The following is a 55960-nucleotide window of genomic DNA, read 5'->3' as shown; positions in this document are numbered from 1 at the left end:
CACCAGCAGCGAATACCAGTGCCGCCGCCGCACCAGCAGCCAGCCCACCAGCCCCAGCCCAACCACTGTTATAAAGTTGCGCGAGGCCAGAAACGTAACGGCCTCTACCCAGTGCTGCCGCTGCGCCCCCAGCAGCGCCTGCGTCCACTGGAATGCCGCCGCGTCGAAGGTAGCCGCGTCCTGGTCGAACACTTCCCGGCTCAGGGCCAGAAAGGCCACCACCCCGGCAGTACCCAGCGCCAGCGTAACGGCAAACTCGGTCAGAAACAGCGTAAAGCCGGCCAGCAGCCGGCGCAGGTGTTGGGTCATAGCCTTAAACATACGGCGCGGCGCGGAAAAGCGGGCACCGGGCCGTAGCTTGGCCCCGCCGCCGGCTGCTTTTCTACGTCGGCCTCGCCCCTGCTCATGGCCGCTTCCCTGCCCGATTCCGGTTTCGATTACGTGACGGCCTTCTACGATCCGCTGGCCCGGCTCGTGTATGGGCGGGCCCTGCAACGCGCCCAGCAGGCGGCGCTGGCGGCGGGGCTGTCATTGGCCGGCCAGCCGCGGGTACTCGTGGTGGGCGGGGGCTCGGGCTGGGTGCTGGGCGAGGTGCTGCACCGCTGCCCGCACGCCCACATCGTGTACCTGGAGGCCTCGCCCCGGATGCTGGCGCGCAGCCAAGTCTGGCTGACGCAACACTGGCCCCAGGCGGCGGGCCAGGTGGAGTTTCGGCTGGGAACCGAGCCGGCACTGGAGTCGGCCGAGCAGTTTGACGTGCTGGTTACATTTTTCCTGCTCGACCTGTTCGAGCCCGAGCGGCTGCGGCAGCTGGTGGCGGGGCTGGGCGCGGCGCGGGTACCCGGCGGCGCGTGGCTGCTGGCCGATTTCGGGCCGCCGCGCCGCTGGTGGCACCGGCTGCTGCTGCAACTGATGTACGGCTTTTTCGGCCTGACCACCGGCATCAGCGCCCGGCAGCGCCCCCCGATAGAGGCGGAGCTGGCACGGCTGGGGCTGCGGCCCACCCCGGCCGGGCAGTTTTTTGGCGGGATGGTAGAGGCCAGCGTGTGGCGGGAGCAGTTAAGCCAGCCGCAGTAGGGGCAGGACTTACACGATTGAGAAGCCCGAAATTCAACCGGCTGGCCGGGGAGTGTTTTCCGCTTCTGTAGCCTCCTACCTGCGCAAATTGCTTAGGTTAGCAGTTCCATTCTTACTGCTACTCCCTTATGCTGATGCGGAAAACTGCGGCCCTGCTGCTGCTGAGCCTGCCGCTGGCCCTTGCGCGCCCCGCCCGGGCGCAGGCGCCGGTGCAATATAACCTGGCCTTCCCCAACGCCGTCCACCACGAAGCCCGCGTAACGGTTACGTTCCGTGAGGTGCCGGCCGGGCCGCTTCAGGTGCGCATGGCCCGCTCGTCGCCCGGCCGCTACGCCCTCCACGAATTCGCTAAAAACGTGTACGATGTGGCCGCCACCGACTCGCGCGGCCGCGCCCTCACCATCACCCGACCCGACCCCTCGGGCTGGGACGTAGCCGGCCACGACGGCACCGTTACGTTCACCTACACCCTGTTCGGCGACCGGACCGACGGCACCTACGCGGGCATTGATGCCCGCCATGCCCACCTGAACATTCCGGCCACACTGGCCTACGCCCAGGGCCTGGAGCAGCGGCCGGCGCAGGTGCAGTTCGCGGGTCTGCCCGCCGCCTGGACGGTGGCCACCCAGCTGCAGCCTGATGCGGCCGGCACCACCTTCACCGCCCCCAACCTGCAATACCTCATGGACTCGCCGACTTCATTAGGTGAGCAGCAGGTGCGCACTTGGCAGGAAGGCGGCCGCACTATAGAGCTGAAAGTGCTGCACGACGGTACGCCCGCCGAGCTGGACACCTACGCAGCCCAGACCCAGAAAATCGTGCGCGAGTCGGCTGCGGTGTTTGGCGGGATGCCGACCTTCGATTTCGGCCGCTACACCTTCATTGCCAACTACCTGCCCCAAACCAGCTCCGACGGCATGGAGCACCGCAACTCCACCTCCCTCACCAGCCGCCGCCCCCTGCGCGGCCCCGGCGCCATCGATAACCTGGGCACGGTGGCGCACGAGTTTTTCCACGCCTGGAACGTAGAGCGGCTGCGGCCCCAGGACCTGGAGCCGTTCAATTTCACCCAGGCCAACATAAGCAGCAACCTTTGGTTTGCCGAGGGCTTCACGCAGTACTACGGCGAGCTGGTGTTGCGCCGCGCCGGCATCTACCCTACCGATACCGAATACTGCCAGGAAGCGCTTACGGGAATAGTAAACGCTATGATGCTGTCGCCCGGCGCGGCTCGCTTCTCGCCGGTGCAGATGAGCCAGCAGGCCCCGTTCGTGGATGCCGCGGCCGCCATCGACCCCAACAACCGCGCGAACACCTACCTGAGCTACTACTACATTGGGGCGGCCAATGCCCTGGCCCTCGACCTGGAGCTGCGCGCCCGGTTCAAAACCGACCTCGACACCTACATGCGCGCCCTGTGGCAGCAGTTTGGTAGTCAGCAGCAGAACTACACGCCCACCCGCCCCTACACCACGCCCGACCTGCAGCGCGTGCTGGGCGAAGTGGCCCGCGACACGGCCTTTGCCGGGCAGTTTTTCCGCCAGCACATCTACGGCCACCAGCGGCCCGACTACCCCGCCCTGCTGGCCCCGGCCGGCCTGCTGGTACGCCCGGCCCGGCCCAACAAGGCCAGCCTGGCCTCCCGCCTGAGCTTTAACGCCGCCGACAGCACCGCCACGCTGGGCACCACCACCATCGGCTCGCCGCTGTACCTGGCCGGCCTCGACCGCGAAGACGTGGTACTGCGCTTCGACGGCCAGCGTCTGGTGGGCGCCAAGGCGTTCGAGGAGCTGCTGGGTACCCACCGGCCCGGCGACGTGGTGCAGCTGGAGGTACGCACCCGCACCGGCCTGCAAACGGTGCCCGTAACGCTCACCGAAGAACCCGCTCTGGAGGTGGTGACCTACGAGGCCGCCGGCCGCCCCATCAGCAAGGCCCAGAAAAAGTTTCGGGCCGCCTGGCTGGGAAGCAAGGTGCGGTAGCTCTTACTACTGGCTTTTTCAACAGAAAAGCCCCGCTGGCGTGTGCCGGCGGGGCTTCTTTTGGGCCGCTGCTAAGGCGACAGTATAGTTGATTGGAAAGCCAAAAGACCGTCATGCTGAGCGGAGCCGAAGCATCTCAACCTCTGACCAATTAATGGCATTTCAACGAAGCGGTAGAGATGCTTCGGCTGCGCTCAGCATGACGGTCTTTTGGCTATTGGCAACTCTCTAAACAGCTTTTCTGCCGGGAACTGCTGCGCTGGTTGCGCTACAGCAGTTCCCGGCAGAAAAACCAGACCAGTAGCCCCAGCATACACAGGCTGCTCAGCACCACAATCCGGAGGCCGTGGGCGCGGTCGGCGGGCCGGAAGGTGGGCACGCGCCGGCCGTCGGGTAGCTGGCGGCCGTGCGAGTACAGGTGCCAGCCGATAAGCAGGCCGAAAAACCCGCCCAGCAGCGCCAGGGCGTAGCCGGCCAGCACTCCGCGGGTCTGGCGGGACTCGGGGCGGGCCAGGTCGTCGAGGCGCTGCTGGCGCAATTCCTCCAGCCGGGCCGGGCTCAGGGCCTCGCCCCGCTCGGCCAGCAGCCGCCGGGCCAGGGCCACATCGAGCAGATTCCACTCATCGGGCCGCAGCATGATGTCGTGGAGTTCGGCGCTGGAGAAGGCGAACAGGTAATAGTCGGCCGGCAGATCGGCCGTGAGTGCCTCGGCGGCCTGCTGCTCCAGGGCTTGGGCGCGGGCGAAGTCGGCGGGGCGCAGCAGCACTTGGAAATAGCGGTTGGTTTCGTTGAAGGCGAACGAAATATCGAAGGAAGGCTGGTCGAAGCGGGTTTGGGCCTCGATGTCGTGGGCGTACAGCAGCTCCAGCAGCGGTTGGGCCACCGTGGCGTTGGGGAAGCGCTGGTAGGGCAGGAATTCGTCGTCGGACATAAAATGCGGGCGGATAGGGCGTAAAGAAACGGCTTTGCGCCGACGAATAGGCGAGCCGCTACTCCACCGATGCAACCAATTCGGGCGGCGTGGTCTTTAACACGGGGGCCCAGCGCGGCCCCGCCCTACTACGCGGTTTCGTATCTTTCGCCATGTCCCGATTCGTTTATATGCTGCCCGCTGCTTTGCTGCTGTCCTTCGCCGCCCAGGCCCAGGACACCGCCCCTGCCGCCCCCAAGCCGGGGCTGCGGCCCTCGTACAGCCTGCAGGCCGGCGCCACGTTTGCCGGCCGCTACGGCTCGGCTACCTACCTGAGCCCCACGGTTTCGCTGCCGCTGAGCAAGCGGTTTTCGGTGTTCGGGGGCCTGACTTACCTGCGCACCACGCCGGGCACGGCCTTCGCGCCGCCCGTCGCCGATGGCGCCCGGCCCCTGCTGCCGGGTACCAACCACTACCTTATCCAGGGCGGCGGGCAATATGCGCTTTCGCCGCGGCTGCTGCTTACCGGCTCGGCCTGGAAAGACCTGACGCCGGCCGGCCAGTTTGGCGTGAATCCTTACGCGGGCTTCGGCGGCAACCTGGGCCAGGGCGTGAACCTGCGGGCCGACTACCACTTCACCGAGAATTTTTCGGTGTCGGGCGGGGTGCGGGTGAGCAACGGGGCCACAACCCAGCCGGGCGGCTATTACGGCTCGCCCTGGGGCTATTAGGCTGGTTTCGGCTGAAGAAATCTACTACTCGGGATTGAGTCAGGCAATAGGGTGCGGGGTTTGCCCCCGCCCGCCGTCGGACAAAGCCAGCCTGAATCGTGCAACGGCGGGCGGGGGCAAGCCCCGCACCCTACTGCGTTTTTGCATACCAATCCGCAACTGGTATATTTCCGCGCTGCCCCGGCCCGTTTAGCGGCGGCGCTTTGTTTCGTTACGCTACCTTCTGCATGGCCTCCGTCCGCTTCGTGCGCAACCCCGATTTGCGCACCATTAAACCCGCCTACCCCGGCAACAAACTGGTGGGCAACGCATACTGCAACGGCCCGGAACTGTACGAGCCGCAGCTGAGCACGCTGCTTAAGTGGCAGCTGAGCAAGAATCCGCAGAAGGAAGAAAAGAAGGCCGATACCTGGGCCCCGGACGTGGTAGACGGCACCGAGTTCCTGCGCAGCCAGGAGGACGGACTGCTGTGGCTGGGCCACTCCAGCTTCGTGCTGCGGGTGGCGGGCGTGACGATGATTACCGACCCGCTGCTATTCTCGTCGGTGGGCCTGCGCCGCCGCCACGCCCTGCCCTGCCGCCCCGAAGACCTCGTGGGCATCGATCTGCTGCTGCTCAGCCACGGCCACCGCGACCACCTCGACGAGCAGTCCATTAAACTGCTGGCCCGCCAGAACCCGCAGCTGCGAGCCTTCGGGCCACTGGGGCTGCCGAAACTGCTGCGCGGTATGGCCCCCAAGCTGCCGGTGCAGGAAGCCGGCTGGTGGCAGCAGTTCGACCTAGGCCCTGAGGCGCCTTTCGAGTTGTTCGCGCTGCCCGCCTCGCACTGGTACCGCCGCGGCCTGCTCGATGTGAATGAGGTGCTCTGGGGCTCGTTGCTGCTGCGCCTGCCCGACGGCCGCACCATCTATTTCGCCGGCGACACCAACATGAACGGCCATTTCGAGGAGATTGAGCGGCAGTTCGGGCCCCTGGATGTCGTGCTGATGCCCATCGGGGCCTACAAGCCGGCCTATATGATGTCGGGCAGCCACACCAACCCCCACGAATCGGCCAAGGCGGCCAACCTGCTGCGGGCGGGCCACCTGGTGCCCATGCACCACGGCACCTTCGACTTAAGCGATGAGCCCGCCTCGGAACCCCAGCGCCTGCTCAGCGAAATTGCCGCCTCGGGCATGCTGCGCGCTGAGCTGCATATCCCCGCCGTGGGCGAGGTGCTGCGCTGGCAGGATTGGGTTTAGCTTGGTGCTTAGTAGGACTTACGCAAAACGGCTGTAGCGCGAAGCTCAGCTTCGCGTATCGGTGCTGACTTCCAAATAATTATGTTTAACGATGCGCGAAGCTGGAGCTTCGCGCTACAGGCTTACGGCCTACTTTTGCATAAGTCTTGTGGTTATTGGGGCTTATAGCGGTTTGGCGAACTGTATATCGGGCTAGGGTTTTAAGAGTTGGTCGTATTGATTTCTATAAAAATAGAGCATGCTTACATTGAGAATCAAAAGCATAAGCGCCCCGTAAATTTTAGCAGGGTCTAATGAAATATGAAACAGAACGGCATTAATGGATACGCTCATGAGTATGGCGGCCATCAGGGCTCCGTACTTATTGAATATAAAGGCCAGAGCCGAAACGATTTCCACAACTCCGACCATCTGCATCACGCCAGTGGACGACAGGCTTGCAAAATAAGCGTCGGCCTTGGGTGCCATCTCGGGGAAAGGGATGTAATTGAAAAAATGATCAAATCCGAAGAAGAGCAGGAATACTCCAAAAAGAATTCGCACACTTGTGAACAGTTTACTTGTCATAATTTCTACCTGAAAATGTTGGTTGTCAAATGTACACCTCAAACGGCCAGGCGCTACCGTTGGCCGGTATAGCGGTTTGGCTGCTGCTTGATTGGGTTTTTAGCGACTTCCGCGCAAGCAGTTATAGAATCGTAGTTTTGCCTTTTCGCCCTGTTTTGCCCACCATTCTGCCAAGGCTCAGAGAACAGGCTAAGCTCTAGGCACCAATAACTAAGCACTAGGAAATGTCCCCCACCCTTATTCTGAGTCTGATTGCGGGCTACTTTGTGGTCCTCATCTTTATTGCCTACCTCACTTCGCGCGGGGCCACGAGCGAGTCGTTCTTCATTGCCAACCGCAACGCGCCCTGGTACATGGTGGCCTTTGCCATGATTGGCACCTCGCTTTCGGGCGTTACGTTCATCTCGATTCCGGGTATGGTGGCCGGGCAGGGCTGGAGCTACATGGCCGTGGTGCTGGGCTACACGGTAGGTTATCTGGTGATTGGCACCGTGCTTATGCCGCTCTACTACCGGCTGCGGCTGGTGAGTATTTACACGTACCTGGAGCAGCGGTTCGGCTTCTGGAGCTACAAAACGGGCGCGTTCTTCTTCCTGCTTTCGCGGGCGGTGGGCGCGGCGTTCCGGGTGTTTCTGGTGGCCGGGGTGCTGCAGCTGGCCGTGTTCGACAGCCTGGGCGTGCCGTTTGCCGTTACCGTTACGGTCGCCATCTTCCTGATTTACCTCTACACCTTCAGCGGGGGCCTCAAAACCATCCTCTGGACCGATACTTTCCAGACTATGGCCATGCTGATTTGCGTGGCTGTGAGCATTTACCTGATGGCCGACGAACTCAACCTGGGCTTCGCCGGGCTGGTGGAAACGGTGAAGGACAGCTCCATGTCGCAGATTTACTTCTCCGACCCCAAAGACGATAAGTTCTTCTGGAAGCAGTTTGCCTCGGGCGCCTTTATCACCATTGTGATGACCGGCCTCGACCAGGATTTGATGCAGAAAAACCTGAGCTGCCGCAACCTGGCCGATGCCCAGAAGAACATGTTCTGGTTCACGATTGCCATTGTGCTCGTGAACATCTTTTTCCTCTCGCTCGGGGTGCTGCTCTACCAGTTTGCCGCCGCCAAGGGCATCGCGCTGCCCGTCAACCCCGAAACCGGCGCCGTTATCGGCGACAGCGTGTTCCCGTTGCTGGCTACCAACCACTTCAGCCTGTTTGCGGGCGTGATATTTATTCTGGGCATCATTGCCGTCACGTACGCCTCCGCCGACTCGGCCCTGACGGCCCTCACCACCTCGTTCTGCATCGACATGCTCGGCATTGGACAGTACGAGGAGAAAAAGCAGAAGAAAATCCGCCAGCTCACCCACTTCGGCTTTTCGGTGGTACTGATTGTGATTATCCTCATTTTTCGGGCCATCAACGACCAGAGCGTGATTACGGCCGTGTTCAAGGCCGCTGGCTACACCTACGGGCCGCTGCTGGGGCTGTACTCGTTCGGCATTTTCACCAGCCGCGGCCTCCACGACAAGCTCGTGCTGCCCCTGTGCCTGCTCACGCCGTTGCTTACCTGGTTCATCAACGCCAACTCTGAAGCCTGGTGGGGCTATAAGTTCGGCTTCGAAATCCTGATTCTCAACGGCTTGCTTACCTTCCTGGGGCTGTGGATAATTTCGCGCCCGCGCAACCTCGAATTGAACCCCGTCGCGTAAGGGTTGTTGTGAAGTAAACCGCGCGAGCAGTGGCCCCGCCTGTCAGCCCGAATGACAGCTGAGTTTGCCCGACCACTAGCGCCGACGATAAGCCCTCCAGCCTTCAAGCCCTCCACATGAAACACCTTCCCTTCATCCTGCTGCTCGTATCTTTGGGCCTTTGGGAAGCGCGGGCCCAGCAGCCGGCGCCGGCCAAAAAGCCCGTCGAGCTGAAAGCCACGGCCATGAAGGCCCAGGCGAAGCCCGCCGCCAACCGCCCCGACGTGCCACCCCAGTTTCCGGGCGGCGCCAAGGGCCTGAACCAGTTTTTCCAGCAGAACCTGAAGTATCCGGAAGCCGCCGGCGTCAAGCAAATCAGCGGCCACGTGGTTATGACCTTCACGGTGGAAGCCGACGGCCACCTGACCAACCCTTCGGTGGTGCAGCCCCTGAGCCCTGAGTGCGACACCGAGGCGCTGCGGGTGCTGGGCCAGATGCCCGCCTGGAAACCCGCCACCCGCAAGGGCCAGCCCGTGCCCATCCAGGTGCGCCTGCCCGTGCCGTTTGGGGTTTCCGAGGGCCTGCAGGTAGAGCAGGGCAAACCGAAATTTGAATAATGAGGAGCTAGAAGGTAGAAGCCGGGAGCTAGAATTAAAGAACTGGGAGGCCGAAATACAGGCTTCCCCACTTCTTTCTTCCAACTCTTGGCTTCTGGCTCCTAGCTTCCAGCTTCCCAGAAGAAATGGCCCGAAGTGGAATGAATAGCAGCGGCAGCGACCCGGCAACGGCCGAGCTGCCCAAACCAAAAGTAAACAAGGAGTCGCTCAAGCGCAGCCTGCGGATTTTCCGCTACATGCTGCCATACAAAGGCAAGTTTATAGTGGGCACGCTGATGCTGCTGCTCAGCAGCAGCACGTTCATGGCCTTCCCGTGGCTGGCCGGCAAGCTCCTGGGGGCGGCCGACCATCGGCCCCTGGTGTTGCCTAACGGCTGGGTGCTGGGCATCGACCAGATTGCGCTGCTGCTGTTTGCCATCATTGTGTTCCAGGGGCTCTTTTCGTTCGGGCGCATTTGGTTTTTTACCCAGGTGGGCGAGTTTACAGTGCGCGACATTCGGCGGGCGCTCTACGGCAAGTTCGTGCAGCTGCCCATTCCCTACTTCGAGCAGAACCGCGTGGGCGCCATCACCTCGCGCATTACCTCTGATGTAGGTCAGATTCAGGACACGTTTTCGCTGACGCTGGCCGAGCTGTTCCGGCAGATTTCGACCCTGCTCATCGGCATTACGGCCATCATGATTGTGTCGGTGAAGCTGTCGTTGTTCATGCTGATTACGTTTCCACCCATCATCCTGGCGGCCGGACTGTTCGGGCGCAAAATCCGGGTACTAGCCCGCGAAACCCAACTGGAGCTAGCCAACACCAACACCATCGTCGAGGAGACCCTGCAGGCCATCAACTCGGTGAAGGCCTTTACCAACGAGCGGTTCGAAACCAACCGCTATGGCACGGCCCTCGACCGGGTGGTACGGGCGGCGCTGAAGAGCAACTTGTACCGCGGCGGCTTCGTCTCGTTCATCATTATCGGCCTCACCGGTGCCATTATCCTGATTTTGTGGCGGGCGGCTACGCTGGTTTACTACCCCGGCCCCGACCATCTCGAAGTGGACCAGCTACTCACCTTCCTGCTGTTCACGGCCTTTATTGGGGCTTCTATTGCCGGTTTAGGTGAGATGTACGGCAAGGTGCAGAGCACGCTGGGCGCGTCCGAGCGCATCCTTGAAATTCTGGACGAAACGCCCGAGCCCACCCACCACGAGCCCGCTACCGGCATCGTGCCGGTCAGCATCGAGGGCGACATCCGCTACGAGCACGTGGCCTTCCGCTACCCCACCCGTCCCGACGTGCCGGTGCTCACCGACATTGACTTCCACATCGGCGCGGGCGAGAAAATTGCCCTCGTGGGTCCCAGCGGCGCCGGCAAAAGCACCATTGCCGGCCTGTTGATGCAGTTTTACCCCCTAAGTGGCGGCAGCATCATCATCGACGGCCACCCGGTAGCCGATTACGACCTGACGGCGTTGCGTCGCCAAATCGGCATTGTACCCCAGGAGACGCTGCTGTTCGGTGGTTCCATCCGCGAGAATATCGCCTACGGCCGCCCCGGTGCCACCGATGCCGAAATCATCGAGGCCGCCGAGCGGGCCAACGCCTACCGCTTCATTCAGGGCTTCCCCGAAGGCCTCGATACGGTGGTGGGCGAGCGGGGTATCAAGCTCTCGGGCGGGCAGCGCCAGCGCGTGGCCATCGCCCGCGCCATCCTGAAAAACCCCGCCATCCTCATCCTCGACGAAGCCACGTCCTCGCTCGATTCGGAAAGCGAGATGCTGGTGCAGGGCGCCATGGACGAGCTGATGCAGAACCGCACCAGCATCATCATCGCCCACCGCCTCAGCACCATTCGGAAAGTGGACAAAATCCTGGTCATCGACGGCGGCCGCATTGTGGAGCAAGGCACCCACGAAGAGCTAAGCGAGCGGGAAGGCGGCCTCTACGCCAACTTGCTGCGCCTGCAGTTCGAGCTGACGTAAGCACTCCTTGTTTTGCCCGAACCACCTTATCACCTGCCCGCCGTGCGCCTGTCGGCCGACGAGTTTGTGGCCGTGAACTTCCGGCTGTGGCGGGCGCGGCCGGCCACGCGCCGCCTGTACTGGCTGCTGGGTGCGGCCCTATTACTACTGAATCTGAGCGTGGGGCTGGACCTGTGGCAGAACGGCCGGCTTGGCAGCCCCTTCACGCTCGTGTTCCTGGGCGTGGGCGTAGCCTACGGGCTGCTTCGGCTGGCGCTGGTGCGCTGGCAACTGCGGCGCGGCTACCAGCGGCAGCAGGCGCTGCAGCAGCCCGTCGACTTCACCCTGACTGCTACCGAAATCATCGGTCGCAGTGCGCTGGGCAAGTTTCCGGGGCAATGGAAGCTTATCCGGCGGGCCGTGTGGGTGGGGCCCGACTGGCTGCTGCTCTACCCTACCGCGGCAGCCTGCTACTACCTGGATATGCGCTGCCTGCAGGCCCCCGCTACCGCCGCCGACGTAGCCCGGCTGCTGGAGCGCCACCAGATTCGGCAGCAGCGGATTTAAGCGGTGGCCGTGTATCGGCCGCTACGGCCAGGCATCCGGCGGACTATTACACTCCGGTATATTTGACTGCGGGCCTCTGGTATCGGAACATCGGCTGAAGCGTATCAACTGATGGCGAAAATCTCAGCATCTGAACTTCCGGGCAGCCGGCGAGTTGGCTGAGCGAGCGGACGATTTTGGTTTGCTTATTTTTACCCTGAAACTACTCTCACCTTCACCCCTATTCCTGCTTCGTATGTCGTTTTCCACCTCTCGTCCTTCCACTGCCCGCATCCCCGGCGCCACGTTGGTTCTCACCGGTTTGCTGCTCGGCGGCGGCGCGGCTCAGGCGCAAATCAGCACGCCCCAGCCCAGCCCCAAAAGCACTCTGATGCAGCGCGTGGGCCTCACCGACGTAACCATCACCTATTTCCGGCCCAGCCTGCGCACCCGCCTGGGCTTCGGCGACGCCGCCGACAAGAGCGTGGTTATCTACGGCCAGCGCTGCGCACCGGCGCCAACAACACTACCACCATCAAATTTGCCGACGACATCCTGGTAGAAGGCAAGAAAGTAGCCGCCGGTGAGTACGGCCTTTACACCATCCCCGGCAAAACCGAGTGGACCATTGTACTCAACAAGAACACCAAGATGGGGGCCAACGTGGACGGCTTCAAGGATGAGGAGAACGTGGCCAGCTTTAAAGTGAAGCCAATAAAGCTGAACTCGAAAGTCGAAATCTTCACCATCGACCTCAGCGACTTCACCCCCGCCACCACCAATGTGGTGATGATGTGGGACCAGACGGCCGTAAAATTCAAGCTCACGGCCGACGTGGAGCCCAAGGTAATGGCCCAGATCAATGAGAAGGTCATCAACAACGCCAGCCCTACCAACGGCGACCTGGCAGCCGCTGCCGTGTACTACCTCGACAACGACAAGGACCTCAAGCAGGCCCTGACCTGGATGCAGCAGGCCAACGCCAAGGACCCCAAGTTCTGGAACATGCTGACCGAGGCTAAAATCCGCATGAAGATGAAGGACTACAAAGGTGCCGTTACGGCCGCCGAAATGTCGAAGAAGCTGGCCACCGAAGCCAAGAACATGGACTACGTGAAGATGAACGACGAGCTGATTATGGAAGCCAAGAAGGCTAAGTAATTTTGAACTGTTAGCTGAGAGTCATCAACTGTTAGCTATCCGTTTCCAAGAATAAAAAGCCCCGTCTGAATTGTCAGACGGGGCTTTTTGTTGATTAAAACTGACACAAAGAGACTGTAGCGCGAAGCTCCAGCTTCGCGCATCGTAGAACGAAATCGTTGTCACGTCAGCAACGATACGCGAAGCTGGAGCTTCGCGCTCCAGCCTTATGGCGCTACGCCTTATTGATGCCCGGACTTACGGCCAACAGCTTGTGCCCTACGCTGCAAAGGACCACCAGGGCGCAGCCGATGATGTTGAACCAGAGGTAGCCGATATCGGTGCCGAAGAACAGGGCCGCTACCACGATTTGGGCCACCACCGCCGACCAGAACACCGTGCGGCCATTCACCGACTTGATAAAGAAGGCTACCATAAAGATGCCCAGAATAGTGCCGTAGAAGAACGACCCGAGGATGTTGACGGCCTGAATCAGGTTTTCGAGGCGGGCGGCGAAGGTGGCGAAGGCAATGCCCAGCACGCCCCAGCCCACCGCCGCCCAACGCGAGGCCGCCACGTAATGCGCCTCGGTGCGGCCCGGCCGGCGCGGCCGGTACAAATCCACCACCGTAGTGGACGACAGCGCGTTGAGGCCGGCGGCGGCCGAGCCCATGGCGGCGCTTAGTACCACAGCTACCACCAGGCCCACCAGCCCCTGGGGCAGGTAATTGAGCACGAAGGTCAGGAACACATAGTCAGTGTCTTTGGCTTCGACGGAGGGCACGGCTTGCTTCATCAGTTTCTGGGCCTGCTCGCGCAGCCCCAGGTTGGCGGCCTGTACGGTTTGCAGACGCGTTTCGGCGGCGGCAATGGCTGGCTCGTCTTCGGTTTTGAGGGCCGCCACCAGCTCGCCGGTGGCCTGGGCACGAGCCTTGAATAGCGTGGCGTGGCTGCGCTCCAAGCCCCGCAGCTGGGGACCGTACTGCTCGGAGTGGGCTACCTCCAGGTAAACGGGCCGGTTGAAGGTGAGCGGGGCCGGGTTGAACTGGTAGAACACGAACAGCAGCACGCCCAGCAGCAGAATCCCGAACTGCATCGGAATCTTGAGCAAACCGTTCATCAGCAAACCCAGGCGGCTTTCAGTCAGGTCGCGGCCGGCCAGGTAGCGCTGCACCTGGCTCTGGTCGGTGCCGAAGTACGAGAGGGCCAGAAACAGGCCGCCGGTAATGCCCGACCAGAAGTTGTACCGGTCATTGGGGTCGAAATGGAAGTCGATCAGGTTGAGCTTGCCCTGGGAGCCAGCTACCCGCATGGCATCGGTAAAGCCCACGTTTTCGGGCAGGTAGTGCACCAGCAGGTAGCCGGCAATTACCATTCCGGTAAAAATAACGGCCACCTGCGCCTGCTGGGTTACGGCCACCGCCTTGGTGCCACCGCTCACGGTGTAGCCAATCATTAGCCCGCCAATGAGCCAGACGGTGAGGTGGATATTCCAGCCCAGAATGGCCGACAGCACCAGCGCCGGCGCATAGAGTGAGAGGCCGTTGCTGAGGCCCCGCTGCACCAGAAACAGCAGCGCCGTGAAGGTGCGGGTGCGCCGGTCGAAACGGCCTTCCAGGTACTCGTAGGCCGTATACACCTGCAGGCGGTGGTAGATGGGCACCGCAAACACCGCAATCAGCACCATGGCCACCGGCAGGCCCAGGTAGAACTGGATGAAGCGCATGCCGTCGTCGTAGGCCTGGCCGGGGGTGCTGATGAAGGTGATGGCCGAGGCCTGCGTGGCCATGATGCTCAGGCCCACCGCCCACCACGAGGCCGTGCGCCCGCCCAGCAGGTAGTCGTCGAGCGAGGCGCCGGCGCGGCGGGTGCGCCAGGTGCCGTAGCCCACAATGAACAGCAGCGTTCCGCCCAGAATCAGCCAGTCGAGCCCACTCATGCAAACAGCCGGGTCAGGTACACGAACAAGCCGATTTCGGCCCCCAGCGCCCCCAGCACCAGCCAGTACCAGGCCCGCCACGAAGGCAGCAGCGGCGGTTTATTGTCGGGTTCAGTTGCTAATGAAGTAGGAGTATGCGGCACAGCGAAAATGCTTAAACAGAGAAGAGGCGAAGGTACTTACTAACGAGATATTCGACATGGGTAAAGTTGAGGCAATTGTTAAAATTGGTCCACATTCCCCTATACTATTGTTGTCTAAAACATAGGCCTTCTAAATTCTCATCATAGAACAAGCTTTTGTAATCTCCTTCATTCCTTTTAATATAATTACCGTTGATTACTGCACCATCCGATTGAGCCAATTCAAAATCGACAGGAGATTTTGAATCTTGATAGAAATAATCTTTTACAGCAAAACTATAACAAACACCTACTTGAATACACTTCTCCTCATTTTCATTCGCAACAGTTGAAACAATTCTATATTTATTATTTCGTGTTCTAACGTATAATATATACACTCCACTTCCTTCGGGAAAATCTTTATTATTCATAAATTTTATTTTTTGAACAACACAACAGGCATCATCACTTATACATTGCGCATTACTCGAACCAATAGGCATGAAAAATAAGACGATTAACCAAGCAATTAAACAACTCATATATCTGGTTTTGCAAGAAATTAAGTGCGAGTGAATGTGCGTTAAAAGTCTGTTTCCACTTCCCCAAGGGCAACATGTTAGTGAGCAGTAGGTAGGCCCCTGGCACCCCAGCGGACAGCTCGTGGAAGAAGTTCAGGCTGGAGCAGATGTAGTGGCCCTTGCCTAGTCGGCCACCAGAATGGAACTTTCCTTGGGGATTTCGCCGGAGTCGTGGCTGCTGATAACAGCCTGATAGTGGGGTCCCACTTGGCGGGGTAGTAGGGGCCCTGCTGATGCAGCAGCTCAGCCAGCGGCACATCTACCCCAACGATAAGCAGCAGGATAACCGGAACAGCCAACAGCGCAACAATCAGCAGGCGCAGATAAAAACGCATGTCCATGGGGTATATTCAGACTACATGCGCGCGCTGGGTCGCGGCATACGGTGCACAAGGTAACGCTGGCTCAAACATTCAAGCTGCGAGCTTATCTTCTACCAGCTAACCCTTCCTACGGCCTGCTACCCGACGATGAGGGGGTGATTTTCCACAGCTCACCGTTGTCCTCATCCGTGACGACGTACAGCGCCCCGTCTGGTCCCTGCTTTACATCGCGCACACGCTGCCGACGGTTGGAAAGCAGGCGCTCCTCGCCCGTTACGCGGCCGTTCTCCAGTTGCAGCCGCACCAAATTCCTGTCCTTGAGCGAGCCCACAAACAGGTTGCCCTGCCAGGCAGGGAAGGCACTACCGGAGTAGAACTGGGCTCCCGACGGGGCAATAACCGGGTCCCAGTAATAGACCGGATCCACGTAGCCCGGCTTGGTCGTAACGGAATTAGGGATGGGCTCGCCCGAGTATTCCTCGCCAAACGTGACCACGGGCCAGCCGTAGTTTTTGCCCCCCTCAATCCGGTTCAGCTCGTCGCCGCCCTGCGGGCCCATGTCCACCGACCAGAGCTGGCCCTGCGCGTCGAAGGCCATGGACTGCACATTGCGCTGGCCCACCGTCCAGATTTCGGGCAGCGCTCCGGCCTGCTTGGCAAACGGGTTATCCGGGGCTGGCTTACCGTCGGGAGTGAGGCGGAGTGTTTTGCCCATGTGGCTATTCATCTGCTGGGCCTGGGGGCGGATTTGTATGTCCGAACGCTCACCGAGGCTTACGTACAGCATGCCATCGGGCCCGAAAGCCAGGCGGGAGCCAAAGTGATTGTCGCCGTTGTAGGCCGGTAAAGCCTGAAAAATCACCTTCACCTGACTCACGCTCCGGCGGTCAGACGAGAGCACGCCTCTGGCCACACTCGTAGCGTTGCCAGAGGCGCCGCGGGGCTCGGAAAAGGTCCAGTATAGCAGCTGGTCGGTGGCAAAGGTGGGGCTCAGGGCAACATCAAGCAGGCCGCCCTGACCCGTGGCGTATACCGCGGGCAGGCCCTTAAGGGGCTCCCCGACCTGCCCCTGAGCCGATATTATGCGCAGCCGGCCGGGCCGCTCAGTAACCAGCAGGTCGCCGTTGGGCAGCGGCTCCACCGCCCACGGATGCTCAAGCCCTTTGGCCAGCACTGTTACATCGAATGCCGCCGCAGAAGTAATGGAGCAGGCCCGAGTCTGGTCGGGGGTGGTAGGACGCTGGCTGGGCACCTTGGCCTGCCGGGTTTCCAGGGGCGAGCAGCCGGCCTGGCCCGAAACCTGCGCAGGATTTTCTGTGCCGGGGTCCTGCACACCCGTCTGCTGGCCGGATTGTTGGCAGCCGGCCATGAGGCCAGCCAGCAAAAGGGTGGATATACGAACGAATTGGCGGCTATCCATGAGAAGTAAGGTTAGAGACGATAAGCTGGTGCCGTAACGGCCTGCCAGCCAAATGGCGGGAATAGTTGGCGCGAGGAGTTGTCTGGCCCCGGAAGTTGCTGGGTTACACCTACGCTTCGTATCGATAATCGTTCCTACCGCTATTCAGGCCGCCCCTGAACCGCCGGGCTCCTGCGCACATTGTTTCTGTGGGGAACGGGGGCTGCACTATGGTGGCCTGGGCCGGGCAGGCCGGCTTACTGTCAGGCAGGACTCCCACCCGATGCTGTTCAGATTTATCAGACCACCTCCTTCGAGCCTCCGCGAGCCTCCGCGAGAAAATGCGGCAGGCCCCTACTTCCCCAACGACACCATATTAGTCAGAATCCGGTAGGCGCCGGGCACGCCGGCGGGCAGCTCGCGGAAGAAGCTGAGGCCCGTGTAGATGTAGTGGCCCTTGCCGTAGTTGGTCACCAGAATGGCGCTTTCCTTAGGGGTTTCGCCGGGGTCGTGGCTGCTGATGACGGTCTGGTAGCGCGGGTCCCACTTCTCGGGGTAGTAGAGACCCTGCTCCTGCTCCCAGCCCACAAAATCCTGGGGCGTGATGCGGTTGGGCGTGTTGAGCAGCGGTTGCGTGGGGTTGAGCAGTGTCACGGGCGCGTCTTCCACCGTCACCCGGTCGCGGCCCAGGGTGAGCGGGTACGGGCCGATTTGGGGCAGCACCGTGCCGCGGTTCACCACGTACTGCACCACCACGTTGCCGCCGTTTTCCACGTATTTCAGCAGGGCCGGCTGGCGGGTTTTCAGCTGCTCGACGGTGTTGTAGGCCCGGATGCCGAGCACCACGGCATCGAAGCGGCGCAGGTTGTTCTCAGTGAGGTCTTCGGGCTTGAGTAGCGTAACGGTGTAGCCAATCTGGCGCAGGGCCTCGGGCACCTCGTCGCCGGCCCCCATCAGGTAGCCGATTTGCTGGCCCTTGCGCTTGAGGTCGAGCTTGACGAGCGGGGCGGTGGCTTCGGGAAACAGGGTTTGGGTCGGAATGTGGTCGTAGGCAATCACTTGGTAGCCGCGCGAATATGCCTGGCCCTCCACGGTAGCTACGGCGCGCAGCTCGGTTTTGCCCTCCTTCGCCCCAGCTCCCGGCCGCACCTGGAACTGCACCGTCTGCTCGCCATCCTTGGCGGCGAGGTCGAAGGGGAAGCTCGCCGGCTCCGACTGCCAGCCGGCGGGCAGCGTGAGGGCCACGCTGCCGCGCACGCCGGCTTTCCCGGCCCGCACCGTCACGGGCACCGTTTTGGGCGCGTTGTCGGCAAACACGAAGGCCTGCCCGCCGATATTCACCATCACTGGCGGCACTACCGTCAGCGGCTCGTAGATTTCGCCCCGCACGGGGTCCGTGTGCTTGTATTGAACGGGGGCAAATACTTCTATGTATTCATCCCCAATTGATAAACCAATATAGAGGTCTACAACAGGAGGACTTTCAGGATGACCAACCAATTTCTGTTCCTTGAACACCATTTGTTTTCTGCTCAAATCAGCTTGAGCATAATAGTCACTATAGCCTGTTCGGCGTCCATCCACACCAAAATGATTAGTAATAAGCTTATTGTATTTCAACCCTCCCTGGAATAACACATACTCTTTCGGCAGTGAGTACATACCAGTTGTTCCTAGATCGGATAACCAATAGGGTTGAGATGTTCCCATTCCTGCAAGTGGAGTGACGCGCATCTTCCCGCTAAGCATCTTTCCTTGCGTCAACTGCCTATCAGTCGAAATATCGGCAGTAGCAAAACCCATTGGCCTAACGCTACTCACCGTGATGGGTAAATCAGAATTGCTTAGTACTTGCCAATTTATTTCTATCTCCTGCCCCATTGCAACAGTAGGCGCTATTGCAACTGCCTCAACGTAGATTCCCAAGCAAGCCTGTATCAAGACATCTACTTGTTTTTGCTTCTCAAACAACCAGAACAACGAATTTGCATTGTTCAAGTTACTGAAGCCCTTTTTTACAGCTATTAGCCCCGCCACACTCGCACTCGGATTGGCTGCATCATAATTCTTAATCACCTCATCCACCAATTTCCCCACGGCCGCGCCGCCCGGCACGCGGTTCCAGGTCAGGTCTACGCCGTCGAATAGGTCGGTTTTGGCGGGGGCTCCTTTCAGCAGCTGGAAATACTCCGGGGCCTCGCCGCGCTGGGCGCTGCTGCCGAAGCCCTGGCTTTTGTGGCTGGTGCGGCTTTCGGCGGCAATTTCGCCGTAGCTGCGGCCCAGCAGCGGGTTGAAGCCGCCGGCATCGAGCTGGAAATACTGGCTCATGTCCTCGCCCGCCTTCACGAAGAAGCTACCCGTGTTCCAGAGCAGGCGCTTGGCCTGCCAGGGCTGCACATATTGCAGCTGCTCGGGGAAACGCTTGGGGTCGGCGGCGGCATCGAAGGCCTCGATGGCCAGCATGGCCGAGGCGGTGTGGTGGCCGTGGCCGGCGCGGGCGTCGGGCGGGAAACGGGTTATCAGCACGTCGGGCCGGCGCTGGCGAATCACCCAGACCATATCGGAGAGCACCTGTTCCTTGTCCCAGATGGTGAAGGTTTCCTGGGCCGTTTTCGAAAAGCCAAAGTCGTTGGCGCGGGTGAAGAACTGCCGGCCGCCATCTACGCGGCGGGCCGCCAGCAGCTCCTGGGTCCTGATGACGCCGAGGCCTTCGCGCAACTCGGGGCCGATGAGGTTCTGGCCGCCGTCGCCGCGGGTGGCACTTAGGTAGCCGGTTTCCACGAGGCGGCCGTTGGCTAAATACGCAATCAGACGGGTGTTCTCATCGTCGGGGTGGGCGGCGATGTAGAGGGCCGAACCCAGCACGTTCAGCTTCTTGAGCCCCAGCAGAATCTCGCCCGACGACCACGTTTTAGGGGCCTGGGCCTGCGCCGTGAAGGCGTGCGTGAGCGAGTGCGTGAGCAACACCAGCAGCAAAGCGGCGGTGCGGAAAGTACAGCGAAGGGTCATTCGGGAAGCGGGAAACGAGAGCGGTAAAGATGCGGGCCGGGCCGGCAGGTTGCAGTACAGAAGCCGTACCGCGAAAATCTGTTCAGCGGTACGGCTTCTTTCTTAACCGGCCGTTGGGGCGGCGCCGGTGGGGTGCCAGCCGGGTTGGTCGCCGAGGTTATAAATTTCCTGGATGTCGTGCAGGATGTGCACGAAATCGAGGTTCAGGTCCTTCAGCAGGCCCGTTTTCAGGTCGAACACCCAACCGTGGACCGTCGGGAAACCGTCTTGCAGGTAGGCTTGTTGCACAACGGCCGTTTTCACTACATTAATGCACTGCTCCTGCACGTTCAGCTCCACTAGCCGGTCGTAGCGCAATGCCGTGTCACTGATGGCGTTCAGCTCGGTGTGGTGCAGGCGGTACACGTCGCGGATGTTGCGCAGCCAGGGGTTGAGAATGCCCATATCCTGGGCCTGCATGGCTGCTTTCACGCCGCCGCAGCCGTAGTGCCCGCACACGATGATGTGCTTGACGTGCAGGTGGCGCACGGCGTACTCAATCACCGACATGGCGTTCAGATCGATGTTGTTGACCAGGTTGGCGATGTTGCGGTGCACGAATACTTCGCCCGGAGCCACGCCCATCAGCTCCTCGGCCGTTACGCGGCTGTCGCTGCACCCGATGTAGAGGTAATCGGGCTGCTGATCGGCGGCGAGTGAGGCCGGAAAATTGGGGTTGCTGGCCGTGCGGGCAGCTACCCATTCGCGGTTGCGCTCAAAAACTTCGGCGTACTGGGGCATGGGCAGGGGGGTAAAGCAGTTGAAAATGGGAGCAGATGCGAAAGCTACGCACGGCCGGCCGGATTCGGGCTGCGGCCGGCGCGGCCGGGTTATTGCAGACGGCGCGGCGGCAAATTGCCGGCCGCGTGCGTCGGGCCAGTCCGGGCGGGCGTCTGTAAGGTGCTTCCCGGTGGGCTGCTTGCTATTTTTACAGCGGCGGCGCCCGGTTTACGTTACCCTGCTATTGCAGCAGTCCGCCTCTTCTACAGTATCTTTTCTTTGCACATGTCCTTCCCTCTAGTTGCCCGCCTGCGCCTCGCAGTACTGGGCCTCGCCCTCAGTCTGCCGCTGCTGGCTACGGCCCAAACCGTAGCGCCGGCTCCTCCCGAAGCCCCCTCGCCGGAAGCCGCCGCCACTTTGCAGTGGTACCTGCTCGACCCCACCGCCGACCGCGTAATGGGCGTGAGCGTACACCGCACCTACCAGGAGCTGCTGGCCGGCCGTACCCCTACTCCGGTGGTAGTGGCCGTGATTGATGCCGGCATCGATACCACCCACGCCGACCTGAAGCGCATGCTCTGGCGCAATGCCCGCGAAGTGGCCGGCAACGGCCTCGACGATGATAAGAATGGCTACGCCGACGACGTGTGGGGCTGGAACTACCTGGGCGGCGCCGACGGCCGCAACATCAACCTCGAAACTCTCGAAGAAACCCGCCTGCTGGCCCAGTTGCAGCCCCGTTTCAAGGGCAAGAGCCGCGTTGGCGTGCCCGCCGCCCAACGCCCCGACTTCGACCTATATGTTAGGGTGAAGAAGAGCTACGATGCCAAGGTGAAGGAGAACACCGACCGCCTGAAGGAGTACAGCCAGATATATGCCGAGAATATGGCCGTTTCGGACTTGCTGCGGCAGAAGCTGGGCGTGGAGCGCATCGATACGGCCACCCTGCGCAACCCGCCCACTACCGACCCCAAGTTACGCGAGCTGTCGGGCCAGCTCTACGGGCTGCTGCTTAATACCGGCTTCGGCTCGCTCGATGATATTCTAGCCGAGATGAAGAGCGGGCTGAAACAAACCCAGGACCAGCTCGACTACGGCCTCAACCTGAGCTACAACCCTCGCCCGATTGTGGGCGACGACCCGTTTAATATCAAGCAACGCCTCTACGGCAACGCCGACGTATCCGGGCCCGATGCGCTGCACGGCACCCACGTGGCCGGCATCATTGGGGCCGACCGCGTAAACAACCTCGGCATTATGGGCATCGCGCCGCCCGTGGTGCGCCTGATGGCCGTGCGCGCCGTGCCCGATGGCGACGAGCGCGACAAGGATGTGGCCAACGCCATCCGGTACGCCACCGACCACGGAGCCAGCATCATCAACATGAGCTTCGGCAAGTACTACTCGCCCCAGCGCGCGGCCGTGGAGGAAGCCATCCGCTACGCCGACAGCAAGGGCGTGCTGCTGGTGCATTCGGCCGGCAACGAGAACGAGAACCTCGACCAGAAGCTGCAGTATCCGGCCCCGGTGTATCTCAGTGGCCAGCGCATCCCGAACCTGATTACGGTGGGCGCCTCCTCGCGCGACAACGATGCCGGTCTGGCCGCCGACTTCTCCAACTTCGGCAAAACCCAGGTAGATGTATTTGCGCCCGGCAACCAGATTTACTCGACGTTGCCCGGCGGCCGCTACGGCAACCTGAGCGGCACGAGCATGGCCGCCCCGGTGGTATCGGGCATTGCCGCCACGCTTAAAAGCTACTTCCCCGAGCTCACGGCCGCCGACCTCAAACGCCTCATTCTGGCTTCGGCCCAGCCCACCCACACCCAGGTGCGCCAGCCCGGCTCCGATAAGCTCGTCGATTTCGCCGACCTCTCCAGCACCGGTGGCATCGTGAACCTGTACCGCGCCGTGCAGCTGGCCCAGCAGGCCGCGCCGGTCAAGTAGCGCGTGGCGGCGGCCGGGCCGGCGCGTATCTTTAGTTCCCGCCCCGATTCGCATCGTTCATCACTTGCTTATCCTGCCCTTATGCTCATTCCGCAACTGATGCTGCTACGCAAACGCCAACGGGCCGAAACCGACTCGCTGCCTGAGCCGGCGCCGCAGCGGAGCCCACGCTCGGTTCGGCGGGGGCGGCGGTGGTGGAGGCGGCAGATTACGAATGCCCTTTTTCTGACGATGGGCGTGTTCTGCGCCGGTTTCGGGCTCGAAAGCTTCCTGCTGCCCGGCGGCTTCCTGGATGGCGGTGTAACGGGCGTGTCGCTGCTGCTGCGGCAGATATTTGGGCTGCCGCTGCCGGTGCTGATTATCGTGCTCAACGTGCCCTTCATGATTATGGCCGGCCGGCAGCTGGGCCGGGGCGTGGCCGTTCGCACGCTACTGAGTGTACTAGGCCTGGCCGTGGTGCTGGCCGTGGTGCCGTTCCCTATCGTTACCGAAGACAAGCTACTGATTTCGGTGTTCGGGGGCTTTTTTCTGGGCGCCGGCATCGGACTGGCCATGCGTGGCGGCGGCGTACTCGACGGCACCGAAATTATGGCCATCTACCTGAGCAAAACCAGCAGCCTGACGGTAGGAGACATTATCCTTTCGTTCAACATCGTCATCTTCGCCGTGGCGGCCTACGTGCTGTCGGTCGAAACGGCGCTATACTCGATTCTGGCCTATCTGTCGGCCGCCAAAACCGTCGATTTCGTGATTGACGGCGTGGAGGAATATACCGGCGTCACCATCGTTTCGGGCCGCTCCGACGCCATCCGGCGCATGATTACCGAGAAGCTGGGCCGCGGCGCCACCGTTTACAGCGGCAAGCGCGGCTACGGTTCGCACGGAACCCAGCCCAGCCCCATCGACATCGTTTTTACCGTCGTTACCCGCCTCGAACTCTCGCAGCTCAAGTCTGAAGTACAACAGATTGACCGCCAGGCCTTCATGGTAATGCACAGCGTGAAGGACACCAAGGGCGGTATGGTCAAGAAGCGTCCGTTGCATTGAGTTCAGTTAATGAAGCTGTTTACAAAGTGCCCGGAATCAATTAGAACGTCATGCTGAGCTTGTCGAAGCATCTCTACCGCTTCGTTGCGGCTCATACGAAGCGGTAGAGATGCTTCTACAAGCTCAGCATGACGTTCTGATTGATTCCGGGCATGCTGCGTTCTGAATGACGGTCTCACTATCAACTCATCAACCGCCAACTGATATCTTTGCCGTATGCCTGATTCTCTCCTGCTCTCCGACCTCTACATCTACCCGGTAAAGTCGTTGGGGGGTATTCGGCTTACCGAGGCCGTTGTGGAGCCCCGCGGCCTGCGCCACGACCGCCGCTGGCTGATAGTGAATGAGCGCAACCAGTTCATGACCCAGCGGCAGACCACGGCCATGGCCCACCTGAAGGTGGCTCCGGCCTACAATGGCTTCCTGCTCAGCCACCAGCAGCGCCCCGAGCTATTGCCGCTCTACGTACCCTTCGAGGCCACGCCCGAAAAAACGCTGTTCGTCACGGTTTGGGATGACATGGTGTTTGCCTGGCGCGCCCGGCCTGAGTGCGACGAGTGGCTCAGCGAGGCGCTGGGCCAGCCCTGCAAGCTGGTGTACATGTCGGATATGGTGCGCCGTGACACCGAGCCCGCCCTCAACCCCGAGGGCCAGCTGGTGAGCTTCGCCGACGCCTATCCGTTTCTGCTCATCGGGCAGGCTTCACTGCTCGACCTGAACAGTCGCCTGGCCGAGCCGGTAGGCATGGAGCGGTTCCGGCCCAACTTCGTGTTCAGTGGTGGCGCGGCTTTCGCCGAAGACAGCTGGAGCCAGTTCCGCATCGGGGAGCTTGATTTCCGGGCGGTGCGGGCCTGCGGGCGGTGTGTGCTCACCACCATCGACCCGGCTACAGCCCGAAAAAACGCGCTTGGCGAGCCCCTGCGTACCCTGGCCTCTTACCGCACTGAGGATGGCAGCGCCATGTTCGGCCAGAACGTAACCGGCGCTGGCCGGGGCTGGATTGCAGTAGGCCAGCCCATTGCCGTGCATAGCTACAAGTCCTAACCGCTCCCTAGCCGAACGCCCCTTTCCCCCACGAGCTACCCCTCCACCCAGGCTTTATACAGGCCCCTAACCCGCAGGAGCTTACTAAAGGGCGTTTCGACCAGTAGATAGTAATACTAGCCGCCGCTTACCAATACTTAGTCGAATAATCCGGCGCCTTGATTGGATTGTATTTTGCTAAGCCGTATAAAACATATACTTTTGATAAATCAATACCATCCCGGATAAAAACTATTCCCGGTAGTTCCCTACCCGACGTATGCGCCCTTACATCCTGCCCTTAGGTCTGTTCCGTCTGCTGCTGAGTTCGTTGTTGGTAATAACGTTAAGCCTTACCGGCACGGCTGCCCCGGCCGACGGCTCGAGCCCGGAGCAACTGCAGCAGCCCTGGAGCGCCCTGCTCCGCCTGCACGTCACGCCCGAAGGGCGGTTGAACTACGAGGGCCTACTGGCTGAAGAGGACCAGTTGCTGGGCTATTTGCAGAGCCTGCGCAAGGTGCGTCCGCAGGCCGAAACCTGGACTCCCGACCAGCTAAAGGCCTTCTGGCTGAACACCTACAACGCCGCGGCCACCAACCTGATACTCGAAAACTACCCCGTAGCCAGCATCAACGATATCCGCATCAAAACCATGGGCAGCTACGAGTCACCCTGGGAAACGGTGGTCGTGAACGTGGGCGGACAGAACTACTCGCTCAACCAGATTGAACAGCAGCTGCGCCAGCAGTTCCGCGACCCGCGTATTCACTTCGCCCTCAACTACGGCGCGGCCTCGTCGGCACCGCTGCTGGCCGAGGCCTACACTGGCGCTCAGCTTAACCAACAGCTCGACCAGCAGGCCCGCCGATTCATCAACGACCCGGCCTTCAACCAGCTTAGCGCCCAGCAGGTGCAGCTGTCGGCGCTGTTTCGCTCCTACGCCACCGAGTTCGGGGCCGAGCCGCAGCTGCTCGCCTTCATCAACCGCTACGCGCACGCACCAGTGGCGGCCACGGCCAGCATCGAGTACCTCTCGTTCAGCTGGGCCCTCAACAGCCCCAGCGCCCTCAGCAACGGGCCGGTTTTAGGCCGCAAATAGCCTCTCCGGCTGCGGCGGCGGCCAACTTGGGCCCGCGCTACCCCGTACCGCCTAGCGGTGCGGGGCTTTTTTACGCCTCATGCATTTTGCTTTTTCACCTATGAGCTTAGCACTGACTCTCGATTTTCTGCACGATCTGGCGGCCCACAACCACAAGGGCTGGATGGACGAAAACCGGGCCCGCTACCACGCCGCTCGTGCCGAATACGCCGCTTTCGTAGATGAGCTGCTGCGGCTGGCCTCGGCCGAGCTGGAACCCGGCCTGCACGGCCTGCGCGCTACCGACCTGATGTTCCGCATCAATAAAAACGACCGTTCGCAACTCGACCCCGAGCCTTACAAGCGCCATATGGGCGCGGGCTTCAAGCCCGGGGGCCGGCACGCCCCCCGGGCAGGCTACTTCGTGGCCGTGCAGCCCGGCGGCGGCACCTACGTGGGGGCCGGGCGCCGCCTGCCCGACGCCGCCGAGCTGGCCCGCATCCGTCAGGAAATCCACTATAACGCCCCCGCATTTCACAGCATGCGCCAGCACCCCGACCTGCTGCGCCACTTCCCGGAGGGCCTCGATACTTCGCAAACGCTAAAAACCGCCCCCAAAGGCTACAACCGCACCGACCCCGATGTTGCGTGGCTGCGGCTCAAGAGCTACTTTGTGTGGCGGCACTTCCCTGACTCGGAAGTGCTGCGCCCCGATTTTCCGGCCCGCGTGCTTGAGGCCTGGCAGGCCGCCCGTCCGCTGGTGAGTTTCCTGAACGAGGCCCTTGAAGAAAGCTAAGGCATCTCAACGCAGAAACCTGTCTGTTATCCTGCGCAGAATAACAGACAGGTTTCTGCGTTGAGATGCTGCCTAGAAAAAACCGAATAAGGTGCTGTTGATTTTGTCGATGACCACGCTCAGATCTTCGGGGTTATTAACGTAATCGAGGTTATTGACATCGACGATGAGCAGCTTGCCCAGATCGTAGTCGCGAATCCACTCCTCGTAGTGCTCATTCAGGTGCTTGAGGTAGTCGATCTTGATGTTGTTTTCGTACCCACGGCCCCGGCGCTCAATCTGCTGCACCAGCTTAGGCAGGTCGGCGCGCAGGTAAAGTAGCAGGTCGGGTGGGTCGACCATACTGATCATGGAATTGAACAGGCCCAGATAGTTCTGGTAATCACGCTCACTCATCAGGCCCGATTGGCTGAGATTGGCCGCGAAAATGTGGGCATCCTCGTAAATCGTACGGTCCTGGATGATGCCTTTGTTGGTTTGCTGCAGGTGCTTAATCTGCTGGGTCTGGCGGAAGCGGCTGTTCAGAAAATACACCTGCAGGTGGAAAGCCCACCGGGGCATATCGTCGTAAAAGTCCTTTAGATATGGGTTATCATCCACGTCTTCCAGAAATACCTCCCAGTTGAAGTGGTGTGCTAACTTGTTTGACAGGGTGGTTTTGCCGGCCCCGATGTTACCAACTATTGCAATGTGCATGAGCGAAGTGCGAAAAAGCAGAGTCGCAAAAATAGCAGTTCCCCCTTCACGACCGACACCCCGTCGCATGCATCGCCAATAATGCTACATTTACGTATAATAATCTTATAGATTACGTTTCCGTCCTCTCACGCCATCACCTTGTTCAAGCTTCAGCCCCTGAGCATTCTCACCGACGACAGCGGAAAACGGCTGGCCAGTATCGAGCACGACCCGGCCCGGCAGCTGCTGGCGATACGCTGGTTTGGGAACCTCACGGGTGGGCAGGTAATCTACGTGGCGCGCTGCACCTTGCAGCTCACGGCTGCTACTCCCTATATCCTGCTGCTCAACGACAAAAGCCAGGCTACCGGCGACTGGAGCGAGGCGCTCGAATGGCTGGAGTACGAATGGCTGCCGCAGGTATTAAAAGGGGGCCTGCATGCCATTGCCTACATTTTTACGCCCGACATGCACAACCAGCTGGCCAGCTACCGGTTTATAGAGCGGCTGAAGCCTTACCTGCGCATCGAGGCTTTCCACGATGCCCCCACTGCCCTGCAATGGCTGGAGCAGGCCGCCGCCGCGCCAAAAATCGACATCGTATAGCCACCTGAGGCGTTTTGCAGGATGCAGACCCGCCCCGGGCGGAGGCGAGCCGCGCTATGCGGTTGTTAGTCGCGCATCGAGTCCTTTACGTCGCGGGCCTTTTCCAGCGTCCGGAACTCGCCCTGTAACGTGCGAATGCGCAGGCGCTCTTCCAGCGGCAGCTGGGTACGCACCTGCTCGTAGCGGGCATTCAGACGGCTGAGCACATCGTCGGCCGTCGTCCAATCAGCCTGCGACCAGGCTTTTTTCTCGGTTCGCATGGTTTCAACCAACCGCTGATAGAGGTTGGGCAACTCGGTGGCGCGGGCCCGGCTGATGTTCACGTTTTCGTTCAGCAGCCGGGCCTGGGCCTGGGCGGGCGTAGTGGGCTGGCGGTTGGCGGCGTCTAGGCTATCCTGGCGGGTGGCCCACTGCTGGTAGCGCACCTTCTGGGTGGCATACTCGCGCTGGCCCTCGGCCGAGAGGCTGTCGACGGCCCGGTCGAGCCGACGACTGCGGCGGTCAAACTCGGCCGTAACCTTCGGTATTTCCCGGCGGGTAACCTCTTCGGCCCGGTCGACCTGCTTGCCAACCCAGCTGCCAAACTCGCTGAGCGTGCGTTCGAGGCTACCGGCCGGAGCGGGAGCGGGGGTGGTTTTTGAGGTGCCTGACTGGGCCTGGGCGGCCGGGGAGGCGGCCAGTAGCAGGCTGGCGGTGAATAGCAAGGTAGCGGAAGCAGTATTTTTCAGCATGGCAGAAGGAAAGAAGCAGATAACGGAAGCGGAAGTGGCTCAGTATACGGCAGCGGGGCTGCCTGGCCAGGAAGGAGGCAATTTCCGGCCCAAAACCGTCGAAAGCTGCCAAACGGTTCGGTTTTGCGCCGGATTATCCCGTTTTTTGCCCCTTATGCCAGCCTCTCCCGCCGCTTCCATCCGCATCCGTCCTGCTACCACCGCCGACATCCCGACTATTCTGGCGCTGGCCGAAGCCACCTGGGAGCCGACCTACCGCTTCATCATCTCGCGCGAACAAATCGAGTACATGTACCGCGTGATTTACACGGAAGCCTCGCTGCAACGGCAAATAAGCGAACAAGGCCATCAGTTTCTGCTGGCTTACACCGATGGTGAGCAGGCCAGCGGCTACGCTTCATTTTCGGCTCAGCCCGAGGCGGGTCTTTTCAAACTACAGAAGATTTACGTGCTGCCTTCGCACCAGGGCCAGGGCCTGGGCCAGCAGCTCATCGGGGCCGTAGAAACGGCCGTATGCGCAGCCGGCGGCCATACCCTCGACCTGAACGTGAACCGCCACAACCCCGCGCTGGCTTTCTACGAGCACCTGGGTTTTCAGCGCCACCACGAAGAGGATATTGCCATCGGCCCCTACTGGATGAACGACTACGTTATGCGGAAGGAGCTTAGGGCTTAGAGGAATAGTGGTGGCGTATGGTTGAGTTACGCCGCCAGCCGTATAGTTCTGCTTACTTTGTTTACCAACTCATTCACCGACTCACACTTTCACTCATTTACCCAACATGGCCACCAAACTTACCGTCCTCAGCAATGGCTCACTCCGCGTAGACGGAACCGATTTCGAACTCGTAGATGCCCAGGGCAACTCCTATGGCCTCGCCGGCCGGGAGCGAATCAGCATCTGCCGCTGCGGCCTCTCGGCCAACAAGCCGTTCTGCGACGGCTCGCACAAGAACCATTTCGAGCACAACGCCGTGGCCTTCGACCTGCCGGCCCCCGGCACTGCCCCGGCCAAGCCTACCCCGCCGCCTGCCGCCCCCGATGCCGGCGGCCAGCCGCTGGGCTAACATCTCCTGAACCAGTAGCTCCCGAATGCTTCAGGCCCCAGGCAAAAGTGCCCGCTACGTGTGTAGCGCACTTTTGCCTGGGGCCTGAAGCATCTGTCTGAAACAGGGCTAACGGCTTAGAATAAAGAGTTTACGAAATCAACGTACTCCTGGCGGGCATCGTCCTGGGTTTTGCCGCGCTGGCCGGCCCAGGCGTCGTATTTGGCAATGGCCTTAAAATCGAATCCGCCGGGCCGGTCGCCCGAAACGTCGCCCTCGCTGCCCTGCTTATAGAGCGAATACATCTTAAGCAGCGTCGTGTTGTCGGGCTTGGCGGGCAGCTCTTTGCTGCGGGCGGCGGCGGCTTCAAATTCTTCGGGAGTGGCCATAGTTGGAATGTGGTAGATGTGGAAAATGGGGTTGGATGAGCAGGGTAGCGCCCCTGCAGAGAAGCTAACGGCTGTCGGCTAAAAGCAAACAGCTCATTTCAAGGTACGGATTGCCTCGGAAATAGTCGGCTTGCAGCGTTTATTTTCCGCTTATCTTCCGTCTCCACAATCCTTCTTGTGGCACTTTTCCTGCCTTTATGCTGAAACCGTTTCTTACCAGCCTGCTATTCGGCGGCGCATTGCTGGCCTCGGCCCCGGCCGCTTTGGCCCAGAAAACCTACCTGCACTGCGGCCGCCTGCTCGACATGCGCTCCGACCGCGCCCAAACCGCCATGACGGTGGTGGTGGAAAATGGTCGGTTGCTGGCCGTAGAAAAAGGCTACTCCTCCCCCACCGGCCCGAAAGACCAGGTTGTGGACCTGAAAAACCGCACCGTGCTGCCCGGCCTCATCGACTGCCATGTGCACCTAGAGGGCGAAACCAGCAAGGATAACTTTCTGCGCGAATTCACCGAAAACCCCGCCGACGTGGCGTTCGGCTCGCTGACGCACGCCCGCAAAACCCTGCTGGCCGGCTTTACCACCGTGCGCGACCTGGGCGGCTCGGGTGTGAACGTAGCCCTGCGCAACGCCATTAACCAGGGCCGCGTGGTGGGGCCGCGCATCTTCACGGCCCGCAAGGCTATTTCGGGCACCGGTGGCCACATGGACCCCACCAACGGCTACCGCCTCGATTTGATGGGTATACCCGGCCCGATGGATGGCGTGATTAACAGCCCCGATGAGGCCCGGCAGGCCGTCCGCGAGCAGTACAAGCGCGGGGCCGACCTCATCAAGATTGCCAGCACCGGCGGCGTGCTCAGCGTGGCCAAAGATGGCTCGGCGGCCCAGATGACGGAGGCCGAAATACGGGCTGTAGTGGAAACGGCGCGCGACCTGGGCCTGGCCGTGGCCTGCCACGCCCACGGCGCCGAGGGCATGAAGCGCGCAATTCGGGCGGGCGTGACGAGCATCGAGCATGGCACGCTCATGGACGATGAGACGATGAAGCTGATGGTAAAAAACGGCACCTGGTACGTGCCGACCATCACGGCCGGCAAGTCGGTGGCCGACTCGGCTAAAATCCCGAATTACTATCCGCCGCTGGTAACGCCCAAGGCCTTGGCCATCGGCCCGAAGCTGCAGGGCACCTTTGGGCGGGCCTACAAGGCGGGCGTTAAAATTGCGTTTGGCACCGATGCGGCCGTGTTCCGGCACGGGGTCAACGGGCTGGAGTTCCGCTACATGGTGGAGGCCGGTATGCCACCGCTGGCCGCGTTGCGCTCCGCTACCGTATCGGCGGCCGAGTTGCTGGGTCAGTCGGAAAACCTGGGCACGCTCGAAGCCGGCAAGCTCGCCGATGTGGTGGCCGTGGAGGGCGACCCACTCCAGGACATTGGGGCCATGCAGCGGGTGCGCTTCGTGATGAAGCAGGGCGTAGTATACCAGCCGTAACAGCGCCGGCCCACAGCACGCTACAGGAGCCAGCCGAAAAAACAAGCAGCACAAAACTGGCCTTACTAGGCTGATAGAGAGGTTTTGAAAAATAATTGCCGTCCCGGGAACTTTTCTACAGGAAGTAGGCACGATTGTGGATTTACACTTTACAGCTGCCGATGCCCGGCACTACCATGCTGGCCAGCAGGTTCGTACTCCTTTTGCTTCCTTCTTACTGCTCGCTTATTATGAACCGCTACACTATGGCTGGAGCCGCCGCTTTGCTGCTGCTGGCCGCTACCACCACCCACGCTCAGCAGCAACAGTTGCCCCAAACGCCCCAGCCCACCCAGGCACAGCAATATCAACGGCCCGCCGATTCGTATGCTTATCCGCAATCCGGCCAGCCGCCAGCCTCATTATACCGGCGCTCGGCCCTGGGAATAACCCTGGGCTGGGGTGCACCCTACGGCTGGGGCTTTGATTACGCCCACATGGTTTCGCCCCGGGTTGATGTGAATGCCGGCTTCGGACTAGGTATCAGCGGCGCTAAAATCGGGGTCGGCAGCCGCTTTTATCTGGCGCCCGAAAAGAAGGTTTCGCCTTACTTTGGTGCCAACCTGGTACTCTCCAGTGCTACCAGTAACTCGCTGGACATTGATGGCGACTACACGGAGTACACTACCAAAGCCAACACCGTATTGAACCTGCGCTCGGGCCTGCGCTGGCAGCCAGGCCGGGTAGGGCTGCTGGGTACGCTGGGCTACGGCGTGCGCCTCGGCGGCGACCCCATTGTGTACAATTCCACCAACCCCAACCCCACTCAGCTCACCCGCGATTTTGCCCAGGCAATTGGGCCGGGCGGTCTGGAACTGTCGCTCGGCATAAGTATCGGGCTGGGCCGCTAAGGCCAGCTTACCCAACCTACCCCGCCCCCCCCCGACAGGCCGCGTATAGCACGCAAAAACCCGACGACCTGCCTGGTCGCCGGGTTTTTGCGTGCCGGGCTTACTACTGAGGCTCAGTTCCAGGCAGCGAAGCCCTTAACGCGCGTCAATTCAGGGCTTTTTCGGTGGCATCAGCATCAGCTTCAGGTTCAGACGAACCACGTCGCCCATGCCACGACAGCGGCTGAACTGCCCGGTACGGTGGTGGCGGTTGAGCTCCTGCTTAAGCTGGCTGACCTTTTCGGGCGTCGAAACGGTGTCGTGGCGCAGGCAGTCGATGAGGTCTTTGAGGCGGTGGCGCTCCGAGCGGGCCCGGCGGGCCATCAGAGTGCGTTCCTCGGCCTGGTACTGCCGGATGTTTTCGGGCTTGAGCAGCCGGCTACACAGCTGCACAATGGCCCGGTTGTCCTTGAAAAACTGCGGCAGGTACATGTTCTTCTTGCCCTCGTAGCACTGCTGGTCGAAGTCGATGGCCCGGACCCGGTACTGCTCGTCCTCAAAATCCAGGGTCACGTCGACGATGTAATTGTAGGCCCGCATGTCGCCCAGCAGCCGCGCAAAGCACCGCTCGTTGAACTTGACGAACTCCTTGGCCATGCGCACCTGGTTGAGGTGGGGGCGTGAGAGATGTTGGCGGATAAAGTCGTCGCCGGGAATACCGGCAATGTGCTCCTCAATAAGCGTGTCGCCGCTGAGCAGGTAGGTGATGTTGTTGGGCGAAAGAATATGCTCCAGCTCGAGGCCGTACACCCGGGAGGCATCGGCCTTCTTCACGTAGAAATAATCGTGGTTGTCGTTGAGCTGGTTGACGATGCGCACCCGGAAGGGCTGGCTGTTGCCGAAGCGGCAATAATCGACGCGGTCGGCCAGCAGGTGCCGGGTGAACGAGAGGTCGCCGGCGGTTTTGAGCAGGGCGTACACTTCGGCCAGGCCCTGGCTAAGCTCGCGCAGGGCGTTGGGTTCGTAATACACCGTTTCCCAGAGCGTGTCGTCGCCCTGGCGGTCGAGCAGCGGGTAGGCGCCCGTAAAGCGGGCCAGGTCGGCGTAGGCAACGGGCAGCGTGGTTGCGCGGTCGTACTCGACGAGGTACTGCTGCAGCCGTTCGCCCACCGGGTAGGTAATCTTCTTTTTGGAAATAAGCGTCATATAAAGCTGGTCGGGCAGAAGAAGAAAATACGGCAACATGAGGGCGGGCCGGAGCGGCACGGCCCCCGGCACCGCAGGCACTAGTACGACGGGGCAGGCCGGCCGGGCTGAAAATACAGCTTTCCGCCCCCAACTGGCAGCCGAATTGTATCTTCGTTGTCGTCAAGCTTTTGGTCGGAATCTGCTATGAAAAAACTCCTACTTACCCTGCTTATCGTGCTGCTGTGCCCAAAACTGTCGCCGGCCTGGGGCACGTTTGCGCACCGCACTGTTACGCAGCTGGCCGTATACGCGCTGCCTTCGGCCATACGCGGCTACTACTTCCGCAACATGCCCGCGCTGGTAAACGGCAGTGGCAGCGGCAACGAGGCCCGCGAGCGGGATCTGGCCGAATCGCCCCGGCACTTTATTTCTATGGACCACTACGGCTCCGACCCCTTCGGCACGGTGCCCAAGGAGTGGGACAAGGCCGTAGCCAAGTACACGGCCGATACGCTACGTAAGTACGGCACGCTCCCCTGGGCCATCATCGACACCAAAAACAAGCTTACCACTGCCTTCCGCGACGCCGATACCACGGCCATCCTCACGCTTTCGTCGGAGCTGAGCCATTTGGTAGCCGACGCCTACGTGCCGCTGCGCACCACCGAAAACTATGATGGCCAGCTCAGCAAGCAGGAAGGCATGCTGGCGCTGTGGGAAAGCAAGCTGCCCGAGCGCCACATTGGCAAGTACAAGCTCAAAAACGAGTCCGCCCGCCCCCTGAAAGACCCACTGGGTGATGTCTGGCAGGTGCTGCAGGAGTCGTACGGCTTTCTGGGGGCCACCTTCGATCTGGAGGCCGACATCACCCGCAAGTACACGGCCCAGACCAAATACGTTTTCAGCCACAAGTATGGTCAGACCCGCCGGGCGTACTCGGATGCCTTTGCCGACTCGTACCACGATAAAGTGGGCGGTATGATTGCCTTCCGCCTGAAGCTGGCCCCCACGCTGGTGGCCTCCATGTGGCTGACGGCCTGGAAAGATGCCGGCTCGCCCGACCTCGGCAAGCTGCTTAAGCGGCCCGTTTCGAAAGACGAGCAGGACCAGCTCGACAACCAGCTCAGCGCCTGGAAGGAAAACGTGCTCGTGGACCAGAAAGGCCTGCTGGCCCTCGAACCCATGAAGGCAACCGTCCGTCCCGACCTCATCAATGCCGCCCGCGCCATGCCCACGCTTTCGGCCGATGTGGAGGCCAAGCCCGCCACGCCGGCTGCAGTAGTGGCGCCGGCCGCCGCCCCAGCCGCGCCGGCCACCAAGGTAAAAACCAAAGTGAAGCCCGCCGATGGACCGGCCGTGAAGGAAAAGACCAAACCAGCGGCCAAGCCAGCCGCTAAGCCCAAGGCGAAAGCGAAGTCCGACGACGGCTGGGGCTCACCTGCCGGCTCGGGCTGGTAGCTTATCGGAGCAGCCCAGGCCGGGCATTACCTTCAGGGGTGGCTACGCTGTTGGGCGGGCCACCCTTTTTTTGCCCCCCACGGCTGGTTATTGTTCGTACTACTGCCATGATTCGCTCCCGCTCCTTTCTGCTTCCGCTGCTGGCGCGCCGCTGCTATTAGCCGCCTGCAACCAGCGCCCGCCCGAAACCGCCGACGCCACCACGCCTGCGCCACCCCCCGCAGTACCCGGCCCCGACCTGATGGCGCTGGCCGACTCCAACGCTGCCCAACTGCTGCTGGCCTACGGCCGCCAGTACCCCGGCCAGGAAGTGCTGCTCCAGACCCGCCTGGGCAATATGCGCATCCGCCTCTACGATGACACCCCTATCCACACGGCCAATTTCCTGCTGCTAAGCCGCAAAGGCGTGTTCGATGAGTCGGTGTTCAACCGCGTGGTGCAGAGCTTTGCCATTCAGGGCGGCGGCTCGGAGCGGCGCACCATTGCCATGCGCAGCTACCGGCTACCGCCCGAAATCAGGTCCCAGCACTTCCATAAGCGCGGTGCCCTGGCCATGGCCCGCTACGATGGCGAGGTGAACCCCGGCAAACTCTCCTCTAACAACGACTTCTACATCGTGCAGGGCGAGCCAATGCCGGCGGCCCAGGCGCAGGCCAGCGCCACCCGCCCCCTCACGCCCGAGCAGGTGAAAACCTATGAAACCCTGGGCGGCACCCCCGGCCTCGATGGCCAATACACCGTGTTCGGCGAAGTAGTAGAAGGCCTCGACGTTATCGACAAAATTGCCAACGAGCCCGTAGGCATGGACAAATGGCCTACCACAGATGTGGGCATCAAGGTGAAAGTGCTGAAGTGAGCGGTGAGAAGGGGAACGTCATTCTTACTGCTCCCGCCGAATCTGGACCAGGCGGGTATGCTGCACGTCGCCGGGCTGCTCCTGCAGCAGTTCCAGGGCTTCGGCGCGGGTGTAGGTCAGGGCCTTGTCGGTGAAGAAGCCGGCGGCGCTAACGTTGGCGGCCGGGTCGGAGGACTCCTGGCGAGCGGGTAGCAAATCGACTGTTGTGGGCGTTGTGCGGCTTACGCGGTAGAAAAAGTACCGCTCCCCGGAGCCGCCGGCGGGCTGATAGGCCACCACATATACATCGTTGAGTTGCGGGCGCTGAATGCGGCGCGCCAAGGTTGTATCGGGCGGGGCGGCCAGCAGGCCAACCGACGCGGCAGAGGCCGGCGCGGTGGCCGGCGTAGTGGCCGGGGCAGCAGAGGCATCGGCAGGCACGGCAGGCTGCGACTGGCAGGCGGCCGAACCCAGCAGCAGGCCCAGGCCAAGAGTGCGAAGAATAGCAAGCATACCCCACTCTACGAAAAAGCGCGCCGGAAAAGTGCTTCGGGCTCGGTTTAAGGGAGTTTTCGCCCGTCACCAGGCCATTCACAGCCCCTGAAGCAGCTCAGCAGCTCACAAAAAAGCGGCCCGCACAATTGTGCGGGCCGCTTTCAGCTTGGATGAGAGTTCAGCGTTTCAGGCTGTTTTTCTTAGTCCGATTTCCGCCCTGATTTGTTCAAGACGCTGTTTCTGAACGCGTGAATTCTTATAAATCCCCACTATCAAAAATAAAGGGATGGCGAGGTAAAGGAATCCAAGCCCGTTCTTAACGAGACCATATACCATCACGCCCACCAAAAACCCAATGGTTGCGGCCGAAAGCAACTGGTTTCTTTTTACGTCTTTCTCCTCCGCCAGCAACGCTTCCAGCGGCAGCGCGGCGTAATCCTTATCGTTCGGCATCGTTTATCTGTTGCTTATGAAATGACGACCGCGCTGCTCACGGTTAGGATAGGTTACCAGAGCCGGTAGCTGCTGCGGCCGTTTTGCAAACAGCGCCGCAGCAGCTAACAACTCAATCAGGCTACCAGATTTTGGCGCGGTCGGCTTGGGCGCGCATCATTTTCGCGTTTTCCTTGCAGCCGAAAGCCTCGTAGAACTCGGGCATATTCATGAGCGGACCCACGGTGCGGTACTGGGCCGGCGAGTGCGGGTCGGTCATCACCTGCTGGCGCAGGTACTCGGGGCGGGCGTTGGTGCGCCACACCTGGGCCCAGGCCAGGAAGAAGCGCTGCTCGGGCGTGAAGCCGTCGTACTTGGGCACGTTTTTGCCGGCGTTGGCTTTCTGTAGCGCCGAGTAGGCCAGGGCCAGCCCACCGAAGTCGGCCAGGTTTTCGCCCATCGTCAGCTTACCGTTCACGAATACCGAATCAAGCGGCGAGAAGGCCGAATACTGCTTGTCTACCATATCGGCGCGCTGCTGGAACTTGTCGGCGTCCTCCTTGGTCCACCAGTCGCGCAGGTTGCCCTGGGCGTCGTACTGGCGGCCCTGGTCGTCGAAGCCGTGGGTGATTTCGTGGCCGATTACCGCGCCCATGCCGCCGTAGTTCACGGCATCATCGGCGTTAGGGTCGAAGAACGGAGGCTGCATGATGCCGGCCGGGAACACGATTTCGTTCATGCTCGGGTTGAAGTAGGCATTCACTGTGGGCGGCGTCATGCCCCACTCCTGGCGGTCAATCGGCTTGCCGAACTTGCTGGTGTTGTCGGCGTAGCTCCACTGGCGGGCGGCCAGCACATTCTGCAGGTACGAATCGCGCGAGATGTTGAGGGCTGAGTAATCCTTCCACTTGTCGGGGTAGCCGATTTTTACGGTGAAGGCGGCCAGCTTCTTCTGGGCCTCAGCCTTCGTAGCCGGGCTCATCCAGTCGAGCTTCTCAATATGTTCGCCCATGGCGGCCCGGATGTTGTTCACCATCACCAGCGCCTTCTGCTTGGTTTCGGGCGTGAAAGCCTTCTCCACGTACACCTGCCCGAAGGCCTCGCCCAGCGCGCCGTCGGTCGAGCGCAGCATGCGCTTCCAGCGGGGCTGCTGCTGCTTGGCGCCGGTCAGCACCTGCGAGAAGCGGAACTGCTCGTCGCCGTAGGCCTTGGGCAGCGCCGACGACAACGACGACACCAAATGCCAGCGCATATAGGTTTTGAGGTCGGCTACCGGCGTCTGCTTCATCAGGTCGCTTACCACCTTCAAAAACTCGGGCTGGCCCACGACTACTTGCTGAGCCGCGCCCAGGTTAAGGGACTTGAGCGTGGCGGGAAGCGCCAGATTCGGGAAGCGCTTGTTGGCCTCGGCCACGCTCATTTTGTTGTAGTTGGCGTTGGGGTCGCGCAGGGCCACGCGGGTTTTGGAGGCCTTGGCCAGCTTGGTTTCGAGGGCCATTACGGCCACGGCGTTTTTGGCGGCCGTGGTCGGGTTGTCACCCAGTAGCTTAAACGTGTTGGTCAGGTAGGTGGTGTAGGCCGCGCGGATACCTTTGGAGCGGGCATCATCCTTGAGGTAGTAGTCGCGGTCGGGCAGGCTCAGGCCACCCTGGTACAAGTTCACGGCGTACTCGTCGCTTTTCTTGTCGTCCTGGCCCACGTAGCCCCCGAAGAAGGCACCGGTCTGCAGGCGCATTTGCTGGGGCAGCACGGCCTGCACTTCTTTCAGGGTTTTGATTTTGCTGATGCGGTCCAGCTCGGGCTGCAGGTATTTCAGGCCGGCGGCGTCGATGGCGGCCGAGTCCATGGCCGAGGCGTAGAAGTCGCCTACCTTCTGTGCATTGGAACCGCGGGCGGCCGAGGTATTGGCGGCCGACTCGTCCAGAATCTGCCGCATCACGGCGTTGTTCTTATCGGCCAACTCATTAAAGGAGCCCCAGCGTACTTCGGAGGCCGGAATGGGGTTGTTTTTAAGCCAGCTGCCCGACGCATACTCGAAGAAGTCGTCGCAGGGGTCGGCCGACATATTGATGTTGGCCACATTCAGACCGGTGCCTTTCGGGTCGGGAGCCGCCGTGGGGGGCGTTTCGGCGGTGGACGTAGTGGTGGTGGAAGCGACCGGCTGGGTGCTGGCGCAGCCGCTCAGCGCGAGGCCAGCAGCGGCTACGGCTGCCAAGGTCAGGTTGTGCTTTTTTAGCATGGATATGGAAGAAAGGTGCAGTTGGGGGAAAAGTAAATCTAGTAAAAAGCCGGGATTTGGAAGGGAGAGGGGGGCGGTGAGAAGGAACGTCATTCTTAATCTGGCGTCCGCGAAGCCGGAGGCGAAGTCGAAGAATCTCTACCGCAACGGTAATCCTGTCGGCCGCAACGAAGCGGTAGAGATTCTTCGACTTCGCCTCCGCGGACGCCAGATTAAGAATGACGTTCCTTTTCCTGCTTCTCCCTTCCCACCTCTCGCTTCTCACCTCTCCCTCCAAACACCTATTCCCTCTCCCCCAACCCTTGCGTAACTTGCGCCTGATGCCGCTTTACAACCGTCGGCCCGACCCGGGCCTCTCCCCTGCCGCTAACGCCGGCCCCGCGCTGCCGCCCGCCGCTTTGCCGCTGGCCGAGCTGCTGGCCCGGGTGCGCCAGACGCTTACCGAGCGGTTTGCCGATTCGTACTGGGTGGTGGCCGAAATATCCGACCTCACGCTGCCCCGCACCGTGGGCGCGCATTGCTACCTCACCCTCACCGACCAGCACACCACCGCCCGCGGGGCCACGCTCAAGGCCCAGGCCCGCGCCACCATCTGGAGCCAGCGCTACCGGCAATTGGCGGCGGCCTTCGAGGAGCAAACGGGCCTGCAGCTGCGGCCGGGCCTCAAAATCATGCTCCGGGTGCAGGTGAAATTCCACGAGCAGTTTGGCCTGAGCCTCGATGTGCTGGCCCTCGACCCCACCTACACCGTCGGCGACCTGGCCCGGCTGCGGCTCGAAACCCTGCGCAAGCTCGAAGCCGAGGGCCTGCTGGAGCGGCAGAAGCGGCTGACGCTGCCCATTGGGGTGCAGCGGGTGGCCGTCGTGTCGTCGGCGACGGCGGCGGGCTGGCAGGATTTCGTGCAGCAGCTTCAGGAAGCGCCCTACGATTTCGCCCTGACGCTGTTTCCGGCCACCATGCAGGGCGAAGGGGCGCCGGCCAGCATCCGCGCCGCCCTCGATGCTATCCGGGCGCGCCGGGGGCAGTTCGAAGCCGTGGTCATTATCCGGGGTGGGGGTTCGAAGGCCGATTTGCTGGCCTTCGATGATTTCGGGCTGGCGGCGGCCGTGGGCGCGTTTCCGCTGCCCGTGCTCACCGGCATCGGCCACGAGCGTGATGAAGCCGTACTCGACCTGGCAGCCCACCTGGCCCTGAAAACGCCCACCGCCGTGGCCGCCTATCTCATCGAGCGGCTGGCCCGCCTGGAGGCCGCGCTGGAGGGCTACGGCGGCCGCATCCAACAGTTGGCCCAGCAGCAGGTGCGCTACGCCGCCGAGCAGCTCAACCGCCGGCTCCGGCAGGCCCGGCGGGCGGTGCAGGGCCAGCTGCAGGAGCACCGCGAGGTCCTGCATCAGCGCATTCGGGCGGCGGCTACCGCGCCCCGGGCCCAGCTGCGCCAGCAGGAGCAGCAGCTCGGGCGGCGGCGGCACCAGCTGCACCGCGCCGCTCGCGAAGCTTTAGTCCACCACGAGCAACAGCTGCGGCTGCGGGGCCGGACGCTGGCCCAACGCTTCCGCCGCCTGCACCGCCGCCGCCGCGAGCAGCTGTTGCGCCGCCGCTACAAGCTGCAGCTGGCCGCCCTGCGCCTGTTGCACCTGCAGCAGCTGCGGCTAGCCGAGCTGCGACCCACGCCCGCGGCAACCCGCCCCGCGCCGCCCGAGCCGGGCACCGTGCGCCTGCTCACGCCCAAGGGCCGCCCGCTTACGGGCAAGCTGCGCCCCGGCCAGGAGCTGCTGCTACGCCTGCCCGACGCCTCGCTGGTGCCGGCCCGCGTGGGCGGCCAGCTGCCGCTGCTGCTGTAGAACGTCTCTACGCCGTTCAAATTCCTTCACTATCTCCGCTTCCCCTTATCCATGCCTCCCAAGTCAACAGAACTCACCTACCGCCAGGCCATCGAGGAGCTCGAAACCATTCTGCGGGCCCTCGAAACCGATGCCGTGGACGTGGACGACCTCACGAGCCGGGTGCAGCGCTCGGCCGAGCTTATCCGCCTCTGCAAGCTCAAGCTCCGCTCGGCCGAGCAGGCCATCGACCAGGTTTTCGAGAACTTGGAAGACGAAGAGGATACCGACGACTTTGCCTAACAGCAACCCGGTTTCCTTACTTCTGAATCGGTTGCCAAATCATAGCCTTTCGCCTATATTTGACCCTTCTGCCCTCCCTTCTACTCTATTGCCTCAATGACGAGCAACGACCTGCAGCAGGCCAGCGCCTGGACCCGCAACTACCGCAACCAGAATCTGAACGGAATTAAGGGTCACTGCTTATCGGCCGAAACCCTGCAGGGCATTCTAAGCCAGCCGGCGTGCGTGGGCGTGCGGGCCTACTACGGCCTGGACGACGCCGGCCAACCTCAGCTGGTACTGGTAGGCTACGATGCCAATGACAACGATATTCTGCCCGTTTCGCCGGCAACGGAATTGCAGCGCCTGGATGCCAAAAGCCAGCTGGAGGAAATGCCGCGCGAAGAGCAGCCGATATCCCTTGCCATTCATGTGCCGCCCTGCCCTCCTTGCTGCAGTATCGAAAATCCGCTTAACAGCTAATGCCGCCTTGGTTTATATGCTTCGCTAAGCTGCTGGACTTCGTAGCATACACCAGCTTGCTACTGCCTTTTTATCTGGCGCATACGCGTCGCACGCATCTGACCGGGGGGTTGATAGCACTTCGGTTTTTGCCAGTATTCCTTTTCGGCATCTATTGCCTTATGCATATTGCTAATAGTGTATGGCGCAATAATATTCCGCTAATTCACTTCGCTACCGTAGTCGAAAGCCTCATCTACCTAAAAGTGTACCACGACGAATTCACCGAGGCGAAAATCAAAAAAACTATCCAATTTATAACTATAGCCTTTCTATTGTTTGCCTTTACTGATTCTGTATGGCTGGAAAGTCCTCCCAAGATAAACTCCTACACTAATTTAGTTGAAAGCGTTATTGTCATCGGCTTGGCATTACTGTTTTTTGAGAAGACAATGGTGAGGCATAAAAATATAAAGCTCTCAAAAATACCCATGTTCGTTGCTACGGTAGGCATTGTCATGTACCTGACCGGAACGGTTTTACTCTTCCTGACAACGAACTACTTTATTGCCCTCAACGACGAATTCAATCTACGGCTGATATATTTGGTTAGCGCGGTGCTGCTGCTACTGCTGGCGGCACTGCTCAGCAGGGCCTTTTTATTGGTACGCCCAACCGATACACCGCCCCGGTAACTCCGCTTCAGCAGCATAACCGCTTATTTTACCTACCCACACCGTTTTCTTAAAAGATGAGAGACATCGACCCCATTCCCGGCTTCAATCCCGATGCCGGCGCCCCCATCCCGGTGGCCGAGGCAGCCGAGTGGGCGGCCAACTACCGCAGCGAGGCGCTTACCGACGTTGAGGTTGCCGGCCGCAAGCGCATCAACGCCTATTACTTCGGCAATAAGCTGCTCGATGAGATTAAAAACCAGGAAGGCTGTGTGGGCCTGCGGTTTTATATGGGCCTGAAGAAGTCAAAGACGGACCTGACCAAACCCGATGAGTCGCAGATACTTGTTGTCGGAGTTGATGAGGACGGCCGCGACATCGTGGCACGCCTGGGAGCCGATGGGGAAGCAATGTACGACGATGGCATTGTGGGCGACGACGCAGCGAAATGCCCTGCTATATGTGATCCTCATAGCCTACTGTCTTAGTCATTAGGGTATGGTTGATTGGGAAAGTACTCTCTCCTTACTTATGAAGATAGGACAAAGCACTAGCCTAATATTATTAGGGACCATTTGGGGTCGAAGGACTAGCTTGGGACCAGTGTTCCGGCCTTTGCTTGGCTATTTAATTTGCGATACGTCTGTCTATATCATTAGTGTGTATGCTAAAAGAGTGCTCCACAATAATATTTTCAATTTTCATCTTTCTACTTTTTTTGATATTACTTGGCTAACGCTTCTATTTATTCATTTAGCATCCGATAGAACAAAAAATTGGTTAAAAATGGGTTGGCTACTATTTTTCGCCAGCGTCATCATAAGCGCGTTATGGGTTGACGGCCTAACTGTTAATATGAATACGCTTAGCCGGACGGTGGGCAATACCTTTTTAGTTCTGATGGCCTTTCGGCAGTTGAGTCAGATGATTCATCGCGAGTATCTGACTCCTCCGTTCGAAAGTCCGGTCTTCCTCTTTTGCATTGTGGTAGCCATCTATTACTCTTCCTCGCTGCTCGTATTTATTGGCCAGGATTTACCCCGTTTTGGCTGGCTCGGCATTTCGGCTACTGATTTTAACGAGAGCTATATTCTACTCACAATCATTCTCTTTTACCCCTTCCTGCGCGCCATCCAGTTCGGCATACTACTGCACCTCATCACGCTTTTCCCGATGGGCGTAACGCCGCGGCATGCGCTGCCGCGGTGGCTACGGTTCCGGCTGGGGTGGCGGCCGCCGACTAAAAACTGGCGCTACCGGGTGCTGCCGCCGCATCTGGTCGGCTAAATCGGTATCTTGGCCCGCTTACCCGGCTGGCCGGGTTGCTGGCCGCCCCTTCCCATGCCCGACGCGCTGCTTCCGCTTATCCTCGTAACGCCTATTCTGCTACTGCTGGCCCTGGGCGTGGTGGGCTTCGTGGTGCGCTACCAGCGCCGCCTGATTCAGCAGCAGCAGCAGATGCAGGAGCTGCACGAAACCGGCCAGCAGCAGGCCCTGGAGGCTGCTTTGCTGGCCCAGGAGGAGGAGCGCCGCCGCATTGCCGGCGACCTTCACGACGGTGTAGGCACCACGCTGGCTATTGTGAAGCTCCATCTCAACACCCTCAACCAACCGGCCCTCACCCACGAGGCCACGCTGCTGCTCGACCAGGCCATTAACGAGGTGCGGCGCATTTCGCGTAACCTGCTGCCGGCGGCTCTGCAGAAATTCGGGCTGCCTTTCGCCCTCGAAGCCTTGGCCCGCACCATTCCGGCCGATGGCCCCACTCGCGTTAGTATCGACCAAACCGGCACACCCCGCCGCCTCGATGCCCGCTACGAGCTGATTGTGTACCGCATTGTGCAGGAGCTGGTGGGCAACGGCCTGCGCCATGCCCACGCCAGCAATATTCGGCTGCAAGTGGAGTTTGGCAACGAGGAGCTGCGGCTCCGCTACTCCGACGACGGCATCGGCTTCGACCCCACCCAATCGGACCAGCCGCCGCTGCCCAATGCGCGCACCGGCCTGGGCCTGATGAACCTGCGCAGCCGCGTGGGCGTATTACGCGGCACGCTGCAACACCAATCATCACCTGGTCAGGGCACTACGGTGATGGTTTCGCTGCCGGTACCTTATCTTGCTTCTACCTCGCTCTCTATTCCACCGCTGGCATGAGTATTCCCTCCATCCGCCTGGCCGTCGTCGACGACCACATTCTGTTTCGCAAAGGCCTGCGGGCCCTCATCAGCGGCTTTCCCGGCATGGAGGTCCTCTTCGAGGCCGGCGACGGCCAGGAGCTGCTTGAGCGCCTCGACCAAGGCGTAATTCCGGATGTTATTCTGATGGACCTGCAGATGCCGGTGCTCGACGGGCTCCAGACGGTGCGGCTGTTGCGCAGCCAGTACCCGCAGGTGCGCTCCATCATCATTTCCATGCACGACGAGCCCGAGCTGATTGACTCGCTCCGGGCCGAAGGTGCGCACGGCTACCTGCTCAAGAATGCCAGCCCCGAAGAAGTGCTGGGCGCCATCCGCCAGGTAATGGCCACCGCCCCCCGCTCCGTGGTTAGTGGTTAGTGGTTAGTGGTTAGTGGAAGAACGTCATTCAGAGCGCAGCGAAGAATCTCGCGTGAACTCGTTGTTACGACAACCGCGCAACAAAATCACGCGAGATTCTTCGCTGCACTCTGAATGACGTTCTACTAACCACTAACCGGCTTACTCCAGCTCCGCGGTCGGGTCCCAGAACAGGCGCGCGAACTCCTGTACTTCATCATCAACGACGATGAGGCCTTCGGCCTCCAGCGCTTCCTGCATGGCGGTGGGCGTGGCAAAATGCTGCCGGCCTGTTAGCTGTCCGTTGCGGTTGATAACGCGGTGGGCCGGCACGTACTCGTTGGCCGTGTGGGCGGCCATCATGGCCCAGCCCACCATACGGGCCCCGCGCCGCGACCCCAGGTAGTGGGCAATGGCTCCGTAGGTAGTTACCCGGCCCGTTGGCACCAGCCGCACTACTTCGTGCACTTCCTGAAAGAAATTACGCTGCTCCATGTAAAGTGAGATGCTACGTGGTAAGATACTGAACTGCTGAGATGGGAAGGTATTGTTGGGGCCTGCAAGCACTGGCAGCGCAAATAGCGCAATCCGGGGTAACCAACCGGTTTGCTGGCGGGCCAGGCCACCGGCCGCGCAACCCGGGGCCCGAATCGGTGTCTTACCCCCATTATCTATTCCGGGGCCGGCGGTTTAAACCCGCAGCCGGGGCAGCGCGTTGTGGTACATGCGACGGGCGGCTCAGGTACGGCGGCACCGGTAAGCGCAGCTGCTGTTCATGCAAACTCAGGAATATATTGACGAGCCCCAGGTAGCCCCAACCCGTACCAGCGGATCCGGCCGCCGGATTTTATGGCTGCTGCTGGCTTTGGCCGTAGTGGCCGGGCTGGTTTTCGCCAAAATGAAGTACTTCCCGGCGCCCGAGGCCAAGGGCGGTAAAGGGGCGGGAGGCAAGGGCAAAGCCGCCGCTGGCGGACCGGGCCAGGCGGCCCCCGCTCTGCCGGTAGAAGTGTACGTGGTGAAGGCCACCAACCTCGCCGACGCGGTGGCGGCCACCGGCTCGGTGCTGGCCGAGGAAGCCGTTGTTATTAAGAGCGAAGTGGCGGGCAAGATTACCAGTCTCAACCTGCGCGAGGGCCAGCCCGTGCGCAAGGGCCAGGTGCTGGTTTCCATCAACTCCGCCGACCTGCAGGCCGCCCTGCGCAAGCAGCAGTATAATATCAGGCTCTACCAAGACCAGGAGAAGCGGCAGCGCACCTTGCTTGACAAGGAGTACATCAGCGCCCAGGAGTACGAGCAGGCCAATAACCAGGTCCTCACGGCCCGCGCCGAGTTGGGGTCGCTGCAGGCCACGCTGGCCAAGTCCACCATCCGCGCGCCGTTCGACGGGGTACTGGGTCTGACGACGGCCACGGTGGGCACATACCTGAGCCCCGGCACCGAAATCACCACTCTTTCCAAGGTGAAGCCGGTGAAAGTGGAGTTTGCCGTGCCCGGCCGCTTTGCCCGGCAGGTAGCCGTGGGCGAAGCCGTCACCATCACCGACGAGGGCTCCAGTAAGAAGTACAAGGCAAAGGTGTACGCCCTCGACCCGCAGATTGACCCTGTGAGCCGCACCCAGACCGTGCGTGCCCGCTACGCCAACACCAACAACGAACTGCGCCCCGGCGCCTTTGTAAAAGTAAACCTGGAACTGGGCCAGACGGAAGGCGCGCTGCAGGTGCCCACCGAAGCTGTAGTGCCCGAGGCCGCCGGCTACAGCGTGTACCTGGTGAAGAACGGCAAGATGGAGCCCCGCAAAATCAGCATCGGCCTGCGCTCCAACCAGCTCATCCAGGTAACCGATGGCCTGGCCGTGGGCGACACGGTGATTCGGACCGGCATTTTGCAGGTTAAACCAGGTGATTTAGTACGAGTTACCAAATAGCTTTCACGCAGTGTTTCGCAGTGGGTGGCGCAGTGTCCCGCAGTGAACGACCACCCCGAGACCCTGCGTCACCCACTGCGAGACCCTGCGTGAAATAAGCCATGAGCCTTTCTTCAACCAGTATCAACCGCCCCGTCCTCGCTCTGGTGATGAGCCTGGTGATTGTCATTTTTGGCGTCATTGGGTTTCGCTACCTGAGTGTGCGCGAGTACCCGAGCGTCGACCCGCCCATTATCAGCGTGTCGGCCTCCTACACCGGGGCCTCGGCCGACGTGATTCAGGCGCAGGTGACGGAAGTGCTCGAAGCGGCCATCAACGGCGTGCCGGGCATCAAGAACCTGACCTCCAACTCGCGCGACGGGCGGGCCAGCATCCGCGTCGAGTTCGACCTCGATGCCGACCTGGAAACGGCCGCCAACGACGTGCGCGACAAGGTTTCGGGGGTGCAGGGGCGCCTGCCGCGCGACATGGACCCGCCCACCGTGAGCAAGGCCAACGCCGACTCGCAGCCCGTAGTGCTGAGCTACCTGACCTCCAAAGAGCGTAACCTGCTGGAGCTGACTGACTACGCCATTAACACGCTGCGCGAGCGGCTCCAGACGATTCCGGGCGTATCGGAAATCCGGGTGTACGGCGAGCGGCGCTACTCCATGCGCCTGTGGCTCGACCCGGTGAAGCTGTCGGCGCTGGGCGTGAGCCCGGTGGACGTGCAGCAGGCCCTGGCCCGCGAAAACGTGGAGCTGCCCAGCGGCTCGGTGCAGGGCGAAGCTACCCAGCTCACGTTGCGCACCATGGGCCGCCTCACCACTGTCGAGGAGTTCAACAACCTCGTTATCCGGCGCGATGAGGGCTCGCTCGTGCGCATGTCGGACATCGGTTACGCCGAGCTGTACGCCGAAAATGACCAGACGCTGTTCCGGGTGAACGGCGTGCCAGGCGTGGCGCTGGCCGTTATTCCGCAGCCCGGCTCGAACCAGATTGACATTGCCGACGAGTTCAACAAGCGCGTGGCCCAGTTCGGCAAAGACCTGCCCGCCGACCTCAAAATCGAGCCCGCCATCGACTACTCGGTGTTCATCCGCCAGTCGATTGACGAGGTAAAGCAGACGCTGATTGAGGCCTTCATTCTGGTGGTGGTGGTCATCTTCCTGTTCCTGCGCGACTGGCGCTCCACGCTCATCCCCATTGTGGCTATTCCGGTGTCGCTGATTGGTATTTTCTTCGTGATGTACCTGCTCGACTTCTCCATCAACGTGCTCACGCTGCTGGGCGTGGTGCTGGCCATTGGCCTGGTGGTCGATGACGCCATTGTGGTGCTGGAGAACATCTACACCCGCATTGAGGCCGGCGAATCGCCCCGTGAGGCCTCCATCAAGGGTTCCGAAGAAATTCTGCTGGCCGTCGTGAGCACCACGGTGGTGCTGGCGGCCGTGTTCCTGCCGGTGGTATTCCTGACGGGCATTACCGGGCGGCTGTTCCGCGAGTTCGGCATTGTGGTGGCCGGCTCAGTGCTGATTTCGGCCTTCGTCTCGCTCACGCTCACGCCCATGATGTGCTCGCAGCTGCTCCGGCGCGAGGAAACCCACAACTGGTTCTACCGCAAAACCGAGCCCTTCTTCCAGCGCGTCATCAACGGCTACCGCGAGAGTTTGCAGACGTTTCTGCGCAACCGTTGGCTGGCCTGGCTGGTGGTGGCTGGCACGGGCCTGGGCACCTGGTATTTCATAGGCATCATTCCGGCGGAGCTGGCGCCGGTGGAAGACCGCAGCCGCGTGAACGTGAATGCTACCGGCCCCGAAGGTGCCTCCTACGAGTTCATGGACCGCTATATCACCCAGCTCAACCAGCTGGCCATCGACTCGGCAGGTTCCGATTTAGGCAGCATCTTCACGGTAACCTCGCCGGGCTGGTCGGGCGGGGCTAACTCGGGCTTTGCGCGGGTACTGCTGAAAGAGCCTGAGGACCGCACGCGCAGCCAGGGCCAGGTGGCCGATGCTATTTCGGCAGGCGTCAAAAATCTGACCGCCGCCCGCACTTCTGTTAGCCAAGACCAGAGCATCGGCTCGGGCGGCGGCGGCGGCCTGCCGGTACAATTCGTGATTCAGACCCAGGACTTCGAGAAGCTGCGCACGGCCGTGCCCAAGTTTCTGGAAGCCGCCCGCCTCGACCCCACGTTCCAGTTCGTGGATGTGGATTTGAAGTTCAACAAGCCCGAGCTGCGCGTGAACATCGACCGTGACAAGGCCCAGAGCCTGGGCGTGTCGGTGCAGGATATTTCGCAGACGCTGCAGGCCAGCCTGAGCGGGCAGCGCTACGGCTACTTCATCAAAAACGGCAAGCAATACCAGATTATCGGGCAGGTGGCGCGCGAAGACCGCAGCCAGCCGCTCGACGTACGGCTGCTGTCGGTGAAGAGCCGTACCGGCGAGCTGGTGCAGCTCGACAACGTGATTAGGATGGAGGAAAGCAGCACGCCGCCCCAGTTGTTCCGCTTCAACCGCTACAACGCCGCTACTTTCTCGGCGTCGCTGGCTCCTGGCCAGACGCTGGGCGACGGCATTGCCGCCATGCGCGCCATTGCCGATAAAACCCTCGACGATACCTACGCGACCGAGCTGGCTGGCGCCTCCCGCGACTTCGAGGAAAGTTCTTCGTCGCTGCTATTTGCCTTCGGGTTGGCGCTGGTGCTGATTTACCTGGTGCTGGCCGCGCAGTTCGAGAGCTTCCGCGACCCGGTTATCATCATGATAACGGTGCCGCTGGCCTTGAGCGGAGCGCTGCTCAGCCTGTGGTACTTCAACCAGACGCTGAACCTGTTCTCGCAGATCGGCATCATCATGCTCATCGGGCTGGTGACAAAAAACGGTATCCTCATCGTGGAATTTGCCAACCAGAAAGTAGAGCAGGGCATGGATTACATGAGCGGTTTGGTGGAAGGCGCCACGGCTCGTTTCCGCCCGATTCTGATGACTTCGCTTTGCGCCATTCTAGGTATTCTGCCCATTGCCATGGCTACCGGCGCGGGCGCCCTGAGCCGCCGGGCCATGGGCATCGGCGTGGTGGGCGGCCTGTTTTTCGCTACGGTACTCACGCTGTATGTAGTGCCGGTGATGTACTCGTATTTCGCCACGGCTAAAAAGCACAAGCACGCTCCCGAGCCCGAAAAGGTGGCGGCGTAACGCTATCCGTACACTTCGATTACCAGCCCGGCTCTCTATCTATATCCCCCGAATGTCCTCTCGTTCCCTGCTCCTTCCGCTGCTTCTGCTGACTACCGGCCTGCCCGCCCTGGCCCAGCAGCCGGTGCTGCCTTCGCGGCGCGAAACCACCGAGAAGCCCCAGAGCAAGCCCCAGACCGAGAAGCCCGAAACGGTAGCCGCCGCCCCGCCCCTCACATTGGCCGAGGCCATCCGGCTGGGTGTGGAGGGCAACTACACCATCCGGGTTTCGCAGCAGGATATGCGGGTGGCCGAAAACAACGTAACCCGCGGCAACGCCGGCCAGCTGCCGGTCGTCAATGGCAACTTCGTGCGCAACTTCAACCGCAACAATGTGCGGCAGGAGTCGGGGGCACGGCCCGAGCCCAGCATTGCCAACGGGGCCAAGTCGAACCAACTGCAGGCCAACGTGGCCGCTACCTGGACCATTTTCGACGGCCTGGGCATGTTTATCGCCTACGACCGGTTGCAGGTGCTGGAGCAGAGCCAGCAGCAGCTGACCCGAGCCACCATTGAGGAAACCGTGGCCGCCGTGATGGACGCCTATTTCGTAGTGGTGCGCGAATCAGGCAAGATTAACTCGCTCGAAGAAGCCCTCAAAATCGGCCAGGCCCGCATCGACCTGACCCAAGCGCGGGTGGACGTGGGCGTGAGTGCCAAGGTAGAAGTGCTGACTGCCCGCGTGGATTACAACGCCGACCGCTCGGCCCTGATTCAGCAGCAGGAATCGTTAAAAAGCGCCAAAATCAACCTTAACGAGCTGATGGGCCGTGCCCCGGGCCTGGATTTTCTGCCCCAGGATTCGATTGTGGTGGCCCGCGACCTGGCCCGCGACGAGGTACTGGCGGCCGTGCGCCAGCGCAACCCCCGCCTGCAGCAGGCCCGCTTCAACACCGAAATAGCCGACCTCGACCGTAAGCTGGTCCGGGCTTCGCGCTTTCCGCAAATTGGCCTGACGAGCGGCTACGGTTTCAACCGCAACATCAATAACGCGTCGTTTTTCGGCGCTCAGCTCGTTACCACCACTGGCCGGACCTACGGCTTAAATTACGGCGTGGTAGCTTCGGTGCCTGTTTTCGATGGCTTCAACAAGAACCGGCAGGAGCAGAACGCCCGCATCACGCAGGAGCAAACCCAGCTGCAACTCGACCAGCTGCAGCTGCAACTCGATGCCGACGCCGAGCAGGCCTACGCCCAGTACCAGAACCGGCTGGCGCTGCTGGAGCTGGAGGAGTCCAATATTCTGCTGGCCCGCGAAAACGTGGCTATTGCGTTGGAGCGCTACCGCCTCGGGCTGCTCACGCCGCTGGCATTGCGCGAGGCCCAACGCACCCAGCTGCAGGCCGAAACCCGCCTGCTCGACATTCGCTACCAGGCCAAGCAGGCCGAAATAATCCTGCGCCGCCTCGGTAGCGGGCTGGTGCAGGAAACAGAAGGACGTTGATAAGGCTTGAGCTATAGTTTTTTTTTACGCAAAACTATATTTTCGCGGTTATGCTTTCCGATACTGCCCTTACCACCGATTACCTGCACCTATCCTACTGCCCCAAAATGGCCACGCTGGTGGTGCGCTGGCTACGAGCCGTATCGTTTGCCGAAGTTCAGGAAGGATTGCGCGCGGCCCGCGAAATGAGCTACAGTTACGGAGCCGCCCGCTGGCTGGTGGATGTACGCCGCCGCACCGAGCTGGATGCCGCCACCTCGGGCTGGGTGGCCACCACGCTGCTACCGGCTGTAGCGGCCGAGTCGGCCCCGGCTATGCTGCATATCGCCTACCTGCTCTCGCCCACCCGCGCCGATATGCTGGAGCACAGCCCCGGCATGCGCGCCGTAACAGCTACGGCGCAGGCGCATCCGGCCTATCAGCTTCAGCTGTTTCTGGATGAGGCGGTGGCTGTAGCCTGGCTGATGAGCTAGGGCCGCGCAGCTCCGACCGGAGTGGCAGTGCGCAGCGCCTGGAGGGCCTCGCTGATTTTTGCGCGCGCTTTTTCTTCCTCGCGCTTGCGTTTTTCCGCATCCTTTTCCTTGTCCTCCCCTTTATCGTTGTTAGTGGCGGGCAGGCTGGGGTCTTGGTAGAAGGCAAGCAGGTTCTGCTTCTGGGCAGCCGTCAGGTGCTCGAATTTCTGATCGGCCAGCTTTTGCAGCCACTCGCCGTAGGTCACATCGGTTAAGGCGTAGGCGCCGGGCTTGGTGGGGCGGCCGGTATCGAAATCGGTGTTGGCCAGCATGGGCAGGGCCGCCACTGTGTCGCGGGGCTGGGCGTCAAGCAGCTGGCAGTAGTTCTGCATAACCTGGCGGAAGCTGGCCTTGAACAGATCCTGGGCTTCGGGGGTGGGCAGCTTAAAGGCAAACGGTTTGAGCGGCCCTATTTTGGGCAGTACCCGCACGAAGTACGACAACACCCGGGCCCCAAAGCCGGGGTGTTCGTATTCGGTGCCGTACTTCTCCTCGTACTCCTGCTGGCTGTCTTTGTACACGTACTCGCGGCGGCGGGCCTGCGGAATTTCCTCGCGAATTTCGTTTTTCTTGGACTGCCAGGCCGCCCGGCTGGCAATCGGAATGAGGCTGCGCACCGCGAACCGAAACGAGCCGATGGCCAGATCCACGTTCAGAATCACCTGGCCCAGTTCGAGGCCGTAGGTTTTCAGGAAAGCCCGCTCCAAAACTGCCTTGTTCACCTGGAAACCGATGTAGCGCTGGTAGTCGGCCGAGCGGTAACGGCCCGAGGCCATCTGCACCACATCGAAGGCAAATTCGAGCTGGGTGTGTTGGATGGGCGCCTCCTCGTACGTGATATTGTTGCCGAATTTAGCCTTGAGCTCGGGGTACACGCTGGCCATCGCCTTGTTGGTGCCGGCGGGGTGGCCGTTTACGTCGGCGGCGTAGTGGGCCAGCGCACCCAGGGCAAAGGCGTACTCGTTGCGGTTGTGGGCCTCGGCCAGCAGGTTGCGCACAAAGTCGCCGCTGCGCACGTAGTGCGTCAGGTTGGTAAACAGCTCCGAGCCGAACGGGTAGTAGCCCATATCCTGCAAAATGGACCCGCCATAAGCGTAGGCTTTGGCTTCAATCAGCTCCTCTTCGGTGGCCCCGGGGTAGTGGCTTTGCAGCAACGGCAGCATGCACGGCTTCCAGGTCGAGTCTACGTTGGCCTGGTGGGTGAGGACGGAGTAGGCCGCCGCCGGCCGCGAAGCCAGCAGCCCGGCCAGCAGCAGCGCCGCACAAAAGTACCATTTTAACATAAGTAGTAGAGGAGCTTGGTTTGGGCAGCATGCTCAACCGTAGGCAGTGTGCCTTACGCGGTCAGTAAAGCTATGGTTTTATGCCGTCCCGCAGGTCGCTTGCAGTTTCAGATTCATTCCAAATTTCAACCGGCAAGCCTTTTTCACAAGCACCCCGACGCCCGGTGCATTACCCTCACAGTGATGGAAATGGTAATGGCTCGGCTATTGGGAGTTATGATGCAGCTCGGCAGCCTCCTGCCCCGGCCCGACCTCTCGGAATTGGCCAAGTTGCCCGAACTGGCCGAGCACTACCGCTACCACTGCGCACTGGCCGGCGGTGAGCTGTCGGCGGTGGCCTTTCTGGCCCTGCACTACGGCCCCGAGGGTGTCAGCCGCGGCTCCAACGAAGACCTGACGGCGCGGATATTCCTGGTGGGCAAGGCTTTCAACGACGGCCCACAGCGCACCGTGAACGTGCGCGCCCATATCCAGACCGCCGGCTGCCGCCAGTCCCACCCTCCCCGAAGATGCTGTGGTGCAAGCCGGCAAGCTCAGCTACATCTTCACCCAAACCAAGCCCGCCATTTACCGCCGCTACCGCGTGCAAACCGGTCGCTCCGAAAACGGCGACGTGGCCATTACCCTGCTCGATACCGGCGCCGACACCACCCGTCTCGTCCGCAACGGCGCTTATTTCATCGACGCCGCACTGAAAAAGGGCAAGCAGGAGGAGTGGTTAGTGGAAGAACGTCATTCAGGGCGAAGCGAAGAATCTCGCGTGAATCATTACAACGGTTGTCCGTTCAACGACTCACGCGAGATTCTTCGCTTCGCTCTGAATGACTTCTGTATTTGGTCTCTAGATTCCCTTCTCCTGCCGCAGCTGCTGTAGCTCGCGCTCTAGGTCGAGGGTGCGGAACATGATTTTAGCTTCGAGGTCGGAGTAGGCGCGCTCCAACTGCTCCTGCAGTTGCTTTTGCTCGGTAACGTCGGTATTGGTACCGCACCAGCGGACGATGTGGCCGGCTTCGTTGCGTATGGGCAGGGCGCGGCTCAGAAACCAGCGGTATTGGCCATCGTGGCGGCGGAGCGGGAAAGTATCTTCCCACGCGTCGTGGCCCTCAACAATGGCCTCACGAAAACCCGCTGTTACGCTCTCCACGTGCTCCGGATGATGAACCTTCTGCCAGTCCCAGCCCTGCATCTGCTCCAGTGTAGTACCGGTAAAATCGAACCAGCGCTGGTTGTACCAGAATATGCTGCCCGTCTCATCGGCCATCCAGGCCAGTTGCGGAATAGTATCAGCCAGCGTTGTAAAGTCCTGCTCCCGCTTGCGCAAAGCCAATTCCTGCATCTTCTGGTCGTGGATGTCGGTGCAGGTACCAAACCACTTGGTAATGCGGCCGGCCTCATCACGCACGGGTAGAGCCTGGCCCAAAAACCAGCGGTAGTCACCATGCCTGCTCTTAAACCGGTATTCTATTTCATAGAACTCACCGGTTTCGAGCGAGTGGTTCCAGCGCTGCCGGGCCCGCGGCCGGTCGGCAGGGTCGAGCAGGTTGTTCCACATAGCATCGCCCACACTATCGGCCAGCGTGTAGCCGGTGTAGTCGATCCAGCGCTGGTTGAAGTACGTGTGGTAGCCGCTGGGATCAGTCGTCCATACAAGCTGCGGGATAAGTTCGGCCAGGAAGCTGAAGTCGGCGGGCGTAGGGCGAAGAGTGGCGGAAGCCATGGGCAAGCGGGCGAAAAACGAACAAAAAACTTACGGCTGGGTGAGCTGCATTTCCATACCGGACTGGAAATACAGATTCAGCTGGCTCTCCGAGCCAGTACGCGAACGGCGCAGCCGCGTTACGAGGGCCCGGGTCTGCTCACTGTCCAGCTCCAGAGTAAGGTAAGGCCGGTTAAGTAACTCGTCGCGCTGCACCATCCAGCTGCCCTGGTCAGACTGTCCTAACCCTTCTATCCGCACCCGGCCCGGCTGCAGCGCCAGCTGCTCGGCGCAGGCCATCAGGCTGGCCGGATCGGTTTGGTTGAGTACCCGGCTGGCAACCCGCCACACGCCCGTCAGGAACTCGTCGGGCAGCTGCTGTAGGTTCACATCAAACAGGACTTGGGACATAGAATGCAGATAATTGTGCAACCGCCAGCACAGCAAATAAAAGGCCGCTCTGGCCTGAAAATGCCACTTCACATAAACATAACATTGCTCCGCTGCTAACCCACCTGAGCAGTAAGCTACTGTGCTGCAGAAAATATGCGACAGAAAAAAAGCCCCCTGGTATCGACCAGAGAGCTTTTCTAAAAATCAGCTGTGGCCCTTGGCCACAACACGACACTTGTATGCAGAGGAGGACTGCGCTGAAACCTTCGTGGGCACTATCATGCAGGGCATGCTGGCCCAGGGCCACGCCACTGATTCCGACCTGACGGGTACGGAAATCGAAACCCTGGTACGGGCTTACGCCGAAGGTGGCATTTCTAAGGTGCCGGTCGGCAACCAGCCCGAGTTTGCTAACCTGCTCGATTTGGCCCTCAACGACATGGTGACGCCCGTTGTGTACGGCGACGCACTGCGCGTGTGGATGCTGGGTGATCGAAGAAAGTGTAGGTAAGCATGAAATTAAAGCTGTTGAAGAACCTCAACTTGTGTGGGACCAGCAGTACGATAGCGCAACCGGTGGCTAGCAGGGTAACCCCATACGCAGCTAAGAGCCCATACCTTTTCGTGCTTCGTGCTAGGCCTATGAGTAGTAGAGGTGCTAGGTGTATAGTCCCAGCGTGAGGTGGGTCGGGTCCTGGGTAAAGTTAACGGGGTTTTTCTGCCACTCGGCACAGACAAATTCATGTGGCGTGAGGCCGCGCAAGGTCTTAAGCCGTTTGGCGTGG

The 55960-nt window shown here is 61.0% G+C and carries 57 protein-coding genes and 1 pseudogene (1 of these 58 cut by a window edge); 36 read left to right on the top strand and 22 right to left on the bottom strand.

Going from position 1 to position 55960, the window contains the following annotated elements:
- A protein-coding gene (locus tag D0N36_RS10240; RefSeq protein WP_116941340.1) for a phosphatase PAP2 family protein crosses the window boundary here: on the bottom strand, nt 1-309 show its 5' portion. It extends 405 nt beyond the left edge of the window; only the first 309 of its 714 coding nucleotides appear in the window; the start codon lies at nt 307-309; its stop codon lies off the left edge, out of view.
- A 96-nt stretch (nt 310-405) separates the two neighbouring features.
- Between D0N36_RS10240 and D0N36_RS10235 the strand changes: the two genes are divergently transcribed.
- Together D0N36_RS10235 and D0N36_RS10230 are read left to right on the top strand one after the other, a co-directional pair.
- Nucleotides 406-1077, top strand: coding sequence for a class I SAM-dependent methyltransferase (locus D0N36_RS10235; RefSeq protein WP_116941295.1), 672 nt, complete (start codon nt 406-408; stop codon nt 1075-1077).
- A 134-nt stretch (nt 1078-1211) separates the two neighbouring features.
- A complete protein-coding gene (locus D0N36_RS10230; protein WP_116941339.1) occupies nt 1212-3059 on the top strand; it encodes a M61 family metallopeptidase in 1848 nt (615 codons plus the stop codon).
- A gap of 268 nt (nt 3060-3327) precedes the next feature.
- On the opposite strand, the gene D0N36_RS10225 is transcribed toward D0N36_RS10230, so the two are convergent.
- Nucleotides 3328-3990, bottom strand: coding sequence for a hypothetical protein (locus D0N36_RS10225; protein ID WP_116941294.1), 663 nt, complete (start codon nt 3988-3990; stop codon nt 3328-3330).
- A 152-nt stretch (nt 3991-4142) separates the two neighbouring features.
- Here D0N36_RS10225 and D0N36_RS10220 point away from each other — a divergent pair, with 152 nt between their 5' ends.
- Both D0N36_RS10220 and D0N36_RS10215 read left to right on the top strand, forming a co-directional pair.
- Nucleotides 4143-4700 (top strand): hypothetical protein, encoded by a 558-nt coding sequence (locus D0N36_RS10220; protein ID WP_147320828.1) that lies wholly within the window; start codon nt 4143-4145, stop codon nt 4698-4700.
- A gap of 227 nt (nt 4701-4927) precedes the next feature.
- Nucleotides 4928-5941, top strand: a complete 1014-nt coding sequence (locus tag D0N36_RS10215; protein ID WP_116941292.1) for an MBL fold metallo-hydrolase — start codon at nt 4928-4930, stop codon at nt 5939-5941.
- A gap of 192 nt (nt 5942-6133) precedes the next feature.
- Here D0N36_RS10215 and D0N36_RS10210 read toward each other — a convergent pair whose 3' ends face one another.
- A complete protein-coding gene (locus D0N36_RS10210) occupies nt 6134-6484 on the bottom strand; it encodes a hypothetical protein (protein WP_199798323.1) in 351 nt (116 codons plus the stop codon).
- A gap of 248 nt (nt 6485-6732) precedes the next feature.
- Here D0N36_RS10210 and D0N36_RS10205 point away from each other — a divergent pair, with 248 nt between their 5' ends.
- From D0N36_RS10205 to D0N36_RS10185, 6 genes are all read left to right on the top strand, one after another.
- Nucleotides 6733-8214: a sodium:solute symporter gene (locus tag D0N36_RS10205; protein WP_190242609.1), complete on the top strand. Its 1482-nt coding sequence runs from the start codon at nt 6733-6735 to the stop codon at nt 8212-8214.
- A gap of 116 nt (nt 8215-8330) precedes the next feature.
- Nucleotides 8331-8810, top strand: a complete 480-nt coding sequence (locus tag D0N36_RS10200) for an energy transducer TonB (protein ID WP_116941290.1) — start codon at nt 8331-8333, stop codon at nt 8808-8810.
- A gap of 125 nt (nt 8811-8935) precedes the next feature.
- Nucleotides 8936-10783, top strand: coding sequence for an ABC transporter ATP-binding protein (locus D0N36_RS10195; RefSeq protein WP_190242608.1), 1848 nt, complete (start codon nt 8936-8938; stop codon nt 10781-10783).
- A gap of 12 nt (nt 10784-10795) precedes the next feature.
- Entirely contained in the window at nt 10796-11329 is a 534-nt protein-coding gene (locus tag D0N36_RS10190; protein ID WP_147320827.1) for a hypothetical protein, read from the top strand.
- A 235-nt stretch (nt 11330-11564) separates the two neighbouring features.
- Nucleotides 11565-11870, top strand: a complete 306-nt coding sequence (locus D0N36_RS19600; RefSeq protein ID WP_242478871.1) for a DUF2911 domain-containing protein — start codon at nt 11565-11567, stop codon at nt 11868-11870.
- On the top strand, nt 11813-12469 hold the full coding sequence (locus tag D0N36_RS10185) for a DUF2911 domain-containing protein (RefSeq protein WP_317191457.1): 657 nt from the start codon (nt 11813-11815) through the stop codon (nt 12467-12469). Before D0N36_RS19600 ends, D0N36_RS10185 begins: the two co-directional genes overlap by 58 nt.
- Before the next feature lie 214 nt (nt 12470-12683).
- On the opposite strand, the gene D0N36_RS10180 is transcribed toward D0N36_RS10185, so the two are convergent.
- The 6 genes from D0N36_RS10180 to D0N36_RS10155 form a co-directional block, all read right to left on the bottom strand.
- The gene (locus D0N36_RS10180; protein ID WP_116941287.1) at nt 12684-14387 is read right to left on the bottom strand and encodes a sodium:solute symporter family protein; all 1704 of its coding nucleotides are present in this window, start codon (nt 14385-14387) and stop codon (nt 12684-12686) included.
- Nucleotides 14384-14530 (bottom strand): hypothetical protein, encoded by a 147-nt coding sequence (locus tag D0N36_RS10175; protein WP_190242607.1) that lies wholly within the window; start codon nt 14528-14530, stop codon nt 14384-14386. The genes D0N36_RS10180 and D0N36_RS10175 overlap by 4 nt, the downstream gene beginning before the upstream one ends.
- A gap of 104 nt (nt 14531-14634) precedes the next feature.
- Entirely contained in the window at nt 14635-15015 is a 381-nt protein-coding gene (locus D0N36_RS10170; RefSeq protein ID WP_147320826.1) for a hypothetical protein, read from the bottom strand.
- A gap of 528 nt (nt 15016-15543) precedes the next feature.
- Nucleotides 15544-16785, bottom strand: coding sequence for a PQQ-dependent sugar dehydrogenase (locus tag D0N36_RS10165; RefSeq protein WP_116941286.1), 1242 nt, complete (start codon nt 16783-16785; stop codon nt 15544-15546).
- 384 nt (nt 16786-17169) lie between these two features.
- Nucleotides 17170-19824, bottom strand: coding sequence for a PIG-L family deacetylase (locus D0N36_RS10160; RefSeq protein WP_116941285.1), 2655 nt, complete (start codon nt 19822-19824; stop codon nt 17170-17172).
- A gap of 102 nt (nt 19825-19926) precedes the next feature.
- Nucleotides 19927-20604: a carbonic anhydrase gene (locus D0N36_RS10155; RefSeq protein WP_116941284.1), complete on the bottom strand. Its 678-nt coding sequence runs from the start codon at nt 20602-20604 to the stop codon at nt 19927-19929.
- A gap of 264 nt (nt 20605-20868) precedes the next feature.
- On the opposite strand from D0N36_RS10155, the gene D0N36_RS10150 reads away from it, so the two are divergent.
- The 5 genes from D0N36_RS10150 to D0N36_RS10130 all read left to right on the top strand — a co-directional run bounded on the left by D0N36_RS10150 (nt 20869) and on the right by D0N36_RS10130 (nt 26474).
- Nucleotides 20869-22530, top strand: coding sequence for a S8 family serine peptidase (locus D0N36_RS10150; protein WP_116941283.1), 1662 nt, complete (start codon nt 20869-20871; stop codon nt 22528-22530).
- 81 nt (nt 22531-22611) lie between these two features.
- A complete protein-coding gene (locus D0N36_RS10145) occupies nt 22612-23577 on the top strand; it encodes a YitT family protein (protein WP_116941282.1) in 966 nt (321 codons plus the stop codon).
- A 216-nt stretch (nt 23578-23793) separates the two neighbouring features.
- A complete protein-coding gene (locus D0N36_RS10140; protein WP_116941281.1) occupies nt 23794-24621 on the top strand; it encodes an MOSC domain-containing protein in 828 nt (275 codons plus the stop codon).
- 259 nt (nt 24622-24880) lie between these two features.
- Nucleotides 24881-25699, top strand: coding sequence for a DUF547 domain-containing protein (locus D0N36_RS10135; protein WP_116941280.1), 819 nt, complete (start codon nt 24881-24883; stop codon nt 25697-25699).
- 100 nt (nt 25700-25799) lie between these two features.
- Nucleotides 25800-26474 (top strand): DUF2461 domain-containing protein, encoded by a 675-nt coding sequence (locus D0N36_RS10130; RefSeq protein ID WP_190242606.1) that lies wholly within the window; start codon nt 25800-25802, stop codon nt 26472-26474.
- Between the two features lie 72 nt (nt 26475-26546).
- On the opposite strand, the gene D0N36_RS10125 is transcribed toward D0N36_RS10130, so the two are convergent.
- On the bottom strand, nt 26547-27170 hold the full coding sequence (locus tag D0N36_RS10125) for a deoxynucleoside kinase (RefSeq protein ID WP_116941278.1): 624 nt from the start codon (nt 27168-27170) through the stop codon (nt 26547-26549).
- A gap of 141 nt (nt 27171-27311) precedes the next feature.
- On the opposite strand from D0N36_RS10125, the gene D0N36_RS10120 reads away from it, so the two are divergent.
- The gene (locus tag D0N36_RS10120; RefSeq protein WP_116941277.1) at nt 27312-27758 is read left to right on the top strand and encodes a hypothetical protein; all 447 of its coding nucleotides are present in this window, start codon (nt 27312-27314) and stop codon (nt 27756-27758) included.
- A gap of 65 nt (nt 27759-27823) precedes the next feature.
- Here the strand turns inward: D0N36_RS10120 and D0N36_RS10115 are convergent, their stop codons facing one another.
- Nucleotides 27824-28489 (bottom strand): DUF6565 domain-containing protein, encoded by a 666-nt coding sequence (locus D0N36_RS10115; protein ID WP_116941276.1) that lies wholly within the window; start codon nt 28487-28489, stop codon nt 27824-27826.
- 154 nt (nt 28490-28643) lie between these two features.
- On the opposite strand from D0N36_RS10115, the gene D0N36_RS10110 reads away from it, so the two are divergent.
- A complete protein-coding gene (locus D0N36_RS10110; RefSeq protein ID WP_116941275.1) occupies nt 28644-29165 on the top strand; it encodes a GNAT family N-acetyltransferase in 522 nt (173 codons plus the stop codon).
- 106 nt (nt 29166-29271) lie between these two features.
- The gene (locus tag D0N36_RS10105) at nt 29272-29556 is read left to right on the top strand and encodes a CDGSH iron-sulfur domain-containing protein (RefSeq protein ID WP_262889880.1); all 285 of its coding nucleotides are present in this window, start codon (nt 29272-29274) and stop codon (nt 29554-29556) included.
- 116 nt (nt 29557-29672) lie between these two features.
- Here D0N36_RS10105 and D0N36_RS10100 read toward each other — a convergent pair whose 3' ends face one another.
- Entirely contained in the window at nt 29673-29924 is a 252-nt protein-coding gene (locus tag D0N36_RS10100; RefSeq protein WP_116941274.1) for an acyl-CoA-binding protein, read from the bottom strand.
- Nucleotides 29925-30121: 197 nt separating this feature from the next.
- On the opposite strand from D0N36_RS10100, the gene D0N36_RS10095 reads away from it, so the two are divergent.
- Both D0N36_RS10095 and D0N36_RS10090 read left to right on the top strand, forming a co-directional pair.
- A complete protein-coding gene (locus D0N36_RS10095; RefSeq protein WP_116941273.1) occupies nt 30122-31417 on the top strand; it encodes an amidohydrolase family protein in 1296 nt (431 codons plus the stop codon).
- 230 nt (nt 31418-31647) lie between these two features.
- Entirely contained in the window at nt 31648-32307 is a 660-nt protein-coding gene (locus D0N36_RS10090; RefSeq protein WP_147320825.1) for a hypothetical protein, read from the top strand.
- Between the two features lie 150 nt (nt 32308-32457).
- Here D0N36_RS10090 and D0N36_RS10085 read toward each other — a convergent pair whose 3' ends face one another.
- Nucleotides 32458-33492: a hypothetical protein gene (locus D0N36_RS10085; RefSeq protein ID WP_116941271.1), complete on the bottom strand. Its 1035-nt coding sequence runs from the start codon at nt 33490-33492 to the stop codon at nt 32458-32460.
- Nucleotides 33493-33678: 186 nt separating this feature from the next.
- Here D0N36_RS10085 and D0N36_RS10080 point away from each other — a divergent pair, with 186 nt between their 5' ends.
- Nucleotides 33679-34932: a phospholipase C/P1 nuclease family protein gene (locus tag D0N36_RS10080; RefSeq protein ID WP_116941270.1), complete on the top strand. Its 1254-nt coding sequence runs from the start codon at nt 33679-33681 to the stop codon at nt 34930-34932.
- A 70-nt stretch (nt 34933-35002) separates the two neighbouring features.
- The gene (locus tag D0N36_RS10075; RefSeq protein WP_116941269.1) at nt 35003-35788 is read left to right on the top strand and encodes a peptidylprolyl isomerase; all 786 of its coding nucleotides are present in this window, start codon (nt 35003-35005) and stop codon (nt 35786-35788) included.
- 24 nt (nt 35789-35812) lie between these two features.
- Here D0N36_RS10075 and D0N36_RS10070 read toward each other — a convergent pair whose 3' ends face one another.
- The 3 genes from D0N36_RS10070 to D0N36_RS10060 all read right to left on the bottom strand — a co-directional run bounded on the left by D0N36_RS10070 (nt 35813) and on the right by D0N36_RS10060 (nt 38933).
- A complete protein-coding gene (locus D0N36_RS10070; protein ID WP_116941268.1) occupies nt 35813-36280 on the bottom strand; it encodes a hypothetical protein in 468 nt (155 codons plus the stop codon).
- A 168-nt stretch (nt 36281-36448) separates the two neighbouring features.
- On the bottom strand, nt 36449-36715 hold the full coding sequence (locus tag D0N36_RS10065; RefSeq protein ID WP_116941267.1) for a hypothetical protein: 267 nt from the start codon (nt 36713-36715) through the stop codon (nt 36449-36451).
- Between the two features lie 121 nt (nt 36716-36836).
- Complete coding sequence (locus D0N36_RS10060) at nt 36837-38933, bottom strand: M13 family metallopeptidase (RefSeq protein ID WP_242478870.1); 2097 nt, start codon at nt 38931-38933, stop codon at nt 36837-36839.
- A 320-nt stretch (nt 38934-39253) separates the two neighbouring features.
- Here D0N36_RS10060 and xseA point away from each other — a divergent pair, with 320 nt between their 5' ends.
- The 8 genes from xseA to D0N36_RS10020 all read left to right on the top strand — a co-directional run bounded on the left by xseA (nt 39254) and on the right by D0N36_RS10020 (nt 44726).
- Entirely contained in the window at nt 39254-40774 is a 1521-nt protein-coding gene (xseA, locus tag D0N36_RS10055) for an exodeoxyribonuclease VII large subunit (RefSeq protein ID WP_190242605.1), read from the top strand.
- Nucleotides 40775-40825: 51 nt separating this feature from the next.
- Nucleotides 40826-41056 (top strand): exodeoxyribonuclease VII small subunit, encoded by a 231-nt coding sequence (xseB, locus tag D0N36_RS10050; protein ID WP_116941265.1) that lies wholly within the window; start codon nt 40826-40828, stop codon nt 41054-41056.
- A 96-nt stretch (nt 41057-41152) separates the two neighbouring features.
- On the top strand, nt 41153-41518 hold the full coding sequence (locus D0N36_RS10045) for a hypothetical protein (RefSeq protein WP_116941264.1): 366 nt from the start codon (nt 41153-41155) through the stop codon (nt 41516-41518).
- A gap of 245 nt (nt 41519-41763) precedes the next feature.
- Nucleotides 41764-42192: a hypothetical protein gene (locus D0N36_RS10040; protein WP_147320824.1), complete on the top strand. Its 429-nt coding sequence runs from the start codon at nt 41764-41766 to the stop codon at nt 42190-42192.
- 56 nt (nt 42193-42248) lie between these two features.
- The gene (locus D0N36_RS10035; RefSeq protein WP_116941262.1) at nt 42249-42659 is read left to right on the top strand and encodes a hypothetical protein; all 411 of its coding nucleotides are present in this window, start codon (nt 42249-42251) and stop codon (nt 42657-42659) included.
- Between the two features lie 187 nt (nt 42660-42846).
- On the top strand, nt 42847-43458 hold the full coding sequence (locus D0N36_RS10030) for a hypothetical protein (RefSeq protein ID WP_147320823.1): 612 nt from the start codon (nt 42847-42849) through the stop codon (nt 43456-43458).
- A 54-nt stretch (nt 43459-43512) separates the two neighbouring features.
- A complete protein-coding gene (locus tag D0N36_RS10025; protein ID WP_116941260.1) occupies nt 43513-44325 on the top strand; it encodes a sensor histidine kinase in 813 nt (270 codons plus the stop codon).
- On the top strand, nt 44322-44726 hold the full coding sequence (locus D0N36_RS10020) for a response regulator (protein WP_116941259.1): 405 nt from the start codon (nt 44322-44324) through the stop codon (nt 44724-44726). The genes D0N36_RS10025 and D0N36_RS10020 overlap by 4 nt, the downstream gene beginning before the upstream one ends.
- Nucleotides 44727-44867: 141 nt before the next feature.
- Here the strand turns inward: D0N36_RS10020 and D0N36_RS10015 are convergent, their stop codons facing one another.
- Nucleotides 44868-45200 carry an MGMT family protein gene (locus tag D0N36_RS10015; protein WP_190242604.1) on the bottom strand — a complete coding sequence of 111 codons (333 nt, stop codon included), beginning with the start codon at nt 45198-45200 and terminating at the stop codon, nt 44868-44870.
- A gap of 280 nt (nt 45201-45480) precedes the next feature.
- On the opposite strand from D0N36_RS10015, the gene D0N36_RS10010 reads away from it, so the two are divergent.
- The 4 genes from D0N36_RS10010 to D0N36_RS09995 all read left to right on the top strand — a co-directional run bounded on the left by D0N36_RS10010 (nt 45481) and on the right by D0N36_RS09995 (nt 51764).
- Nucleotides 45481-46629, top strand: coding sequence for an efflux RND transporter periplasmic adaptor subunit (locus D0N36_RS10010; protein WP_116941258.1), 1149 nt, complete (start codon nt 45481-45483; stop codon nt 46627-46629).
- Nucleotides 46630-46730: 101 nt separating this feature from the next.
- On the top strand, nt 46731-49808 hold the full coding sequence (locus D0N36_RS10005) for an efflux RND transporter permease subunit (RefSeq protein WP_116941257.1): 3078 nt from the start codon (nt 46731-46733) through the stop codon (nt 49806-49808).
- Nucleotides 49809-49860: 52 nt separating this feature from the next.
- The gene (locus D0N36_RS10000; protein WP_116941256.1) at nt 49861-51291 is read left to right on the top strand and encodes a TolC family protein; all 1431 of its coding nucleotides are present in this window, start codon (nt 49861-49863) and stop codon (nt 51289-51291) included.
- A gap of 50 nt (nt 51292-51341) precedes the next feature.
- Nucleotides 51342-51764: a hypothetical protein gene (locus D0N36_RS09995; protein ID WP_116941255.1), complete on the top strand. Its 423-nt coding sequence runs from the start codon at nt 51342-51344 to the stop codon at nt 51762-51764.
- Here D0N36_RS09995 and D0N36_RS09990 read toward each other — a convergent pair.
- Entirely contained in the window at nt 51761-53086 is a 1326-nt protein-coding gene (locus tag D0N36_RS09990) for a zinc dependent phospholipase C family protein (RefSeq protein WP_116941254.1), read from the bottom strand. The genes D0N36_RS09995 and D0N36_RS09990 overlap by 4 nt on opposite strands.
- 204 nt (nt 53087-53290) lie before the next feature.
- Complete coding sequence (locus D0N36_RS09985; protein ID WP_147320822.1) at nt 53291-53554, bottom strand: hypothetical protein; 264 nt, start codon at nt 53552-53554, stop codon at nt 53291-53293.
- Between the two features lie 46 nt (nt 53555-53600).
- Here D0N36_RS09985 and D0N36_RS09980 point away from each other — a divergent pair, with 46 nt between their 5' ends.
- A complete protein-coding gene (locus D0N36_RS09980) occupies nt 53601-53960 on the top strand; it encodes a hypothetical protein (protein ID WP_116941252.1) in 360 nt (119 codons plus the stop codon).
- Here D0N36_RS09980 and D0N36_RS09975 read toward each other — a convergent pair.
- Both D0N36_RS09975 and D0N36_RS09970 read right to left on the bottom strand, forming a co-directional pair.
- Nucleotides 53928-54803, bottom strand: coding sequence for a PAS domain-containing protein (locus tag D0N36_RS09975; protein WP_116941251.1), 876 nt, complete (start codon nt 54801-54803; stop codon nt 53928-53930). The genes D0N36_RS09980 and D0N36_RS09975 overlap by 33 nt on opposite strands.
- Nucleotides 54804-54833: 30 nt before the next feature.
- A complete protein-coding gene (locus tag D0N36_RS09970; RefSeq protein ID WP_116941250.1) occupies nt 54834-55193 on the bottom strand; it encodes a hypothetical protein in 360 nt (119 codons plus the stop codon).
- A 199-nt stretch (nt 55194-55392) separates the two neighbouring features.
- On the opposite strand from D0N36_RS09970, the gene D0N36_RS09965 reads away from it, so the two are divergent.
- On the top strand, nt 55393-55686 hold the full coding sequence (locus D0N36_RS09965; RefSeq protein ID WP_147320821.1) for a hypothetical protein: 294 nt from the start codon (nt 55393-55395) through the stop codon (nt 55684-55686).
- Between the two features lie 147 nt (nt 55687-55833).
- On the opposite strand, the pseudogene D0N36_RS19595 reads toward D0N36_RS09965, so the two are convergent.
- Nucleotides 55834-55960 (bottom strand): annotated as a pseudogene (locus D0N36_RS19595) (IS481 family transposase); the annotation flags it as partial.

Source organism: Hymenobacter lapidiphilus (assembly GCF_003417065.2).
GTDB lineage: Bacteria > Bacteroidota > Bacteroidia > Cytophagales > Hymenobacteraceae > Hymenobacter.
Note: the sequence above shows the minus strand (reverse complement) of the source record. Positions and strands in the feature narration are given on the sequence as shown.

Coding starts and splice junctions, on each gene's coding strand:
- D0N36_RS10235 (WP_116941295.1), top strand. CDS start 406: ATGGCCGCTTCCCTGCCCGATTCCGGTTTCGATTACGTGACGGCCTTC.
- D0N36_RS10230 (WP_116941339.1), top strand. CDS start 1,212: ATGCGGAAAACTGCGGCCCTGCTGCTGCTGAGCCTGCCGCTGGCCCTT.
- D0N36_RS10225 (WP_116941294.1), bottom strand. CDS start 3,990: ATGTCCGACGACGAATTCCTGCCCTACCAGCGCTTCCCCAACGCCACG.
- D0N36_RS10220 (WP_147320828.1), top strand. CDS start 4,143: ATGTCCCGATTCGTTTATATGCTGCCCGCTGCTTTGCTGCTGTCCTTC.
- D0N36_RS10215 (WP_116941292.1), top strand. CDS start 4,928: ATGGCCTCCGTCCGCTTCGTGCGCAACCCCGATTTGCGCACCATTAAA.
- D0N36_RS10205 (WP_190242609.1), top strand. CDS start 6,733: ATGTCCCCCACCCTTATTCTGAGTCTGATTGCGGGCTACTTTGTGGTC.
- D0N36_RS10200 (WP_116941290.1), top strand. CDS start 8,331: ATGAAACACCTTCCCTTCATCCTGCTGCTCGTATCTTTGGGCCTTTGG.
- D0N36_RS10195 (WP_190242608.1), top strand. CDS start 8,936: ATGGCCCGAAGTGGAATGAATAGCAGCGGCAGCGACCCGGCAACGGCC.
- D0N36_RS19600 (WP_242478871.1), top strand. CDS start 11,565: ATGTCGTTTTCCACCTCTCGTCCTTCCACTGCCCGCATCCCCGGCGCC.
- D0N36_RS10180 (WP_116941287.1), bottom strand. CDS start 14,387: ATGAGTGGGCTCGACTGGCTGATTCTGGGCGGAACGCTGCTGTTCATT.
- D0N36_RS10170 (WP_147320826.1), bottom strand. CDS start 15,015: ATGCCTATTGGTTCGAGTAATGCGCAATGTATAAGTGATGATGCCTGT.
- D0N36_RS10165 (WP_116941286.1), bottom strand. CDS start 16,785: ATGGCCGGCTGCCAACAATCCGGCCAGCAGACGGGTGTGCAGGACCCC.
- D0N36_RS10160 (WP_116941285.1), bottom strand. CDS start 19,824: ATGACCCTTCGCTGTACTTTCCGCACCGCCGCTTTGCTGCTGGTGTTG.
- D0N36_RS10155 (WP_116941284.1), bottom strand. CDS start 20,604: ATGCCCCAGTACGCCGAAGTTTTTGAGCGCAACCGCGAATGGGTAGCT.
- D0N36_RS10150 (WP_116941283.1), top strand. CDS start 20,869: ATGTCCTTCCCTCTAGTTGCCCGCCTGCGCCTCGCAGTACTGGGCCTC.
- D0N36_RS10145 (WP_116941282.1), top strand. CDS start 22,612: ATGCTCATTCCGCAACTGATGCTGCTACGCAAACGCCAACGGGCCGAA.
- D0N36_RS10140 (WP_116941281.1), top strand. CDS start 23,794: ATGCCTGATTCTCTCCTGCTCTCCGACCTCTACATCTACCCGGTAAAG.
- D0N36_RS10135 (WP_116941280.1), top strand. CDS start 24,881: ATGCGCCCTTACATCCTGCCCTTAGGTCTGTTCCGTCTGCTGCTGAGT.
- D0N36_RS10130 (WP_190242606.1), top strand. CDS start 25,800: ATGAGCTTAGCACTGACTCTCGATTTTCTGCACGATCTGGCGGCCCAC.
- D0N36_RS10125 (WP_116941278.1), bottom strand. CDS start 27,170: ATGCACATTGCAATAGTTGGTAACATCGGGGCCGGCAAAACCACCCTG.
- D0N36_RS10115 (WP_116941276.1), bottom strand. CDS start 28,489: ATGCTGAAAAATACTGCTTCCGCTACCTTGCTATTCACCGCCAGCCTG.
- D0N36_RS10110 (WP_116941275.1), top strand. CDS start 28,644: ATGCCAGCCTCTCCCGCCGCTTCCATCCGCATCCGTCCTGCTACCACC.
- D0N36_RS10105 (WP_262889880.1), top strand. CDS start 29,272: ATGGCCACCAAACTTACCGTCCTCAGCAATGGCTCACTCCGCGTAGAC.
- D0N36_RS10100 (WP_116941274.1), bottom strand. CDS start 29,924: ATGGCCACTCCCGAAGAATTTGAAGCCGCCGCCGCCCGCAGCAAAGAG.
- D0N36_RS10095 (WP_116941273.1), top strand. CDS start 30,122: ATGCTGAAACCGTTTCTTACCAGCCTGCTATTCGGCGGCGCATTGCTG.
- D0N36_RS10090 (WP_147320825.1), top strand. CDS start 31,648: ATGAACCGCTACACTATGGCTGGAGCCGCCGCTTTGCTGCTGCTGGCC.
- D0N36_RS10085 (WP_116941271.1), bottom strand. CDS start 33,492: ATGACGCTTATTTCCAAAAAGAAGATTACCTACCCGGTGGGCGAACGG.
- D0N36_RS10080 (WP_116941270.1), top strand. CDS start 33,679: ATGAAAAAACTCCTACTTACCCTGCTTATCGTGCTGCTGTGCCCAAAA.
- D0N36_RS10070 (WP_116941268.1), bottom strand. CDS start 36,280: ATGCTTGCTATTCTTCGCACTCTTGGCCTGGGCCTGCTGCTGGGTTCG.
- D0N36_RS10065 (WP_116941267.1), bottom strand. CDS start 36,715: ATGCCGAACGATAAGGATTACGCCGCGCTGCCGCTGGAAGCGTTGCTG.
- D0N36_RS10060 (WP_242478870.1), bottom strand. CDS start 38,933: ATGCTAAAAAAGCACAACCTGACCTTGGCAGCCGTAGCCGCTGCTGGC.
- xseA (WP_190242605.1), top strand. CDS start 39,254: ATGCCGCTTTACAACCGTCGGCCCGACCCGGGCCTCTCCCCTGCCGCT.
- xseB (WP_116941265.1), top strand. CDS start 40,826: ATGCCTCCCAAGTCAACAGAACTCACCTACCGCCAGGCCATCGAGGAG.
- D0N36_RS10045 (WP_116941264.1), top strand. CDS start 41,153: ATGACGAGCAACGACCTGCAGCAGGCCAGCGCCTGGACCCGCAACTAC.
- D0N36_RS10035 (WP_116941262.1), top strand. CDS start 42,249: ATGAGAGACATCGACCCCATTCCCGGCTTCAATCCCGATGCCGGCGCC.
- D0N36_RS10025 (WP_116941260.1), top strand. CDS start 43,513: ATGCCCGACGCGCTGCTTCCGCTTATCCTCGTAACGCCTATTCTGCTA.
- D0N36_RS10020 (WP_116941259.1), top strand. CDS start 44,322: ATGAGTATTCCCTCCATCCGCCTGGCCGTCGTCGACGACCACATTCTG.
- D0N36_RS10015 (WP_190242604.1), bottom strand. CDS start 45,200: ATGGAGCAGCGTAATTTCTTTCAGGAAGTGCACGAAGTAGTGCGGCTG.
- D0N36_RS10010 (WP_116941258.1), top strand. CDS start 45,481: ATGCAAACTCAGGAATATATTGACGAGCCCCAGGTAGCCCCAACCCGT.
- D0N36_RS10005 (WP_116941257.1), top strand. CDS start 46,731: ATGAGCCTTTCTTCAACCAGTATCAACCGCCCCGTCCTCGCTCTGGTG.
- D0N36_RS10000 (WP_116941256.1), top strand. CDS start 49,861: ATGTCCTCTCGTTCCCTGCTCCTTCCGCTGCTTCTGCTGACTACCGGC.
- D0N36_RS09995 (WP_116941255.1), top strand. CDS start 51,342: ATGCTTTCCGATACTGCCCTTACCACCGATTACCTGCACCTATCCTAC.
- D0N36_RS09990 (WP_116941254.1), bottom strand. CDS start 53,086: ATGTTAAAATGGTACTTTTGTGCGGCGCTGCTGCTGGCCGGGCTGCTG.
- D0N36_RS09985 (WP_147320822.1), bottom strand. CDS start 53,554: ATGGGCGCGCACGTTCACGGTGCGCTGTGGGCCGTCGTTGAAAGCCTT.
- D0N36_RS09975 (WP_116941251.1), bottom strand. CDS start 54,803: ATGGCTTCCGCCACTCTTCGCCCTACGCCCGCCGACTTCAGCTTCCTG.
- D0N36_RS09970 (WP_116941250.1), bottom strand. CDS start 55,193: ATGTCCCAAGTCCTGTTTGATGTGAACCTACAGCAGCTGCCCGACGAG.